Here is a 55,541-nt window from a genome sequence, read left to right as displayed (position 1 = left end):
CCCGGAGGAGCCGTGCGGCCCCGCGTACGGGGGACGCGGTTTCCCGGCGACGTAACGCGATCCCGGTTCCCGGACGGGTGACGCACCCCTGGAGAGGTCACGCGGCCCAGAGAGGTCACGCACCCCTGCGCGGGGGCGCGCGATCTCCTCCCGAAGGGGTGACGCGGGCCGCGGGCCGGTCAGGCCGCCTCGTCCCGCAGTTCCGTCGCCTCGGTCTCCGGGGTGGGCGGGAGGTCGCGTCTCGGCGGGGTCGAGACGGCGGTGGCCGCGGCGCAGGAGGCCAGCAGCTCGCTCATCGAGACGCGCTCCTCGGCGGTGCGGTCGTCGCGCTCCGGCATCTGCGTCGCCATGCATGCCTCCCGTAGGTTAGGTTCACCTAACCAGCTCGTGCCTCCATGTCACCACGGAGCGGAGCGGCGGCGCAACATTTTCCCGACATGCTGTCGGAACCTACGTACGTTCACAGCAGCGCGAGGTCCTCCTCCGCCCAGCGGCCGCCGACGCCGCGCAGCACGACCGTGCGCCGGTCGTCGTCGGTGTCGCCGGTGACGCGGTGGATCAGCACGTGCAGCCGGTCGTCGGTCAGCTCCTCGACCTTGCCGTCGCCCCACTCCACGACCACCACGGACTCGGGCAGCGAGACGTCGAGGTCCAGGTCCTCCATCTCGTCGAGCCCGCCGCCCAGCCGGTAGGCGTCCACGTGGACCAGGGCCGGTCCGCCGGTGAGCGAGGGGTGGACGCGGGCGATGACGAAGGTCGGCGAGGTGACCGCGCCGCGCACGCCCAGGCCCTCGCCGAGGCCGCGGGTCAGCGTGGTCTTCCCGGCGCCCAGCTCGCCGGTGAGCATGACGAGGTCGCCGGGGCGGAGGATCTTCGCGAGCCGGCGGCCCAGCTCCCCCATCTGCTCGGGGGAGTCGACGGAGAGGGTGGCGCCGGAGACGGGCGGGTGCGCTGCTTCCATACCCGCCAACCTATCCGTTGTCCGGCCCCTCCCCGGCCCTGGCCAGCAGGGCGGTGAGCGCGTCCGTGACGGCCCCGGGCCGCTCCAGCATCACCAGGTGGCCCGCGTCGGGGACGACGACGAGGCGGGAGCCGGGCAGGGCCTCGGCGATGGCCTCGGTGTGGGAGGCGGGGGTGACGAGGTCCTGGTCGCCGGCGAGGGCGAGCGCCGGCAGGTCCCGGAAGGCGGCGAGGGCGGCGAGCTTGTCGTGCGCGCCGAAGGCCGGGTAGAACGCGGCGACCACGTCGACCGGGACGGACTCGATCATCCGCTCGGCGAAGCGGACGACGGCCGGGTCCACGTCCTTCGAGGCGAACGAGTACTTCTTCACCAGCCCGGCGAAGAGGTCGGCGGTGGCCCGGCGCCCCTTCTCGACCAGCTCCGCCTGGGAGCCGAGGGCCCGCAGCACCCCGGGCAGGACCCGGCGGACGGCGTTGACGCCGGCGAGCGGCAGCCCGTACGAGACCTCCTCCAGGCGGCCCGCGGAGGTGCCGATCAGGGCGACCCCGACGACCCGGTCCCGGATCAGCTCCGGGTGCCGGTCGGCCAGCGCCATGACGGTCATGCCGCCCATCGAGTGCCCGACGAGGACGAGCGGTCCCTCGGGCGCGGCGGCGTCGATGACGGCCTTCAGGTCGCGGCCGAGCCGGTCGATGGTGACGGGCTCCTCCGGGCCGCGGGCGGAGCGGCCGTGCCCCCGCTGGTCCCAGAAGACGGTCCTGACCCGGCCGCGCAGGGCTTCGCGCTGGTAGTGCCAGGAGTCCTGGCTCAGGCAGAAGCCGTGCGAGAAGACGACGGTGACGGGAGCCTCCCCGGATCCCTCCGCCGCGCCGGTTCCGCCCGCCTCCCCGGCCTCGTCGACCACGCGGGCCCCGTCCGCCGCGCCGGTCCCGCCCGCGCCGTCCGTCCCGTCCGTCTCGTAGGCCAGGACCGTGCCGTCGTCGGCGAGCGCCCGGCCCGGGGTGCCGCGCAGGGTGCCGTAGGGGCCGGTGGCGTCCAGGGCGAGGCGGGCCTTCTGGCGTACCGAGCGGCCGACGGTCAGCCGCTCGACGGCGACTCCGGCCGCCGCCCCGGCGGCCAGCACGCCTATCGCGGCCCCGGCGAAGCCCGCGCGCCGCCAGCCGCCGCCCCCGGTCGTCTCCCCCACGGCGGGCTACTCCCCCAGGTACACGCGCGGCACGCGCGCGCCGATCCGGGTGACGATCTCGTACGCGATGGTGTCGGCGGCCTCCGCCCAGTCCTGGGCCGTCGGCTCGCCGTGCTCGCCGGAGCCGAAGAGGACGGCCTCGGTGCCGGGCTCCGGCCGGTCGCCGCCGAGGTCGACCACGAACTGGTCCATGGCGACCCGGCCGGCGACCGTGCGGACCCTGCCGTCGACGAGGACCGGGCCGCGGCCGGAGGCGTGCCGGGGGACCCCGTCGGCGTAGCCCACCGGGATCAGGCCCAGGGTGGTCTCGGCGCCGGTGACGTAGTGGTGGCCGTAGGAGACGCCGTGGCCGGCCGGGACCTCCTTGACCAGGGCGACGCCCGCCTTCAGCGACATCACCGGGCGCAGGCCCAGCTCGGCGGGGGTGCCCAGCTCGGGGGCGGGCGAGACGCCGTACATCGCGATGCCGGGGCGGACGAGGTCGAAGTGGGCCTCGGGCAGGGTGAGGGTGGCCGGCGAGTTGGCGATGTGCCGGACCTCGGGGTCGACGCCGGCCTTCTCCGCGTACTCCACCATCGAGCGGAAGACGTCGAGCTGGGCGGCGATCGAGGGGTGGCCGGGTTCGTCCGCACACGCGAAGTGGGACCAGAGGCCGGTGACCTTGACCAGACCGTCCTTCTCGGCCTTCAGGGCCTCGGCGACCAGCGCGGGCCAGTCGGCGGGCTGGCAGCCGTTGCGGCCGAGGCCGGTGTCGGCCTTGAGCTGGATCCGGGCCGTGCGGCCGGTCGCGCGGGCGGCGGCGGTGACCTCGTCGAGGGCCCAGCGTCCGCTCACCGCCATGTCGAGCCCGGCCTCGATGCCGGCGTCCCACGGGTCGCCGGGGGTCCACAGCCAGCACAGGACGGGGACGTCGGTGATCCCGGCGGCGCGCAGCGCCAGCGCCTCCTGGGGGGTGGCCGTGCCGAGCCAGCTCGCGCCCGCGTCGAGGGCGGCGCGGGCGCAGCGCACGGCGCCGTGTCCGTACGCGTCGGCCTTGACCACGGCCATGACCCGGACGTGGGGGGCGACGCGGGCGCGCAGCGCGCGGACGTTGGCGCGCAGCGCCCCGAGGTCGATCTCGGCGCGGGCTCGGCTGGGCGGCGGCGGTGTCTCAGTCATCGCGCCCAGTCTCTCAGGTGGTCACCGCCCCGGCCGCTTGCCCCAGATGTAGACCCGGTCACCCTTGCGGAGGACGGACCAGAGCTTCTCGGCGTTGCGGTAGCTCAGGTTCACGCAGCCGCGGCTTCCGGTGGGGGTGGCGATGGCCCCGTAGACGCCGTGGAAGGCCTGGCCGCCGTCGAAGAACTGCGAGAACGGCATCGGCGTGTCGTAGATGGTCGACCAGTGGTCCTTGTGGCGCCAGTAGACGGAGTGCCAGCCGGTGCGGGTGCGGTAGCCGGCCCGGCCGCTGCGGACGTTGACCACGGCGTACGTGATCTTCCGGCCCTTCTGCACCCACATCAGCTCGCGGTTCAGGTCGACGCAGGCGACCGGGTGGGAGCGGACCGGGCACGCGCCGGCGGCGTTGGGGTTCTTGCGGGCGGCGAGGAGTTCGGCGCGGGCCCAGGTGACGGGTCCCGCGTAGCCGTTGGCCGGCTTGATCTTCTGCTGGGTCTGGAAGGCGCGGATGGCCCGGCAGTCGGCGGCCGACTGCTTCCCGTCGGCCTTCAGCCGCAGCAGCCGCTCGACCCGCCGCTGGTACATCCCGGTCTGTGCGGTGCAGGCGGCCTTGGTGGCGTTGCGCGGGAGGTACTCGACGAGTTCGTCGACCTCCTCCTCCGGCTCGGGGACGGGGATCTCGCCGTCGGGGGCGACCGGCGGCAGGACCTGGTCGGGGGTGTCCATGGGGTACTCGGGGCGGCCGGCGCCGGCGATGCCGGGGACGAGGACGTCGGGCGCGGGTTCGGAGTCGTCCCCGTACGCGGGGACGGCGCCGGTCAGCAGGGCGGCGGCGAGCAACGGCGGCAGGATGCGGCTTCTCCATCTGGTCACCGCTCCATCCGAACCGCCCCGGTCCGGCCCGGCGCGCGCTGACCCCCGGGCGGAGCAGCGGAGTTGGGCCGACCGGGGGCGTGGCGCGGTCAGGGCTCGCGGACGTCCTGCCAGGCGCCGCGCAGCGCGTCGGCGACCTCCGTCGCGGTGATCGGGCCGGTGCCGGCGGCGGCCCGGCGGGCGGCGAGCCCGTGCAGGTAGGCGGCGCAGGAGGCGGCGTCGACGGCACCGAGACCGGCGGCGAGGAGGGAGCCGGCCAGACCGGACAGGACGTCGCCGGAGCCGGCGGTGGCGAGCCAGGGGGTGCCGGTGGGGTTGACCCGGACCGGGCCGGAGCCGCCGGGCCCGCAGACCAGGGTGGTGGAGCCCTTGAGGAGGACGGTGGCGGAGTAGCGGGCGGCGAGCGCGCGGACGGCGGCGCGTCGGCCGACCTCCTCGGCCGCCCGGTCGGTGCCGAGCAGGGCCGCCGCCTCGCCCGCGTGCGGGGTGAGCAGGGTGGGCGCGGCGCGCTCGCGGACGGCGTCCGGGTCGAGGGCGCGCAGGCCGTCGGCGTCGACGAGGACGGGCACGTCGGAGGCGAGCACCTCGGCGACGGCGACCCGGGCACCGGGCCCCTCGCCGAGGCCGGGGCCGACGACCCACGCCTGGACGCGGCCGGCCTTCCCGGGCGGGCCCGCGTGCACCAGGGTCTCCGGGTGGGCGGCGATCACCGCCTCGCGCGCGTGGCCGACGTACCGGACGGCACCGGCGCCGCCGCGCAGCGCGCCCGCCACGGCGAGGACGGCGGCGCCGGGGTACCGCTCGGAGCCGGCGACGACGCCGAGGACGCCCCGCCGGTACTTGTCGCTCTCGGCGGCCGGAGCGGGCAGCGTCCGGGCCACGTCCTGGTGCTGGAGCGCCTCGACGTCGGGCACGGACGGGAGGGTGGCGGCGAGCCCGATGTCCACCAGGCGCAGGGCACCCGCGTACTCCCGGGCGGGGTCGACGAGCAGTCCCGGCTTGTAGGTGCCGAAGGTGACGGTGGCGTCGGCCCGGAGGGCCTCGCCGGTGACCTCGCCGCTGTCGGCGTCGACGCCGCTGGGCAGGTCGACGGCGACGACGACCGCGTCGGAGCCGCGCGCGGCCCGGGCGACGGGCACGGCCTCGGGGCGCAGTCCGCCGACCCCGCCGATGCCGGTGATGCCGTCGAGGACGAGGTCGGCGGCGGCCAGCGCCTCGTACGGGTCCTCGGTGACGCGTCCGCCGGCCGCCCGGATCGCGGCGAGTCCGGCGCCGTGGGCGCGGGCGCCGAGCAGCACGGCGGTGACGCCGGCGCCGCGCCGGGCGAGCCGGGCGCCGGCGTAGAGGGCGTCGCCGCCGTTGTCGCCGCTGCCGACGAGGAGGACGACCCGGGAGCCGTACACCCGGCCCTTGCCGAGCAGCGAGCAGCAGGCGGCGGCGAGCCCTGCGGCGGCCCGCTGCATCAGCGCGCCCTCGGGCAGTCGCGTCATCAGTGCGGCCTCCGCGGCCCGGACGGTCTCCACGTGGTGAGCGGTACGCATGGTCAGCAGTCTGCCCCAGGCGCGGGGCCCGCGCCCGGAGGGAACGGGCGGGGAGCGGCGGCCGGGGCGGGCCGGTGCTGCGGGCGGAGGCGGGCGGGGTCGGACGGGGTGGCCGCCGGGAGGGCCGTCCAAGCACCGGCCGGAAAGCGCGGGTTGACGCCCCCTCACGCTCCAACTTAGGTTTGCCTTACCTAACCAATCCTGCCTCGGAAGGCCGGCTTCGCCATGCGCACCCGCACCCGTACCGCCCTCACCTCCGCCCTCGCCCTCGCCTCCGCGAGCGCCCTCACCCTCGGCCTCGCCTCCTCCGCGTCGGCCGCCACCGCCGGCCGCACCGTCACCGACGGCACCCGCTCCTACACCCTCTCCCTCACCGCCCCGAACACCGCCGCGGCGACCGGCGCCAACGTCACGGTCGGCGGCACCGGCTACAACCCCGACCAGGGCGTCTACGTCGGCCTCTGCGCCATACCGGCGGGGGTGAACACGGCCGACCCGGCCACCTGGAACAGCAAGCCCACCCCCTGCCTCGGCGGCCAGGACGAGACCGGCACCACCGGCGCCTCCCACTGGGTGAACAGCGACTGGTACTGGATGTCCCCGTCCAGCTCCTCCCCGTTCACCGAGGCGAACGGCCTCGGCTCCTTCTCCGTCCAGATCCACGTCAAGGCGAAGATCTCCGACACCGTCACCTGCGGCCAGTCCGGCGTGACCTGCGCGATCGTCACCCGCGCCGACCACTTCGACAGCTCCGACCGCAAGTACGACGTCTACGTCCCGGTCACCTTCCAGTGAGAACGGTCCTCCTGACGGCCGCCGCCGCGCTCGCCCTCGTGGGCGCGGCGGCGGCCCCCGCCCCCACCGGGCCCCACCACGAGACCCTCCGCACGATCACCCCGCCGTCCGGCGCCGCCCTCGACGCCGAGGTCGACCCGGCCGCCGACCGCCTCTACGTGAGCAGCAGCGACGGCACCGCCCACCACCTCACCGTGTACGACACGGCCACCGGCGCCGCCGTCGGCGACCCGGTGCCGCTGCCCGCCCCCGCGACGGTCCTGGCCCTCGGCCCGGGCGGGACGCTGCACCTCGGGCTCTCCACCCGGATCGCCGTCTTCGACCCGGCGACCCGCACCCTCACCGACGACCGCGTCCCGGTCTCCGGCAGCGTCACCCTCCTCGCCGCCGACCCCGGCCAGGGCCGGCTGTACGTCGGCGACCAGGCCGCGAAATCGGTCACCGTGTACGACACCGCCACCGGCGCGGCCGTCGGGGACCCGGTCGTCCTCCCCTTCCACCCGGCCGGACTCGCCGTGGACACCACCCGCCACACCGGCTACGCCACCTACGTCGGCGGCGCCGTCGAGAACGGCACGGTCGTCTACAGGAACGTGCTCAACGCGGTCGACGGCGCCACCGGCCGCCTCACCGGCACCATCGGCCTCGGCACCACCGCACTCGGCTCCATGGGCGTCACGGTCGACCCCACCACCCGCACCGGTTACGTCGCCAACCTGGCCGCCGGCACGGTCTCGGTCGTCGACCTCTCGGCGGAACGGATCACCGGCACCCTCCCGGTCCCCGGCAACCCGAAGGCCCTCGCGTACGACCCCGGCACCGCCACCCTCTACGCGGCGCAGACCGGCACCGCGTCCGTCGCGGTCGTCGACCCGGCGGAGGGCAGGGTCACGGAGACCCTGCCGACCGGCGAACGCCCGGCCGCCCTCGCCCTGGACCCCGAGGACCACACGCTCTACACGGTGGCGGGCGGCGCGGTCACCCAGACGGTCCGCAGAACACCCCCGGAACCGACACCGGAACCCACCCCGACACCGACGCCGACCGCGACGGGCGAACCGACACCGACCGCGACGCCGACGCCGACGCCGACGCCGACCGGCGGACCCACCGCCGAACCGACCGACACGGCCTCCCCCACCCCGACCTCCACGACCACCGCCACCGCCACCGCCACCGCCACCGCCACCGGGCAGCCGACCCCGACGGCAGCGACCCCGACGCGGCCCCGGGACAGCACGGCTCCCCCGGAGACCACCTCCGCCCAGCCGCCCGGCAGCGCTCCGGACACCGGCCCCGGCTCCGCTCCCGATCCCCTCACCGGCTCGGCCGCGGGCCCCGCCCTCGCCTCCACCGGCGGCGGCCGGACCCTCCCCCTGACCCTCGCCGCGGCGAGCTTCGCCGCCCTCGGCGGTCTGGCCGTCGTCCTGGCCCGGCGCCGGCAGCGCGCCGAGGAGGAACCCGCCCCGTAGGGGGCACACCGACCCCGCGCGCGGCACTCGTCTCCGCAGCCGGCCCCGGCGGCCGCGCGCGGCACGGAACGGGGCCCGGTACCGCCTCCCCGCGGCCGGGCCCCGCTCCCGTATCCGTACGCTCACGCCCGCCGGCGCGGCTCAGCCCTCGGCGATCACCACCGCCGAGGCCACCCCGGCGTCATGGCTCAGCGAGACGTGCCAGTGCTTCACGCCCAGCTCGGCCGCGCGGGCCGCCACCGTGCCGCTGACCCGCAGCCGGGGGCGGCCGGTGGACTCGACGTACACCTCGGCGTCCGTCCACAGCAGGTTGCCCGGCGCGCCGAGCGCCTTCGCCAGGGCCTCCTTGGCGGCGAAGCGCGCCGCGAGGGAGGCCGGGCCGCGGCGCTCGCCGCTCGGCAGGAGCAGCTCGGCGTCCACGAAGAGGCGCTGGACGAGCGCCGGCGTGCGTTCCAGGGACGCGGCGAACCGGTCGATCTCCGCCACGTCGATCCCCACCCCGATGATCATGTCCTGCTCACTCCACCGTCACGGACTTGGCCAGGTTGCGCGGCTGGTCCACCTCGTTGCCCCGCGCGGTGGCCAGCTCGCAGGCGAAGACCTGGAGCGGCACCGTGGAGACGAGCGGCTGGAGCAGCGTGGGCGTGGCGGGGACGCGGACGAGGTGGTCGGCGAAGGGGACGACGGCCTCGTCGCCCTCCTCCGCGATCACGATCGTCCGGGCGCCGCGGGCCCGGATCTCCTGGATGTTGGAGACGATCTTGTCGTGGAGGACCGAACGCCCCTTCGGCGAGGGCACCACCACGACGACCGGCAGGTCCTCCTCGATGAGGGCGATCGGCCCGTGCTTCAGCTCGCCGGCCGCGAAGCCCTCGGCGTGCATGTAGGCGAGTTCCTTGAGCTTCAGCGCGCCTTCGAGGGCCACCGGGTAGCCGACGTGCCGGCCGAGGAAGAGGATCGTGTCCTTGTGGGCGAGGGAGCGGGCGAGGGCCCGGACCGGCTCCATGGTCTCCAGCACCCGCTCGACCTCCTCGCCGATCCGGGCGAGTTCGCGGACGACGGCGTGGATCTCGTCGCCCCACTTGGTGCCGCGCACCTGCCCCAGGTAGAGGGCGAGAAGGTAGCAGGCGACGAGCTGGGTGAGGAAGGCCTTCGTGGAGGCGACGGCGACCTCGGGCCCGGCGTGCGTGTAGAGCACGGCGTCGGACTCCCGGGGGATGGTCGACCCGTTGGTGTTGCAGACGGCGAGGACCTTGGCGCCCTGCTCGCGGGCGTGCCGCAGCGCCATCAGGGTGTCCATGGTCTCGCCGGACTGGGAGATCGCGATGACGAGCGTCCGCTGCCCGAGGATCGGGTCGCGGTAGCGGAACTCGCTGGCCAGCTCCACCTCGCAGGGGATCCGGGTCCAGTGCTCGATGGCGTACTTGGCGATCAGACCGGCGTGGAAGGCGGTGCCGCAGGCGATGATGACGACCTTGTCGGCCTCGCGGAGCACGGCGTCCGGGATGCGCACCTCGTCGAGGGTGAGCCGGCCGTTCGCGTCGATCCGCCCGAGGAGGGTGTCGGCGACGGCCTTCGGCTGCTCGGCGATCTCCTTGAGCATGAAGTGGTCGTAGCCGCCCTTCTCGGCGGCGGAGGCGTCCCAGTCGACGTGGAAGGCGCGGACCTCGGCCGGCGCGCCGTCGAAGTCGGTGACGGTGACGCCGTCCCGGGTCAGCTCGACGACCTGGTCCTGTCCGAGCTCGATGGCGGAGCGGGTGTGCGCGATGAAGGCGGACACGTCGGAGGCGAGGAAGTTCTCCCCCTCGCCGACGCCGACCACGAGCGGCGAGTTCCGCCGCGCGCCGACCACGACGTCGGGCTGGTCGGCGTGGACGGCGACGAGCGTGAAGGCTCCGTCGAGCCGCCGGCAGACCAGCCGCATGGCCTCGGCCAGGTCGCCGACCGAGGAGAACTCCTCGGCCAGCAGATGGGCGACGACCTCGGTGTCGGTCTCGGAGAGCAGCGCGTGCCCGCGCTCGGCCAGCTCCTCGCGCAGGGCGGCGAAGTTCTCGATGATCCCGTTGTGCACGACGGCGACGCGCCCGGCGTTGTCGAGGTGCGGGTGGGCGTTGGCGTCGGTCGGCCCGCCGTGGGTGGCCCACCGGGTGTGCCCGATCCCGACGGACCCGCCGGCCAGCGGCCGCTCCACCAGCTCCTTCTCCAGGTTGACGAGCTTCCCCGCCTTCTTCGCGGCGGCGAGCCCCCCGTCCGCGAGCACGGCGACCCCGGCCGAGTCGTACCCCCGGTACTCCAGCCGCTTCAGCCCCGCGACGACCACATCAAGCGCCGACTGCCCGCCGACGTATCCCACGATTCCGCACATGACGGCAGCCTACGGCGACCGACCCCGAATCGGCCGGAGCGCACGCGAAGGGCCGCACCCCTGGCTGGGGTGCGGCCCTCGTCATGCCGTCAGGTGGCGGCGCCGGTGCCTACCAGACGCCGGGCCTGACGTACCAGCCGCGGGCCGGCCGGTCGACCGTTCCCGCCGCGTTGCCGTGGAAGGTGAACACCCACGTCTCGCCGTTGGCGTAGTTGTACGAGGTGGTGATGTCGGGGTAGCCGTCGGCGTTCATGTCGCCGGTCACGAGGTTCCCGGTGCTCGACGAGTACCAGCCGCCGGGGAGGCTGGAGTACGGCGTCACGAAGCCGTCGAAGCCGCCGTCGGCCCGGGCGTGGAAGATCCGGGTGTCGGTGCGCCCGTCGTCGTACCCGTACATGACCGCGAGGTCGTCGCGGCCGTCCTTGTTGAAGTCGCCCGTGGTCAGCTTGGCCCGGCTGCGCTCCCAGACGCCGGCGGGCGCGGACCAGGAGCCCACGTAGTTGCTGAGGTGGCCGTCGGCCTTCGCCGCGAAGGTGAAGAGACGGGCCTCGCCGTTGGCGTAGCCGTAGAGGGCGACGATGTCGTCCCGGCCGTCACCGTTGGTGTCGCCCATGGTGTAGCTGGCCGAGGCCGCGTACCACCAGGTCGCCGCCGTGCGGAACGACTCGACCGGGTTCTCGAAGGTGCCGTCGGCCTTGGACAGGGCCCGCTTCACGCCCAGGACGCCGTTGCCGTGGTCGTAGACGAAGGCGAGGTCGTCCCGGCCGTCGCCGTTGAGGTCACCGGCGAGCATGGTGCTCTTCGACCAGTCCCACTGGCCCGTGGGCAGGTCGATGCTGGTGCGCCGGACGGGTCCGCCACTGGCCTGGCTCAGGAAGGAGTACGCCCTGACGGCTCCGGTCCCGTAGCCGTAGAAGCCCACGAGGTCGTCGCGGCCGTCGCCGTTGAAGTCACCGGCCGCCCACTTGCTGCTGTCGTAGTACCAGTCGCCCGGGTCGTCCGTGGCGAAGTACTCCTGCGGCGGGTTGTGGCCGTCGTTGTTGTTGGCCTTGGCCACGTAGAGGCCGATGCCGCCCTTCTCGTAGTCGTAGACGGTGAAGATGTCGGTCTTGCCGTCACCGTCGTAGTCGCCGGCCAGGTCGGTCCGCAGGTGCGCGGTCCGGTCGGTCCAGGCGTGCTCCGCGACGTGCGCGGTCTGCCGGTTCCAGCGGATGTAGCCGTTCTTGAAGGTGGTGCGCCGGCCGCCGTAGACGGAGTACTCGGCCGAGGCCGGGAACCCGAGGGTGCCGGTGTGCCCGCCCTTGCTCAGCCAGTGGGTGCGGATGGCGCCGGAGACGGGCGCGGCGCCGGTCGCGGCACTGTAGTAGAAGGAGTGGTTGTCCGTGGCGGACGTGCCCGAGCGGAAGTGCTGGACGAGACCGGTGACGCCCGTGGTCGCCACCGCGTCGCCGGTCGGGTAGCCGTAGACGCGGACGCCGCCGAGCTTCACGTACTGGTTGTAGATGGCGCCCGTGATCATCTCCGAGCCGATGCCGTCGCGCCAGTAGATGGCGCCGGCCTTGCCGGCCTTGCTGAAGGTGATGAAGGTGCCGCCCTGGACGCCCGTCTGCCGCTCGTCGGCGGTCGGGTAGCCGAGGGTTCCGGTCTCCCGTCCGGCGGTGACCCACCGGCTGAAGACGCCGTTGGCGACGGACCAGGCTCCGGTGTTCTTGCTCCAGGAGATGGCGCGGTCGGTGGCGGTGGTGCCGGGCTGGGCGAAGTTGACGTACCGTCCGCCGTCGCTGACGTTGGTCACGGCGGAGGTCGGCTTGCCGAAGACGGCCGGACCGCCGAGGGCCTCGTACTTGCCGAGGATGGGGCCGCAGACCTGGATCTGCGTGGTGCCGGTCGCCGGGGCGAACGGCTTGCACTCGTTCCAGTCGTAGCCGGTGGTGGTGATGTAGCGGGCGGCCTTGAAGGACTGGCCGTTGACGGGCGCCTGGCCGGAGTAGACGTAGGCGCGACCGAGTCCGTCGCGCGACCAGAGGTCGGCGAAGCCGTCGTTCTCGAAGTCACCGGTGGTCGACAGGCTGGGCACGTCGGCGGCCTTGAAGCCGGTGGCGATCGAGGCCTGGCGGGCCGCCGCCTCGCCGTACACGGTGAGGTCGGCGAGGACGCCGCCCTGGCCGGGCACGGTGGTGCGCTTGCTCGTGTACTGGTGGATGGTGCCCTTGACCTTGTCACGGGCCCAGATCTCCGGCAGGCCGTCCTTGTTCAGGTCGCCCGGAGTCATGATCGTCATGTCCTGCCAGTCGGCGTTGCCGAGGGCGATCGGACCGGTGAAGTTGTCCAGCATGCCGCCGGAGCGGGAGCCGAGGTAGAGCCAGAGGTTGGCGCCCTCCTTGACCAGCAGATCGGGGAAGTCGCGCTCGTCGATCACGCCGTCGGGACCGCCGTAGGGCGCTCCGTCGTCGTCGCTGAGGCTGGGCACGGAGACGATCTCGGCGCCCTTGGCCCAGTGGTTGTCGCAGTCGGAACGGGCGGGGTTGTAACAGTTGTTGGTGGCGATCGTCAGGTTCTGCCGATCGTTCTCACCCGTGAGGAGCTTGCCGCCTCCGTTGCCCCGGTAGGCCCACAGCTCATAGGTGCTGGGGTCGTCCTCCGCGGGCTGCAGGGAGACGAGGTCCTCGTAGTAGTCGTCGTCGTCCCAGCTTCCGCCGACGGAGACCGTGCCGGAGGCGAAGGACTCGTCCTTGGCGGACATGCCCGTGCCGAACGTGCCGTCACCGCGGCTCGGGTAGGACCACAGCGTGCCCGCCCCCGGGTCGAGGGTGACGAGGTCGACCATGTCGTCGCCGTTCAGGTCACCCAGCTTGTCGCGCTTGTCCGAGCGGGAGGGGATGAACAGGTACGCCTTGACGCGGGAGCGGTTGTTGGCCGCGTCCTCGCTGCGCACGTAGAGGTACTGCGGACCGTTGGCCATCGGCTTCACGCTGACGGTGACGGAGCCGCCGGTCGAGGCGGGCTTGACCGGCTTCTCCTTGGTGTCGTAGTCGGTCCACCAGACGTACTCGACGATGTCGTTGGTCTCGCCGGAAGCCGGGTTGGCCGCGAACGTGAACGAGCCGGTCGTCCGCGCCTTCTTCGAGCAGGGGGTACCCGCCGGAAGGTCCGGCGTGCAGCCCTTGCCCAGGTTCTCCGGCCAGTCGGACGAGCTGACCTTCGGCGGGTTCTTCGGGCCGGTGCGGTCGTAGGTGAAGTAGCAGCGGCCGGCCCGCGGGCTGTTGCCGACGCCGTCCTTGACGACCGCCTCGTACCAGAAGGTGGCGGACGGCAGCGTCGTGCCGGCGGGGATCCGCAGCTGGGCGGTGCCCCCGCTGCTGGCGTTCCTCGACACGGTCTTGGCCGGCTGGCCGTTCTGCGCCCACTTGAACTCGACGTCGAGGTCGTCGTTCTCGTCGTCCTCGAACTTCGAGGCGTTCAGGACGATCTCGTCGGTCGTGCCGATGATGCCGCCCGCGCACGGGAGCGACGGGTCGATCGACAGGGTCGGCCGGCTCGGCAGCGTGTTGTAGAACGTCGAGACGCGCGCGGAGTTCGGGTTGAACTTGCGCCACGAGACGTCGACCGCGTTCGACTTCGAGGTGAGGACGAAGGACCAGCTGCCCCACTTGTCGTCGACGGCATCGCTGATGCCACCGGTGACGTCGAACTCGACCAGGCCTGCCGTGTCGGACGGGCAGTTGCGGCCGCCGTAGGACTCGCCGGAGGAGTCCACCAGGGCGCCCCAGGCCGGCTGGTTGTTCCAGGTGATGTTGGTCGGCAGGTTGTTGCCGATGGTCTTGACCTGGACGTCGCCGGAGCTGCAGGACCAGGAGCCGGCGTGCGTCTGCTGGATCCGCAGCGTCGACTTGATGATGTCCTTGCCCGCGAGGTTTCCGATGGGGATGCGGAAATAGGTGTTGGCGCGGACGGTGCCGCCGTTGTCACCGTCGATGGAGACGCCGACGCGGGCGTGGTCGGAGAGGGTGCCGCCGTTGTAGTAGACGGTGTTCTCGGTGCCCGGGTAGGCGGAGTGCTTGTAGGCGACGGACCAGGCGTTCTTCCAGGCGTCGGGGGCCCACTTGGGGTCGATGACGACGGGGAAGACCGTCTTCGGGTCGTCCAGGAGCTTGGTGTCCGGGGTGAGGGTGACCTTGCCCGCGCCGAGCTTCACGCCCAGCTTGGCCCGGTTGCTGCCCTCGACCGCGCCCGTCAGGGTGTCCTGGAGCGAGCGGGCGGCGGCCGGCTTGGCGGCCTTCGGGGTCTTCGGGTCGATCGCGGTGGAGGTCTCCGAACCGGCCGAGTCCCACATGTGCGGCTGCGGCGCGGCGAAGACCGCGTCACGCGAGGGGTTCTTGGCGAGCAGCTCGCCCGCCTCGCCCTGCGTGACCTGCAGGCCGCGGGTCTTGAGGCCGAAGTCGACGGAGCGGACGGCGGGGTTCTTCGCGGCGGCGGGCGTCTTGACGACCAGCGCGTGGGAGAAGGAGACGTCGTCCGCGGTGGCGGTCAGGTCGACGCCCGGCAGCACGTTGGCGTAGGTGGCGGTCCGGCCGCTGACGGTGGGCTTGGGCAGCTTGCCGTGCGGCCAGGTCAGGGTGACGGTCCGGCCTTCGCGGATCATCGTCGCGAAGACGTCGTCACCGCCTCCGGAGAACGACACGGCCATCGCCGACGCCTTCGGCGCGAGCCGTCCGTCGGTACCGGCGGCGAGGTTCGGGTCGATGTCGACGAGCTTGCTGCCCTTGCGCACCCGCACCGGCAGGATCGACCGGTCCACCCGGGCGGTGCCGTCCGGGTTGATGAACACCTCGTCGGTCTCGGTGCGCCGCGACGGGATCTCGACCGGCTTCCCGGTCTCCTTGGCCTCCTTGAGGGCCTGCGCGGTCACCTTCGCGTCCCGCTCCGACTGCGGAGTGAGCGGCGCGTCGGCCTCGGGCGTGGCGGGAGCCGCGGGTACGGCGAACCCGGACGGCGCGAGGGAGAGCAGGCCGGCCGACATCACCACGACGACGGCTGCTGACACCCCTCTTCGCACGGCCCTCCCCGGGCCGGACTTTCTGGACGTTGACTGTCTCATGGAATGAGACCCCTCCCCATTCTGGGTCACGAAATCCGACATCGGAGGCCAATCACCCACCCCGTCACTTGCGGGGAGAAACCCCCTCGGGCGTGGCTCCGAAATTCGAACGAATAATTCAGGCTGCTTTGTAGCAGGCCGGGGTGACACGGGGCGAAGAAAGAGCGACCGACTTGACATACTCCACCCCCTCCGACCTGTGACTCATCCTGATTTGCCCACCGACACGCCGTTTCCTGAACCGCCTTGCCAGGACGTCTCTTGTTGCCCCTGATCACCCTGCGTAAATTGCGAATGTTCGCGTGTTCATTCGAATTTTGAGGGTGGGGGTTCACGTGCCACTTCGGCATGCGCGAAAACTTTCCAGACATACGTCCCGAACATGGCGTTCGGGGCTTTCCGTGCTCGCTCTGGCGCTGATGGCCTCGGGGGCGTCGCTGTCCCCGGTCGCGGCGCAGGCGGCGTCGGGCGGACGGGGGCTGCCCGAGCTGCAGAAGGTGACGGACGTCCCGGCCGCCTCCACCACGCCGAAGGGTCCGGCGGCCCCGCCGGATGTGACGGCGAAGTCGGAGCTGAAGGCGGCACCGGGGGTGCGGTGGCCTGCGGCGGCGTCGGCGGAGGCGACGGTGCCGAAGGCCACCGCCGGCCGGTCCGCGGCTTCCGCCGTTGCGGCGGGTCCGTCCGCGCGGGCGGGTTCGCTTCCGGTGCGCCTGGCGCTGGGGAACAAGGCGGTGGCCAAGGGCGCGGCCGCTCCCGCTGCGGATGCCCCGGCGGTGACGGCGAAGGTGTCCGTCCACGGCCAGGACAAGGCCCGCAAGGCGGGCGTGAAGGGCGTGCTGCTGTCGGTGCAGCGCACCGACGCTGGCAAGGGCACGAACCCGTTGTCGGTTCAGCTGGACTACAGCGCGTTCGCGCACGCCTATGGCGGTGACTGGGGCTCGCGTCTGCGGTTCTCCCAGCGTCCGGCGTGTGTGCTGACGACGCCGGAGAAGCCCGAGTGCCAGGGCTCGGTGCCGCTGGCCAGCGTCAACGACACCGAGAGCGGGACACTGACCGGCACGTTCGCCGCCCGCGCGGCGGACACCGGTGGTGCGGCGGGCGTGAGCTCCGCCGACACGGCCGCTGCTTCGGGTGCGGTGGTTCTGGCCGCGACGGCCTCGGCGTCGGGTGCGAAGGGCACGTACTCGGCGACGTCGCTGAGCCCGACCGGTTCGTGGTCGGCGGGCGGGTCGACGGGTGACTTCTCCTGGACGTATCCGATGGAGATCCCCGCGTCGCTGGGTGGTCCGGGTCCGTCGCTGTCGATCGGCTACAACTCGGGCAGCATCGACGGCCGCACGGTCGCCACCTCGCAGCAGCCGTCGTGGGTGGGTGACGGCTGGGACACCGGTTCCAGCTTCATCGAGCGCACCTACGTGGCCTGCGCGGAGGACCGCAAGGCGGGCAGCGGGTTCAACAACCCCACCACCCACCCCACCGGTGACCTCTGTCATGGCCCTCCCATGGTCACGATGTCGCTGAACGGCTCGTCCACTTCCCTGGTCCTGAACGACGCGGACAAGAAGTGGTACCCGGCCAGCCAGGACGGCTCGAAGGTCGAACTCCTCACCGGCGCCGAGAACGGCGACAAGGAGAAGGAGTACTGGGTCGTCACCAACGCCGAGGGCGTGAAGTTCCACTTCGGCCTCAACCGCCTCCCCGGCTGGGCGAGTGGCAAGCCGGAGACGAACTCCGCGCTGAACGTCCCGGTCTACGGCAACCACGACGGCGAGCCCTGCTACAACGCCTCCTACGCGGCCTCCGTCTGTGACCAGACCTACCGCTGGAACCTCGACTACGTCGTCGACCCGCGCGGCAACGCCCTGACGTACTGGTACGCCAAGGAGCGCAACTTCTACGGCTCCAACGTCACCACCACCGGCACCTCCACCGCCCGCGCCTACGACCGTTCCGGCTACCTCAAGCGCGCCGCGTACGGCCTGCGCTCGGACGACCTGTTCGCCCCGGCCCCGGCCGAGGTCACCTACAAGGCCGAAGAACGCTGCATCGTCACCACGTCGTTCGACTGCGCGGAATCCAAGCTGACCTCGACAGCGGCGTACGACGTGGCGAAGAACTGGCCGGACGTCCCCGCCGACCAGCTGTGCGCGTCGGGCCAGACCTGCACCGACCGCTACACCCCCACCTTCTTCACCCGCAAGCTCCTGAAGAGCATCACGACCCGGGTGCTGAAGAACGGTGTGTCGACGGCGGTCGACACCTGGACGATGGCCCACTCCTTCCAGTCCACCGGCGACGGCGCCGTCAACGGCGAGTACCCGCTGTGGCTGAAGAGCATCCAGCGCACCGACGAGAACGGCGGCACCCTCGGTCTGCCCGCCGTCACCTTCGTCGGCGTGCAGAAGCCCAACCGGGTCGACAACGACACCGACGGCAACCCCCCGTACCTGCGCTGGCGCGTCACCCAGATCAACACCGAGACCGGCGCCCGCACCGTGGTCGTCTACGCCCCCACCGAGTGCTCCAGCACCCCGGGAGCGGTCAAACTGCCCGCCTCGCCGGACAGCAACACGCTGCGCTGCTTCCCCGTCGTGGTCGAGACCAACGACCCGACCGACCCGACGGGCATGAAGAAGAAGTACTCCACCGACTGGTTCCACAAGCACCGCGTGGACCAGGTCCGCGAGGAGGACAAGAACGGCACCTCACCCACCCGTGAGGTCAACTACACCTACCTCGGCACCCCCGCCTGGGCCTACGACGACGCCAGCGAGCTGACCAACAAGCCCGCCCGCACCTGGTCGGTCTACCGAGGCTACGGCGAAGTCCGCACCGTCCACGGCGTCGCCCCCGACGTCCTGACCCGCACCGAGACCCTCTTCTACCGGGGCATGGACGGTGATCTGAAGGCCGACGGCACCCGCCGCGACGTCTCCATCACCGCCTCCGACGGTAGTTCGGTGGCCGACCACCGCATGCTCGCCGGCCAGGTCAGGGAGACCCGCCACTACAACGGCGTCGGCGGCGAGCTGAACTCCGCCACCATCAACACGCCGTACCTGGGCGGGCCGGTCGCCAAGCGCGACCGCACGGCCACCGGCGCGTCCGACCTGGAGTCCTGGGTCCAGGGCGTGAAGTCGACCTCGTCGCGCACGATCCTGTCGGACGGCCGGGGCGAGCGGAAGACGGCCGTCGAGCACGACTACGACAGCGACGGACGCATCAACTGGACCTGGTACAAGGGCGACACGTCCGATCCGGATGACGACACCTGCGCCCGCTACGAGTACCTGAACGACACCGAGAAGTGGTTCAAGACCCAGCAGACCCGGATGCTCACCGTCACGGCGGCGTGTGACACCCCGACCACGTACGGCCCCGGCAACGTCGTCTCCGACATCAAGGTCGAGTACGACGCCGTCGGCAACGTCGTCAAGACGCTGTCGCTGTCGGGCTTCACGAACAACGTCCCGCAGTACACCACCGAGGGTACGGCGACGTTCGACGCCTACGGCCGCCTCACCTCGGCGACCGATGTCTACGGCAAGACCACGTCAACCGCCTACACCCCCGCCTCCGGCGCCGTGGTGACCAAGACCGTCACCACCAACACGCTCGGGCACACGGCGACCACGGAGCTCGACCCGGGCCGTGGCCTGCCGATCGCGCAGACAGACGCGAACGGCCGCAAGACGGTCATGGAGTACGACGCGCTGGGCCGGATGAAGAAGGTTTGGTCCCCGGACCGCGACTCGCTCACGACGACTCCGGACGCCGAGTTCGAGTACACCGTGGGCCGTGACGCGCCGGTCGTGATCACGAACAAGCGTCTGCTGGAGGACGGCACCTACCGCGTCTCCTACGACTTCTACGACGGCTCCCTGCGCCTGCGCCAGACCCAGAACCCCGCCATGAACGGCGGCCGGGTTGTCACCGACACCTTCTACGACAGCCTCGGCCGGGTCTGGAAGGAGAACGGCGGCTACTACAACAGCGCCAGCGGCCCGGTCGCCACCCTGTTCCCGCCCACCGACAACTCCGTCCCGTCCTCCACCGTGATGACGTACGACGGACTGGGCCGGCCCTCCGCCACCATCGCCCGCAGCAAGGGCGTGGAGACCTGGCGGTCCACCACCACCTACGGCGGCGACTGGACGGCCGTCGACCCGCCGGCCGGCGACACGCCGACCATGGCGCTCCTGGACGCCCAGGGCCGCAAGACGGAGCTGCGCCAGTTCAAGGGTGCGGGTCCGTCGGGTGACTACGACAAGATCACGTACGGCTACGACCGCAAGGGCCGGCTGGAGAAGGTCACCGACCAGATCGGCAACGTCTGGTCCCAGACCTACGACATCCGCGGCCGCGTCAAGACGATGACGGACCCCGACAAGGGCACGTCATCGATCGAGTACGACCAGGGCGACCGGGCCGTCTCGATGACCGACGGCCGCAGCCCGGCCCGCACGATCGCGATGGCCTATGACGCGCTCGGCCGTGTCACCGCCACCCACGAGGGCTCGCTCTCGGGCACGAAGCTGACCTCGCAGACCTACGACACCGTCCCCGGTGCCCTCGGTCTCGCGGCCTCGTCCACGCGCTATGTGAACGGCAACGCCTACACCCAGGCGGTCACCGCCTACGACACCGAGTACCGGCCGAAGTCCACCTCGGTCACCATTCCGGCCAGCGAGGGCAAGCTCGCCGGCACCTACACCTACACCAACACCTACACGGCGCGTACCGGTCTGCCGCAGACCATGACCCACCCCGCGGTCGGCGGCCTGCCTTCCGAGCGGGTGTCGATCGGCTACAACGCCCTGGACACCGTCAACTCCATGGCGGTCGCGGGCCTGACCTTCGTCGCGGCCACCGAGTACACCTCGCTCGGCGACGTGGTGCGCACCAAGGTCGACTCGGCGGGCAAGGCGCTGATCACCAGCAACCTGTTCGACGAGCAGACCCGCCGGCCCACCCGCACGACGAACCACCAGGAAGTCGGCACGGTCGACACGATCACGCTCAACGACGTGGTCACCGACTACGACGCCGTCGGCAACGTCACCCGCATCACCGACAAGACCGGCGACAACCCCACCGCCGCCACCACCGACGTCCAGTGCTTCGCCTACGACCACCTGCGCCGGATGACCGACGCGTGGACCGCGTCCGACGCGTGTGCGCAGAAGCCCGGTGCTTCGGCTGAGGGTTCGGCGCCGAAGGTGGGCGGTCCGGACGCGTACTGGCACTCGTACACGTTCGACGCGGCGGGCAACCGTCTGAGCGAGACCAAGCACGACCCGCTCGGTGACACCGCCAAGGACGTCAAGCGGACCTACACCTACGCCGCCGGTCTGCCCACCAAGAGCCGCCTGTCCAAGGTCACCACCACCGGCCCCCAGGGCCAGCGCGAGGACCTCTTCGGCTACGACGACGCGGGCAACACCACCACTCGCACCGTCCAGGGCAACACGCAGTCGCTCCAGTGGGATCTGGAAGGCCATCTGGAGAAGGTGACCGCCGGCACGAACGAGTCGTCCTACGTCTACGACGCGGGCGGCAAGCGCCTCATCGAACGCGAGGCGACCGGCACCACCCTCTACCTGCCAGGAACCGAGCTGAAGCTCGACGCGGCGGGCAACGTCGCCAAGACCACCCGCTACTACGCGCACCCGGCCGGACCGGCCATGGTGAAGGTCGCCGAGAACGGCACGGTCAAGAAGTCGTACCTGCTCTCCGACCGCAACGGCACCGCGACCACCGCGGTCGACGCCGCCACCAAGACGGTCACCCGCCGCAAGCAGACCCCGTTCGGCGAGGACCGCGGCACGGCACCTTCGATGTGGCCGGACGACAAGGGCTATCTCGGCGGCGCCAAGGACGCCACCGGCCTGACCCACCTCAACGCCCGCGAGTACGACCCCGCGCTGGGCCGGTTCATCTCCGTCGACCCGCTGATGGACATCGCCGAGTCCCAGACGATGAACCCGTACGCGTACGGGTTCAACAGCCCGATCACCTTCTCCGACCCCTCCGGTCTCGCGTCCTGTGACGGAGCCGGCGACTGCCGTGCCCCCATGCAGACCGAAGGAAAGGACTCCTTCGACGAGGTCGTCGAGGACTACGTCGAGAACCAGCTCGACATCAAGGCACCGGCCAAGCCGACGACCACCGCCAGTGAGGACGACGTCAAGAAGGCGACGTTCATCAAGAAGAAGTCCAAGACGGACATCATTCTTGAGATCGCCATCGAGGTCGCCAAGGGCATCAGCGGATTCGACGACATCCAGGCCTGCCTCGGCGGCGACGTCCTCGCCTGCGGTGCCCTCGCACTGGACGCGGCCATGCCGCTCGCCGGAAAGGCCAAGCGCACCCTCAAGGCGCTCGAAGCCGCGTGGAAGATGTACCACCGCTGGGAGGACGAGGTCCGCTGGGCCCTCGGCGTCATGCGGCGCGCGGACGACGACGCCGCAGCCATGGCGAGGTACGCCCAGGACTACGCCGCCTGGGAGAAGAAGGCCGACGCGGCGAAATCGATGAGAAAGGCGGACGCGGCAGCCGACGCGGCGAAGAAGACCGACGGAGGCGATGGAGCCACCTGCCCGATCAGAAACAGCTTCACCCCCGAGACGCATGTCCTCCTCGCGGACGGCAGCAGCAAGCCGATCAAGGACCTGAAGCCCGGCGACCAGGTCATGGCGACCGACGAGAAGACCGGTGAGACCACCGGCAAGAACGTCGCCGCCACCATCGTCGGCGACGGCGAGAAGCACCTCGTCCGCATCACCGTCGACACCGACGGCGACAAGGGCACCGCGACGGCCCCCATCACGGCCACCGACGGTCACCCCTTCTGGGTCCCGGCCCTGAGCAAGTGGATCGACGCCAAGGACCTCAAGCCCGGCCAGTGGCTCCGCACCAGCGCCGGCACCCACGTCCAGGTCACCGCGGTCCAGGCCTGGACCCAGACCGCCAGCGTCCGCAACCTCACCGTCGCCGACTTCCACACCTACTACGTCCTCGCGGACACCACCCCCGTCCTCGTCCACAACTGCGGAAGCCGCGTCTACTCCGAGATCGAGGGCGGGCGACGAGGCACCGCTTACGCGGAAGTCTCTCCGCAGACATTGCGCGACGCCAAGGCGAAGGTCATCGGAACTGAGCCCAGCGGGAAGCCTCACGGATTCCGCGGCGGTGCCGCCGGCGACTCGCGAGGGCATCTCATCGGGCGGCAGTTCGGTGGCGACGGCGACAATCCGCGCAACATCATCACCCAGGGCAGGGACCAGAACAACGGCCCGATCTCCGCAGCCGAGAAGATCATCGCAGACCATGTGACCGACACCGGCAATACGATCATCATGAGCGTCACTCCGATATACGGAAGCGCAAAGTATCGTGCTACACATGTGGTGATCGAGGCAGTCGATGACTTCGGCTGGTCGTACTACGCGAAGATCGCCAACTTCTAGGAACCCATGGACACGCTGGACTCACTGGTCCATCTGTGCCCGCCTCCAGTAGGGAAGCATGCCCGCCCCGGATCTGTTTCCGGGGCGGGCGCAGGCGGCACGAAGCTGACACTCCCGCTCAGCCACGCAAGACTGCTGGAGACCTATGGACCCGGATCCTTCAACGACTTTCTCTGGATCTACGAACAGGGCTGCCCGAATCCGTGGCTGGACATCACGCAGCGCAGCCGGGAAACCACACAGCTCCTCTCCCGGAAACAGATCCCTGAAATCAGATCGCTCCTGTCCCACTTCGGATCGAACCCATCGCTCTTGATCCAATGGGGGGCCACCGATAATGCGGATGAAATATTCTGGATTCCCGAAGGGGATCCGGAAGAATGGCCCACCTTGATCGTGGAGGCGGGCCAGCTAAGTTTCCAGATCGTCCGCCAGAACTCCCTTGAGCTGCTTCTCGGGCTCCTGGAGGGAACATTGGACTGCCCGTTCTTTCCTGAAGAATTCCTGACGCACCCACCCGCCTTTGAAAGGTGGACGGGCGATCAATGCGATGACGATTAGATCGCGGCGTCCCGTAGGGCATTGATGTACGACGGGGGAAGGCGTCAATTCGCTGGTGAAGGCCGGCGGGTTAACGTTTTCCCTCCGCGTTCAGGGAAGGGTCCGCCCGCACAAGCCACCCGCCACGTGACCCACCCCACCCCCCACACCCCCCGCCGACCCGGGACAATAGGCCCGTGATCACTTCGCCGCCACGAAGCGCCAACGGCAACGGAGCCGGGAACGGGTCCGGGGGTTCCCGGAAGGTTTCCGAGCCGACGCCGTACCTCGACCTCACCCGCGCCGAGTGGAGCGCCCTGCGCGACAAGACGCCCCTCCCCCTCACCGCCGACGAGGTCGAACGGCTCCAGGGCCTGGGGGACGTCATCGACCTCGACGAGGTGCGGGACGTGTACCTGCCGCTGTCCCGGCTGCTCAACCTGTACGTGCAGGCCACCAGCGGGCTGCGGGGGGCGCTGAACACGTTCCTCGGGGAGAAGGCCGAGCAGCGCGGGACGCCGTTCGTCATAGGGGTCGCCGGGTCCGTCGCGGTCGGGAAGTCGACCGTGGCCCGTCTGCTGGAGGCGCTGCTGGCGCGGTGGCCCGAGCACCCGCGGGTGGAGCGGATCACCACCGACGGGTTCCTCTATCCGATGGAGGAGCTGAAGGCGCGCGGGCTGATGTCCCGGAAGGGGTTCCCCGAGTCGTACGACCGGCGCGCGCTGACCCGGTTCGTCGCCGACGTGAAGGCGGGGAAGGACGAGGTCACCGCACCGGTCTACTCGCACCTCATCTACGACCGGGTGCCGGGCGAGCAGCTCGTGGTGCGCCGGCCCGACATCCTGATCGTCGAGGGGCTGAACGTCCTCCAGCCGGCGCTGCCGGGCAAGGACGGGCGGACCCGGGTCGGGCTCGCCGACTACTTCGACTTCTCCGTGTACGTGGACGCGCGGCCGGAGGACATCGAGGGCTGGTACCTCAACCGCTTCCGGAAGCTGCGGGAGACCGCCTTCCAGGACCCGTCCTCGTACTTCCGGCGCTGGACGCAGGTCTCCGAGGAGGAGGCCCTGGACTACGCCCGCACGATGTGGCGGACCGTCAACAAGGTGAACCTGCTGGAGAACGTGGCGCCGACCCGGGGCCGGGCGACGCTCGTGGTCCGCAAGGGGCCGGATCACAAGGTGCAGAGGCTGAGTCTCCGTAAGCTCTGAACCATGCTGCACCTACGGATGATCGTCCCCGCGGACCGGACCGAGGCCGTGACCGAGCTGATCGGCTCGACCGTCGGCACCACCCACCTCGTGGTGCTGCCCGGAGCGGCCCGGGTGCCGGCCGGGGACCTCGTCCTGTGCGACGTCGCCCGGGAGGCGGGCGACGAACTCCTGCACGCGCTGCGGGAGCTGAAGCTCGATCAGGACGGTTCGATCGCCGTCGAGAACATCGACCTGTCGATGTCGGAGCGGGCCGACGCCGCCGAGGAGGACGCTCCCGGCGAGGGCGCGGACGCGGTCATCTGGGAGCAGCTGGCGACCGCGACGCACGAGGAGTCGACGCTCTCCTTCACCTATCTCGCCTTCATGCTGCTGGCGACGATGATCGCGGCCTGCGGTGTCGTCCTCGACAACGCGATCCTGATCGTGGGCGCGATGGCGGTGGGCCCGGAGTTCGGTCCGCTGGCCGGGGTGTGCACGGCGATCGTGAAGCGGGCGCCGCGGCTCGCGGTCCGGTCGCTGATCGCGCTGCTCGTCGGCTTCCTGGCGGCGATCCTGGTCACGACCCTGTTCAGTCTGCTGATGGACCGGCTCGGGCTGTTCAGCGTGGAGCTGCTCGACGGGGATCGGCCGCAGACCAGCTTCATCTGGCAGCCGGACCCGTTCTCCTTCGTGGTGGCGCTGCTCGCGGGCGCGGCCGGCACGCTGTCGCTGACCTCGTCGAAGGCGGGTGCCCTGGTGGGCGTGGCGATCTCGGTGACGACCGTCCCGGCGGCGGCGAACGCGGCGGTGGCGCTCAGCTACGGCGAGGTCGGCCAGACCTGGGGCTCGATCCAGCAGCTGCTGCTGAACCTGCTGGGGATCATGCTGGCGGGGACCCTGACACTGCTGCTGCAGAAGTGGCTGTGGAACACCCAGCGCGGCAAGCTGAAGCGCCGCCTGCGCAGGGGCTGACCCCCGGGTACGGGAAAGGGCCCCGCCGCACCGGAGTGCGCGGGGCCCTTCTCCGTACCGTCCGGAGGGACTAGCCGAGGGCGGACTTCACGACGTCGGCGAGGCGCTGCGCGACGGCGCGGGCCTGCTCGATGTCGGCGGCCTCGACCATGACGCGGACCAGCGGCTCGGTGCCGGAGGAGCGGAGCAGCACGCGGCCGGTGGTGCCCAGCTCGCGCTCGGCGTCGGCGACGGCGGCGGCGAGCTCGGCGGAGGTGGTGACGCGGGACTTGTCGACGTCCTTGACGTTGATCAGGATCTGCGGCAGCCGCTCCATGACGGCGGCCAGCTCGCCGAGGGACTTGCCGGTGGCGGCGACGCGGGCGGCCAGCATGAGGCCGGTCAGGGTGCCGTCGCCGGTGGTGGCGTGGTCGAGCACGATGACGTGGCCGGACTGCTCGCCGCCGAGGGCGTAGCCGTGCTCCTTCATGGACTCCAGGACGTAGCGGTCGCCGACCGCGGTCTGGACGAGGGTGAGGCCCTCGCGCTCCATGGCGAGCTTGAAGCCCAGGTTGGACATGACGGTGGCGACGACGGTGTCGCCGCGCAGGGTGCCGGCCTCGCGCATGGCGAGGGACAGGACGGCGAGGATCTGGTCGCCGTCCACCTCCGCGCCGGTGTGGTCGACGGCGAGGCAGCGGTCGGCGTCGCCGTCGTGGGCGATGCCGAGGTCGGCGCCGTGCTCGACGACGGCGGCCTTCAGCAGCTCCAGGTGGGTGGAGCCGCAGCCGTCGTTGATGTTGAGGCCGTCGGGGGCGGCACCGATGGTGACGACCTGGGCGCCGGCCCGGGTGAACGCCTCCGGGGAGACGCGGGCGGCGGCGCCGTGGGCCTCGTCGAGGACGATCTTGAGGCCGTCGAGGCGGTTGGGGAGCACGGCGAGGAGGTGGGAGACGTAGGTCTCGAAGCCCTCGTCGTAGTCGCGGACGCGGCCGACGCCGGCGCCGGTCGGGCGGTCCCAGGGAGCGCCGGTGCGGTGCTCCTCGTAGACGCCCTCGATCTTGTCCTCCAGGTCGTCGGCCAGCTTGTGGCCGCCGCGGGCGAAGAACTTGATGCCGTTGTCGGGCATGGCGTTGTGGCTGGCGGAGAGCATCACGCCGAGGTCGGCGCCGAGGACGCCGGTGAGGTGGGCGACGGCCGGGGTGGGCAGGACGCCGACGCGCAGGACGTCGACGCCGGCGCTGGCGAGACCGGCGACGACGGCCGCCTCCAGGAACTCTCCGGACGCGCGCGGGTCACGGCCGACCACGGCGGTCGGCCGATGGCCTTCGAAGGTCCCCGCTTCGGCGAGCACGTGCGCCGCCGCGACCGACAGGCCGAGCGCGAGCTCCGCCGTCAGGTCGGCGTTGGCTACGCCGCGTACGCCGTCGGTGCCGAAGAGTCGTCCCACAGCTGTCCTCCGAAAATGCGTGCCCAAAGACTGAAAGGTGAAGAAGGTTAAGAAAAAACGTACGCCCCGACGGCACGCGCAGTGCGCCGGGGCGTACGTACAAGCAGTGCGGCAGGCGATTAACGCTTGCTGTACTGCGGAGCCTTACGGGCCTTCTTGAGACCGGCCTTCTTCCGCTCGACCGCGCGGTCGTCACGGGAGAGGAAGCCGGCCTTCTTCAGCGCCGGGCGGTTGTTCTCGACGTCGGCCTCGTTGAGGGCGCGGGCCACGCCGAGGCGCAGGGCGCCGGCCTGACCGGAGACACCGCCACCCGCGATGCGGGCGATGACGTCGTAGCGGTTGTCGAGCTCGAGCACCTTGAAGGGCTCGTTGACTTCCTGCTGGTGGACCTTGTTCGGGAAGTAGTCCTCGAGCGTACGCCCGTTGATCTTCCACTTGCCGGTGCCCGGGACGATCCGGACGCGGGCGATGGCGTTCTTGCGACGGCCCAGGCCGGCGGCCGGCTGCGGGTCGCCGAAGCGGGACGCGAGGGACTCGGAGGTGTAGTCACCCTCGACGATCTCGGTCTCGGTGGTGTACTCCTCGACGCCCTCGAACTCGTCGACGGGGGTCTCGGGGGTGGTCTCGGCCACGATGCTCCTCAGATTTCTTTCGTTCTTAGGGGGTGTGGCCGGAATTACTGCGCGACCTGGGTGATCTCGAACGGGACCGGCTGCTGGGCAGCGTGCGGGTGGTTCTCGCCCGCGTAGACCTTCAGCTTCGAGAGCATCTGACGGCCCAGGGTGTTCTTGGGGATCATGCCCTTGATGGCCTTCTCGACGGCCTTCTCGGGGTTCTTGGCCAGCAGCTCGTCGTAACGGACGGAGCGCAGACCACCCGGGAAGCCGGAGTGGCGGTAGGCCAGCTTCTGGGACTTCTTGTTGCCGGACAGGTGGACCTTGTCAGCGTTGATGATGATGACGAAGTCGCCCATGTCCATGTGCGGGGCGTAGATCGGCTTGTGCTTGCCTCGCAGGAGGTTCGCAGCCGTCGTGGCCAGACGACCCAGGACGATGTCCTGCGCGTCGATGATGTGCCACTGGCGAGTGACATCGCCGGGCTTGGGGCTGTACGTACGCACTTCGTAGCCTTCGCTTCTTCAGTGGATGGAGTCCAGACACACCTGAAGCGATCATGCAGCTGGGGCCTGCACTGCCGGGACACCGCCCGTATGCGAGCCACTGGTAACTGCTCCAGGGAACCTGCGCACCGGCTCTTCGCGTGAGAACGACGAAGCCAATACGCATAACAAAGCAGAAGCGTACCCGTGCGCCCCCACGAGGGTCAAAACACGCCCCCGCCACCCCCGCACCGGACCCCACCCGCCGACCCGGCCCCACCCGCCGTACGCCGCCACCGCCCCCACTCACCCGTCGTACGCCGCCCGCGCCGCCGCCACCTCGCCCATGTGACCGTCCGCCCATGCCTTCACCGCCGCCACCACCGGCAGCAGGGACTCCCCCAGCGGCGTCAGCGCGTAGTCGACACGGACCGGGACCGACGGAGTCACCGCGCGGGAGACCAGACCGTCGCGCTCCAGGGAGCGGAGGGTCTGGGTGAGCATCTTCTGGCTGACGCCGGCGACCTTGCGGCTCAGTTCGCCGTAGCGGCGGGGGCCGTCCGCGAGGGCGTTCAGGACGAGGGTGACCCACTTGTCGGCGATGCGGTCGAGGAGCTGCCGCGCGGGGCACTCGGCGAGGTACGCGTCATAGGCGTGGCGCGCCTCCTCGCGGCGCTCGGCGGCGGTGCGGGTGGGCACGGGGGCACGCTCCTTCCGGTGCGGTACGCACTCGTGGGTACCTACTTCCCGACAGAGAGTAGCCCTCCCTAGCGTCGTGAGAGAACCGTCACGTACGTCCCTCACGGAAGGCCCGGCCCATGCGCGCGCTCGTCTTCGACTCCTTCGGCGGCCCCGAGGTCCTGCGGATCGCCGAGGTCCCCGTCCCCGCGACCGGCCCCGGACAGGTCCGCGTCCGGGTGGAGGCCGCGACCGTCCACCCGGTGGACCTCGCCACCCGCTCCGGCGCGCTCGCCGAGGCCGGGCTGATGGCCGGCGGGACCCGCACCGGGCTCGGCTGGGACGTGGCCGGGGTGGTCGAGGAGACCGGCCCCGGGGTCGGCTCGGTCCGCCCCGGGGACCGGGTCATCGGCATGAACGACCGGCTCGACGTGCCCCTCGGCACCCAGGCCGAGCACGTCGTCCTGGACGCCCACGCGGTGGCCCAGGCCCCGGCGGGGCTCGCTCCGGAGGCCGCCGCGACGCTCCCGCTGGCCGGACTCACCGCGCTCCAGGCCCTGGACGCGCTCGCCCTGCCCGAGGGCGGGACGCTGCTGGTCACGGGCGCGGCGGGCGCGGTCGGCGGCTACGCCGTGCAGCTGGCCGCCGCACGCGGCCTCCGGGTGGTGGCGACGGCCCGCGCCGCCGACGAGCCGCTGGTACGGGAGCTGGGCGCGGCCCACTTCGTCCCCTCCGGTCCCGGCCGGCTCGGCGGCGAGGTCCGTGCCCTGGTCCCCGCCGGCGACGCGGGCGCGCTCGCCGCCGCCGTCCTCGGCGCGGCGGCCCTGGACGCGGTGCGCACGGGCGGCGCCTTCGCCGCGCTGGTCGCGGGCGGAGCCCCGTACCCGCTGCGCGGCATCCGGGTCGTCCCGGTCTGGGTCCGCGCGGACGCGGACCGTCTGGATCACCTGGCGCGGCTGGCGGAGGCGGGCGCCCTGACCCCGCGCGTGGCGGACGCCCTCCCCCTGGCGGACGCGGCGAAGGCCCACCGCCGACTGGCCGAAGGCGCCCTCCGAGGCCGCCTGGTGCTGGTCCCCTGAGCCCCGGCCGCACCGGCCCCGGCGCCGAAGGGACCCGGCGCCGGTGTCAGCGCGCCCGGTCCACCCGGCGCTCGTCCCACACCGGCTCGGTCGTCTCGCGGACGACGCCGTCGGAGCCGAAGACCAGGTAGCGGTCGAAGCTCTTGGCGAACCAGCGGTCGTGGGTGACGGCGAGGACCGTGCCCTCGTAGGACTCCAGGCCGTCCTGGAGGGCCTCGGCGGACTCCAGGTCCAGGTTGTCGGTGGGCTCGTCCAGGAGCAGGGCCGTGGTGCCGGCCAGCTCCAGGAGGAGGATCTGGAAGCGGGCCTGCTGGCCACCGGAGAGCTTGTCGAAGGACTGGTCGCCCTGGCGCTCCAGCTCGTAGCGCCGCAGCATCGACATCGCCGCGCCCCGGTCCTTGGCGTGCTCGGTCCACAGGATGTCGACGAGCGGCCGGCCGGCGAGCTCGGGGTGGGCGTGGGTCTGGGCGAAGTGCCCGGGGACGACCCGCGCGCCCAGCTTCCACAGACCCGTGTGGGCCACCGACGGATCGCCCGCGAGCAGCCGCAGGAAGTGGGACTTGCCGGAGCCGTTCGAGCCGAGGACGCCGACCCGCTCGCCGTAGAAGATCTCCAGGGAGAAGGGCTTCATCAGGCCGGTCAGTTCGAGGTTCTCGCAGGTCACGGCCCGCACACCGGTCCGGCCGCCGCGCAGCCGCATCCGGATGTCCTGCTCGCGCGGCGGCTCCGGCGGCGGGCCGGCCTCCTCGAACTTCCGCAGCCGGGTCTGCGCCGCCGCGTACCGGGACGCCATCTCGTGGCTGACCGCGGCCGCCTGCCGCAGGTTGACGACCAGCTTCTTCAGCTGCGCGTGCTTCTCCTCCCAGCGCCGCTTCAGCTCCTCGAAGCGGGCGAACCGCTCCCGCCGCGCCTCGTGGAAGGTGTCGAAGCCGCCGCCGTGCACCCACACGTCGGACCCGGCCGCGCCGGGCTCCACCGCGATGATCTTCTGCGCGGCCCGGGAGAGCAGCTCCCGGTCGTGGGAGATGAAGAGCACGGTCTTGCGGGTCTCCCGCAGCCGCTCCTCCAGCCACCGCTTGCCGGGCACGTCCAGGTAGTTGTCCGGCTCGTCGAGGAGCAGCACCTCGTCGGTGCCGCGCAGCAGCGATTCCAGGACCAGCCGCTTCTGCTCACCGCCGGAGAGCGTCCGCACCTGACGGAACTGCGCCTTGTCGTACGGCATGCCGAGCGCGGCCATGGTGCAGATGTCCCACAGCGTCTCCGCCTCGTAGCCCTGCACCTCCGCCCAGTCGGCGAGGGCCTGCGCGTACGTCATCTGCGCGGCCTCGTCGTCGACGGTCATGATCAGGTGCTCGGCCTCGTCGACCGCCTTCGCCGCCTCCCGGATCCGCGGGTGCGCCACGGAGACGAGCAGGTCGCGGACGGTCGACTCGTCCCGTACGGAGCCGATGAACTGCGGCATCACGCCGAGCCCGCCGCTGACGGTGACGGAGCCGCCGTGCGGCTGGAGGTCTCCCGCGATCATCCGCAGGAGGGTGGTCTTGCCGGCGCCGTTGGCCCCGACGAGCGCGACGACCGCGCCCTCGCCCACCCTGAAGGAGGCGTCCCCGAGGAGGACCCTCCCGTCGGGAAGGTAGTACTCCAGATGCGCGGCCTCGACATGTCCCATGGGATGCATTGTCGCCGCCCGCGTCGGCCCGGCCCAACCGGTTTAGGATGCGGCGCATGAGCTTTGGGGGACCGCAGTGGCCGCAGGAGCCGCAGCAACAGGGGCAGCAGGGGCACCAGGGGTACGGATACCCGCCGCAGCCGGGGCCGTACGGGCAGCAACAGCAGCAGCCCGGCCACGGACAGCGGCAACAGCCGGGCTACGGGCAGCAGCAGTGGCAGCAGCAGCCCCAGGGCGGCGACGGCACCCCTGACTGGGGCGCCCTCGCGGACGCGTCCGCGGCCGGCAACCGCCGCAAGCGCCGGCTGGCGATCGTCGGCGGGGTCGTCGCCACGCTCGCCGTCGGCGCGGTCGTGGCGACCGCCGTCGTGGCCACCAACAAGAAGAACGACGAGGCCAAGAACGGCACCCCGACCCCCACGGGCACGGTCACCGCGACGGTCTCCCCCACCCCCGCGCCGACCTTCTCCTCCGTGGCCCCGCCGCCCCCGCCGGACCCGAAGGACTACATCTCCGACCCGAAGAAGGACAAGGCGCCGCTGACCACCGACGGCCTCTACCCGGGCAGGAAGCTCACCATGTTCGGCCGCCCGTACCAGAAGGGCGCGACCTCCGCGACGACGAACTGCGCCGCGGTCACCCAGGGCGGGCTCGGCACGGTGCTGAAGAAGAACGGCTGCGAGCGGGTGCTGCGCGCCACCTACGTCAAGGACGGCGTGGCCATCACCGTCGGCGTGGCCGTCTTCCCCTCCGAGAAGGCGGCCCTCGCGGCGAAGAAGCAGGCCACCGGCGGCATCGCCCCGCTCACCGGCGCGGGCGTCAAGGACTTCTGCCACGCCACGGTCTGCCTGCGCCGCGCCAACTCGGTCGGCCGCTACGCCTACTTCACCCAGTCCGGCTTCACCAGCGGCAAGAAGGTCACCACCAAGGACAAGCCGGTCTTCCAGGCCAGCGACGACCTCGCCACCTTCGTCTTCAACCAGATCTACGCCCGCGGCAAGAGCCAGGCGAAGGCGGCGGCCGCCGCCTCGGCCCCGCCCCGGTAGTCGGCGGGACGGTTCAGCAGCAGCCGGCGACGCCGGGCAGCGTCCGCTTGTTGCGGGCCTCCCGGCTGCGCGCGGCCAGCTGGTCGTCCGCCGGGTAGCCGACCTCTTCGAGGGTGAGGCCGTGCGGCCGTACGACGTGCACGGCGGAGTCCCGCACGCCGGCGGCCAGCACCTTGCCCGGCCACTCGACCGGCCGGTGCCCGTCGCCGACGAAGAGCAGCGCGCCGACCAGCGAGCGGACCATGTTGTGGCAGAAGGCGTCGGCCTTGACCGTGGCCTCCAGGATGCCGTCGGCCCGCAGCTCCCAGCGCAGCTCCTGGAGGGTGCGGATGGTCGTCGCGCCCTCGCGCTTCTTGCAGTACGCGGCGAAGTCGTGCTCGCCGACGAGCGCGGCCGCGGCCTCGTTCATGGCGTCCATGTCGAGCGTCCAGTCGTGCCACAGCACGTGGCCGCGCAGCAGCGGGTCGACGCCGCCCGGGTGGTCGGTGACCCGGTACGCGTACCGTCGCCAGACCGCCGAGAAGCGGGCGTTGAAGCCCGCGGGGGCCTCGGTGACGTTCCACACCCGCACGTCGTGCGAGAGCCGCCCGGCGAGCCGCCGCAGCAGCTTCTCGCGGTGCTCCGCCCACAGCTCCAGCGGCAGGTCCACGTGGGCCACCTGCCCGCGCGCGTGCACCCCCGCGTCGGTCCGGCCGGCGACGGTCAGCTCGTACGTCTCCGAGGACCGCGTCACGGTCTTCAGCGCGTCCTCGATCTCGCCCTGCACGGTCCGCTGCCCGCGGGCCTGCTTGGCCCAGCCGGAGAAGTCCCGGCCGTCGTAGGAAAGGTCCAGCCGTACCCGTACGAACCCGGGCTGCACGTCATCACTCACCAGGAAATCCTCTCAGACACACGGGAACGGGCCCGCACCCCAGGGGGTACGGGCCCGTTCCGTGAGAAACGTCGGAAGAACGCTTACGCGTCCTTCGCCTCGTCCTCGGTCGCCTCGACCGCGGCGGCCTCGTCGGCCTCCTTGACGGCGCGCTTGGTGGCGGCCTCGGCCTCGGCGACGGTCGCCTTCTTGGCGATCTCGCCCTCGACGAGCTCGATCACGGCCATCGGGGCGTTGTCGCCACGACGGTTGCCGATCTTCGTGATGCGGGTGTAACCACCCGGACGCTCCGAGTAACGCGGGGCGATCTCGGTGAAGAGGGTGTGGACGATGCCCTTGTCGGTGATCGTCTGCAGCACCAGGCGACGGTTGTGGATGTCGCCCTTCTTCGCCTTGGTGATCAGGCGCTCGGCGACGGGACGCAGACGGCGGGCCTTGGCCTCGGTCGTCGTGATGCGGCCGTGCTCGAACAGCGACTTCGCCAGGTTGGCGAGCAGCAGCTTCTCGTGAGCGGCGGAACCGCCGAGGCGGGCACCCTTCGCGGGACGCGGCATGGTGTTTCTCCTTGTGATCTGCACCGGCCGTATGAGGTACCGGTGTCAGTGTCCGAGCGGGCGGTCACCCGTCGGAGACCGGGGCAGGGCCCCGGAAGGGGCGCGGGGAACCGCGCGACCAGCGACAGTCCACCCGCACCCGAGTACGGACCCGAAGGGCCCGAGCTCTTAGTACTGCTCGGTCTCGACGAAACCGGCGTCCGCGTCGTCGTCCGCGCCGAAGGCGTCGGCCGCGGCGGTCGGGTCGAATCCGGGCGGGCTGTCCTTGAGGGCCAGGCCCATGCCGGCCAGCTTCGCCTTGACCTCGTCGATCGACTTCGCACCGAAGTTGCGGATGTCGAGCAGGTCGGCCTCGGAACGCGCCACGAGCTCACCCACGGAGTGGATGCCCTCGCGCTTGAGGCAGTTGTAGGAGCGGACCGTGAGCTCCAGCTCCTCGATCGGCAGCGCGAGGTCGGCGGCGAGGGCGGCGTCCGTCGGGGACGGGCCCATGTCGATGCCCTCGGCGTCGATGTTCAGCTCGCGGGCGAGACCGAACAGCTCGACCAGGGTCTTGCCGGCGGACGCCATGGCGTCGCGCGGGCGCATGGCCTGCTTGGTCTCGACGTCGACGATGAGCTTGTCGAAGTCGGTGCGCTGCTCGACTCGGGTCGCCTCGACCTTGTAGGTGACCTTGAGAACCGGCGAGTAGATGGAGTCGACCGGAATGCGGCCGATCTCCTGGCCCACCTGCTTGTTCTGGACGGCGGAGACGTAGCCGCGACCGCGCTCGACGGTCAGCTCCATCTCCAGCTTGCCCTTGGCGTTCAGGGTCGCCAGGACGAGGTCGGGGTTGTGCACCTCGACACCGGCCGGGGGCGCGATGTCGGCGGCGGTGACCAGACCCGGGCCCTGCTTGCGCAGGTACATCACGACCGGCTCGTCGTGCTCCGAGGAGACGACCAGCTGCTTGATGTTGAGGATGAGGTCGGTGACGTCCTCCTTGACGCCCGGCACGGTGGTGAACTCGTGCAGGACACCGTCGATGCGGATGCTGGTGACAGCGGCACCCGGGATCGAGGAGAGGAGGGTACGGCGGAGGCTGTTGCCGAGGGTGTAGCCGAAGCCCGGCTCCAGCGGCTCGATCACGAACCGGGAGCGGAACTCGTCGACGACCTCTTCGGTCAGCGACGGACGCTGAGCGATAAGCATGTGTGTTCCTTCAGTCGTGGACGCCCACTATTTGACGCCCGACGGGGGTGGAGCGGTACTGCGTACTGCAAGGGTACGGGCGGCACGCCCCCCGGAGGGGACGCACCGCCCGAATGCCCTGGTCAAGCGGGCCGTACGTCACACGCGGCAGCGCTGAACGCGCTGCCCCGGATCAGACGCGGCGACGCTTGGGGGGACGGCAGCCGTTGTGCGGCGTGGGGGTGACGTCCTGGATCGAGCCGACCTCGAGGCCGGTGGCCTGGAGGGAGCGGATCGCGGTCTCACGGCCGGAGCCGGGACCCTTGACGAAGACGTCGACCTTGCGCATGCCGTGCTCCTGCGCGCGGCGGGCGGCCGACTCGGCGGCCATCTGCGCGGCGAAGGGGGTGGACTTGCGCGAGCCCTTGAAGCCGACGTGGCCGGCGGAGGCCCAGGAGATCACGTTGCCCGAGGGGTCCGTGATCGAGACGATCGTGTTGTTGAACGTGCTCTTGATGTGCGCGTGGCCGTGAGCGACGTTCTTCTTTTCCTTGCGGCGCACCTTCTTGGCAGCGCCCTGACGACCCTTGGGGGGCATCTCTTACTCCTACGGGAGGTGGTCGGTCCTACAGCGAAGACCGCTTGGTCAAGCGTCCGCTGAGGACTACTTCTTGCCCGGCTTCTTCTTGCCGGCGATGGCGCGACGCGGGCCCTTGCGGGTACGAGCGTTCGTGCTGGTGCGCTGGCCGCGGACGGGCAGGCCACGACGGTGGCGCAGGCCCTGGTAGCAGCCGATCTCGACCTTGCGGCGGATGTCGGCGGCAATCTCGCGACGGAGGTCACCCTCGGTCTGGAGGTTGGCGTCCACGTACTCGCGGATCTTGACGAGGTCTTCCTCGGCAAGGTCGCGGACACGGGTGGACGGGTTCACGCCGGTCGCGGCGAGAATCTCCTCGGACCGGGTACGCCCGATGCCGAAGACGTAGGTGAGTGCGACCACCACACGCTTTTCGCGCGGGATGTCAACACCGGAAACGCGTGCCATTCAATGGCTCCTGTGTTCTCGGGGGTCTGCTGCAGAACCGTTCCCGGCTGCCGTATGAGGTACAGGTCGGGTCCCCGGCCCCCGCCGGAGGTGCCGTCAACCGCGCGGGGCGGTCGGACGGGCTCTGCGTATGTACGTATTGCTATGCGTCGCGCGAAGAACTGCGAAATGCAGGTCGGTCGGCGTGCGTCAGCCCTGGCGCTGCTTGTGGCGCAGGTTGTCGCAGATGACCATGACCCGGCCGTGACGGCGGATCACCTTGCACTTGTCGCAGATCTTCTTGACGCTCGGCTTGACCTTCATGGGATGTGAGGTTCTCCGGGTCAGTGCCACCACCCGCGCGCGAAGGCGGGGTGCGGGCAAGATCTACTTGTACCGGTAGACGATCCGGCCACGCGTCAGGTCGTACGGAGAGAGCTCCACGACGACCCGGTCGTCCGGAAGGATGCGGATGTAGTGCATACGCATCTTGCCGGAGATGTGCGCGAGGACCTTGTGACCGTTCTGGAGCTCCACCTTGAACATGGCGTTCGGGAGGGACTCGATCACGGTGCCCTCGATTTCGATGGCACCTTGCTTCTTGGCCACGCTTCGCCTTTCGAATCGGCTACCTTGATCGACTCTCACTCCCCGGTGAAGACACACGGGTACACGAGAGCCGACGCATCAGTCTACGTCAGGCCCCTCGAAAAGACGAATCCGGGGAATCTGCCCAACGCGGAAGATCATTACTCCGCCCCTTCCGGGACGGACTACGCCAGCGGGTCCGGGGCCGCCGTGACGCCCAGCTCCGCGAGCTTGGCCTTGCCGCCGGACCGGGTCCCCGACGCGGCCCTCGCGGGCTCGGCGCCGGGGGCGCCTCACAGGCTTCGGCCCGCTGCGGCGAACTCCGTCCGCCGGGACGGGGCGCCGTGAACCGCCGACGGCAAGGCGCGGACGCCCCGGAACGGACTACGCCAGCGGGTCCGGGGCCGCCGTGACGCCCAGCTCCGCGAGCTTGGCCTTGCCGCCGTCGACGGCGGTGAGGACCAGGGGGCCGGCCTCGGTGAGGGCGACGCTGTGCTCCCAGTGGGAGGACCAGGTGCCGTCGGTGGAGACGACCGTCCAGTCGTCCTCCAGGACCTCCGTGTGGGGGGTGCCGAGGGAGACCATGGGCTCGATGGCCAGGCAGAAGCCGGGGACCAGCTTCGGGCCCTTGCCGCGCTTGCGCGAGACGTAGTTCAGGAGGTGCGGGTCCATGTGCATCTCGGTGCCGATGCCGTGGCCGCCGTAGTCCTCGACGATGCCGTACTTGCCCAGGCTGTGGTCGCCGACGGCCGGCCGCGGCTGGCGCTTGATGTACGACTCGATCGCCTTCGAGATGTCGACCAGGCGCGCGCCCACCCGCATCGCGGCGATGCCGGCCCACATCGACTCCTCCGTCACCCGGGAGAGCTCGACCAGCTCCGGGGCGTGACCGGTGCCGACGAAGGCCGTGTACGCGGCGTCGCCGTGCCAGCCGTCGACGATCGCGCCGGCGTCGATCGAGATGATGTCGCCGTCCTTGAGGACGGTCTTCTCGTCGGGGATGCCGTGGACGACGACCTCGTTGACCGAGGTGCAGATCGTCGCGGGGAAGCCGCCGTACCCGAGGAAGTTCGACTTCGCCCCGTGGTCGGCGATGACCTTGCGCGCGACCTCGTCCAGGTCCTTCGTCGTGGCGCCCGGCACGGCCGCCTCGCGGGTCGCCGCGTGGATGGCGGCGACGACCAGCCCCGCCTCGCGCATCTTCGCGATCTGCTCGGGGGTCTTGATCTGCACCATCGTGACGGGGGCCTTTCCTTGCGCGTACGGGGGACAGAACAACGATACGGCCGCGGCGCCCGTGAGGGGCACCGCGGCCGTACCGCGTGAGCGTGGGGTTACTTCTTCAGCGCGTCCATCGCGCGCGCCGTGACCTCGTCCACCTTGCCGAGCGCGGAGATCGTCACGACCAGGTTCTGCGCCCGGTAGTAGTCGATGATCGGCTCGGTCTGCGTGTGGTAGACCTCCAGGCGGGTGCGGACGGTCTCCTCGGAGTCGTCCGCGCGCTGGTAGAGCTCGCCACCGCAGGTGTCGCAGACGCCCGCCGTCTTGGGGGCGTTGTACTCGACGTGGAAGACGTGCGCGGAGTCGTTGCGGCAGATGCGGCGACCCGCGATCCGCTTCACGACCTCGTCCTCGGGGACCTCCAGGTCCAGGACCGCGTCCAGCTGCATGTCGTCGGCCTTGAGGACGACATCCAGGGCCTCGGCCTGGGCCACGTTGCGCGGGAACCCGTCGAGCAGGAAGCCGTTCGCGGCGTCCGCCTGCTCCATACGGTCCTTGGCCATCCCGATGGTCACCTCGTCCGGGACGAGCTCGCCCCGGTCCATGTAACCCTTGGCCTCCAGGCCCAGCGCCGTGCCCTGCGAGATGTTGGCACGGAACAGGTCACCCGTGGAGATGTGCGGGATGTCCAGGTTCTTGGCAAGGAACGCGGCCTGCGTTCCCTTGCCGGCCCCGGGCGGTCCGACGAGGACGATTCGCATCAGCGGAGGAACCCTTCGTAATTGCGCTGCTGGAGCTGGCTCTCGATCTGCTTCACGGTCTCCAGCCCCACACCCACGATGATCAGGATGCTCGTCCCGCCGAAGGGGAAGTTGGCATTGGCACCGCCGAAGCCTGCCAACGCCATCGTCGGCACAAGAGCGATCAGACCCAAGTACAGCGAGCCCGGCCAAGTGATCCGGTTGAGCACGTAGCTCAGGTACTCGGCAGTAGGTCGACCAGCCCGGATACCCGGGATGAAGCCACCATACTTCTTCATGTTGTCCGCGACTTCCTCGGGGTTGAACGAGATCGCCACGTAGAAGAAGGCGAAGAACACGATCAGGAGGAAGTACGTCGCGATGTAGTAGGGGTGGTCACCCTTGACGAAGTGGGCTTCGATCCAGGTCTTCCAGCCCGCGGTGGAGTTGGAGAACTGCGCGATCAGCGCCGGGATGTAGAGCAGCGACGACGCGAAGATGACAGGAATCACACCTGCCTGGTTCACCTTCAACGGGATGTAAGTGGACGTACCGCCGTACGACCTGCGGCCGATCATGCGCTTCGCGTACTGCACCGGGATGCGGCGCTGGGCCTGCTCGACGAAGACGACCAGGGCCACCATCACGAAGCCGATGAGGATGACGGTGCCGAACTCGATCCAGCCCTGGGCGAGCTTGCCGCTCTCCTTGATGGCCCACAGGGCACCCGGGAAGCCGGCGGCGATCGAGATGAACATCAGGATGGACATGCCGTTGCCGATGCCGCGGTCGGTGATGAGCTCACCGAGCCACATGACGATGGCGGTGCCGGCGGTCATGGTGAGGACCATCGTGGTGATGGTGAAGATCGAGGGGTCCGGAACGACCTGGTTCGCGACGTTGCAGCCGCTGAAGAGGGCGCCGCTCTTGGCCGTGGCCACGAGACCCGTGCCCTGGAGGATCGCCAGCGCGATCGTCAGGTAGCGGGTGTACTGCGTGATCTTCGCCGTGCCGCTCTGGCCCTCCTTCTTGAGGGCTTCCAGTCGCGGGATCACGACGGTGAGCAGCTGCAGGATGATGCTCGCCGTGATGTACGGCATGATGCCGAGCGCGAAGATGGTGATCTGCAGCAGTGCGCCGCCACTGAACATGTTCACCAGGCCGAACAGGCTGTTGTTGCCTTCCTTCGCCTGGTCCACGCACATCTGGACGGCCTCGTAGCTGACGCCGGGGACGGGGATGTGGGCCCCGAGGCGGTACAGCACGATGATCGCCAGCGTGAAGAGCAGCTTCTTGCGCAGGTCGGGCGTCTTGAACGCCCGGGCGAAGCCGGTGAGCACGGTGCCTCCTGCGACCCCCGCGCTATGCGTCAGAGGTGACGGTCTTGAGATTCGATAAGGACTGATTGGATCGGTCCCGGCCCCCGCGGTCTATACCGCATGAGCATGGACGGTGCACGCCACCTTACCGGCGACCATGCCCCCCTAGGAACGACCAACCGGGGATGCCCCTTTTGAGAGGCATCCCCGGTCGGATGTTCAGGCCATCGAGTCGTCTCAGACGAGCTCGGTGACGGTGCCGCCGGCGGCGGCGATCTTCTCCTTGGCGGAGCCGGAGACGGCGTCGACCGTCACCTGCAGCGCCACGGAGACCTCGCCGGTGCCGAGCACCTTGACGAGCTGGTTCTTACGAACCGCACCCTTGGCGACCAGATCGGCCACCGTGACCTCGCCACCCTGCGGGTAGAGCGCGGCCAGCTTGTCCAGGTTCACGACCTGGTACTCGGTGCGGAACGGGTTCTTGAAGCCCTTGAGCTTCGGGAGACGCATGTGGAGGGGCATCTGGCCACCCTCGAAGCGCTCCGGAACCTGGTAACGGGCCTTCGTGCCCTTGGTACCACGACCGGCCGTCTTACCCTTCGACGCCTCACCACGACCCACACGGGTCTTGGCGGTCTTGGCGCCCGGGGCGGGACGGAGGTTGTGGATCTTGAGCGGGTTGTTCTCCGCCATGATCAGTCGACCTCCTCAACCGTCACGAGGTGGCGGACGGTGTGCACCATTCCGCGGAACTCGGGGCGGTCCTCCTTGACGACCACGTCGTTCAGGCGCTTGAGCCCGAGCGAACGCAGCGTGTCGCGGTGGTTCTGCTTGCTGCCGATGTACGACTTCGTCTGCGTGATCTTGAGGCGAGCCATTACGCACCCGCTCCCGCACGCGCACGAAGCAGAGCCGCGGGGGCGACGTCCTCGAGCGGCAGACCACGGCGAGCCGCGATCTCCTCGGGACGCTGCAGGCCCTTCAGGGCCTCCACGGTCGCGTGCACGATGTTGATCGCGTTGTCGGAGCCCAGGGACTTCGACAGGATGTCGTGGACGCCGGCGCACTCCAGGACGGCGCGCACCGGGCCACCGGCGATAACACCGGTACCGGGGGAAGCCGGCTTGAGCAGGACGACGCCCGCGGCCTTCTCACCCTGGATCGGGTGGGGGATGGTGCCCTGGATACGGGGGACCTTGAAGAAGTGCTTCTTGGCCTCCTCAACACCCTTGGCGATGGCGGCCGGCACCTCCTTGGCCTTGCCGTAACCGACACCCACGGTGCCGTCACCGTCGCCCACCACGACCAGCGCGGTGAAGCTGAAACGACGACCACCCTTGACAACCTTGGCGACGCGGTTGATCGCGACTACGCGCTCAACGTACGCGGTCTTCTCGGCGGCGGCAGCGCCACCGTCGCGGCCCTTCCGGTCCCGCCGCTCGCCGCCACCGGCACCGCTGCCGCGGCGCTGGGGTCCAGCCATTGGATTACCTCTCTCTGTTACGTCCGTTAGTCCCGGAACCGGGGCTTAGAACTTCAGCCCGGCTTCGCGGGCGGCGTCAGCCAGAGCGGCAATGCGCCCGGCGTACCTGTTGCCACCACGGTCGAACACGACGGCCTCGACACCGGCGGCCTTGGCGCGCTCGGCGACCAGGGCGCCGACCTGCTGGGCCTGCGAGGACTTGGAGCCCTCGCCACCGCGGACGGAGGCGTCCAGGTGGGACGCCGACGCCAGGGTGTGACCCTTGAGGTCATCGATGACCTGCGCGGTGATACCGCGGTTCGAGCGCGTCACGACGAGGCGCGGACGCTCCGCCGTACCCGACACGACCTTGCGGATGCGCAGGTGACGACGCGCCTTGGCAGCGCGCTTGTAAGCGTCGCCCTTGGCGATCTTGACACCGTATGCCATGGCTTACTTACCAGCCTTTCCGACCTTGCGGCGGATGACCTCGCCGGCGTACTTGACGCCCTTGGCCTTGTACGGGTCGGGCTTCCGCAGCTTGCGGATGTTCGCCGCGACCTCGCCGACCTTCTGCTTGTCGATGCCCTCGACCGAGAACTTGGTCGGGGACTCGACCTTGAACGAGATGCCCTCGGGAGCCTCGATCAGGATCGGGTGGCTGTAGCCGAGCTGGAACTCCAGACCGGAGCCCTTCGCGGCCACGCGGTAACCGACACCGCTGATCTCGAGCGCCTTGACGTATCCCTGGGTCACACCGGTGATCATGTTGGCCACCAGCGTGCGGGACAGGCCGTGAAGGGCCTTGTTCTGACGCTCGTCGTTCGGACGGGTGACGTTGAGCACGCCCTCCTCGCCCTTAACGATCTCGATCGGCGCGGCGACGGTGTGGCTCAGGGTGCCCTTGGAACCCTTGACCGTGACCGTGCGGCCCTCGATGGTGACGTCCACGCCGGCGGGAACCGTGATGGGGAGCTTGCCGATTCGCGACATTGCTATTCCTCCGTTCCCGACTACCAGACGTAGGCGAGGACTTCCCCACCCACGCCCTTCTTCTGCGCCTGCTGGCCGGTCAGGAGACCGTGGGACGTGGAGATGATCGCCACGCCCAGGCCGCCGAGGACCTTCGGCAGGTTGGTGGACTTCGCGTAAACCCGGAGGCCCGGCTTCGAGATCCGCTTGATGCCCGCGATGGAGCGCTCACGGTTCGGACCGAACTTGAGGTCGACGACGAGGTTCTTGCCGACCTCGGCGTCCTCGACCTTCCAGCCGGTGATGAAGCCCTCCTGCTGGAGGATTTCCGCGATGTGCGACTTGATCTTGCTGTGCGGCATCGTCACGGTGTCGTGGTACGCCGAGTTCGCGTTACGCAGACGCGTGAGCATGTCTGCGATCGGATCAGTCATGGTCATGAATTGGCCTTCGGCCTCTCTCGCCGGGGTTTCCTGGTGCACCATCCCTCTCCCCGATCCGAGACGGGGCGGGTGCGGTGCGGTGGACCTACGGCGTAGTAAGTCGTAAGGGCGGCGGACGCCCAACCCCACTAGCCTAAGCCATGTGGAGGCGGGAGTCCGCCAACCCAATGCTTACCGAGAGACTCCGGTCATTCACCAACGCCCAATGGGCGAAGGGGAATTACCAGGAGCTCTTGGTCACGCCCGGCAGCTCGCCACGGTGAGCCATCTCACGAAGGCACACGCGGCAGAGGCCGAACTTGCGGTACACGGAGTGGGGGCGGCCGCAGCGCTGGCAGCGCGTGTACGCACGCACACCGAACTTGGGCTTGCGGGCAGCCTTCGCGATGAGAGCCTTCTTCGCCATCTCGCTTACGCCTCCTTGAACGGGAAGCCGAGGTGACGGAGAAGCGCACGGCCCTCGTCGTCGTTGGTCGCCGTGGTGACCACGGTGATGTCCATACCCCGGGTACGGTCGATCTTGTCCTGGTCGATCTCGTGGAACATGACCTGCTCCGTGAGACCGAAGGTGTAGTTGCCACGGCCGTCGAACTGCTTCGGGGACAGGCCGCGGAAGTCGCGGATGCGCGGCAGCGCGAGCGACAGGGTGCGGTCCAGGAACTCCCACATGCGGTCGCCACGGAGCGTGACGTGGGCACCGATCGGCTGACCCTCACGCAGCTTGAACTGCGCGATGGACTTGCGGGCCTTGGTGACGGCCGGCTTCTGACCGGTGATCGTGGTGAGGTCGCGGATCGCGCCCTCGATCAGCTTCGAGTCACGGGCGGCGTCGCCGACACCCATGTTGACCACGATCTTCACGAGGCCGGGGATCTGCATGACGTTCTCGTACTGGAACTCGTCACGCAGCTTGCCCGCGATCTCCTCGCGGTACTTCGTCTTGAGACGCGGAGTGGTGGTAGCCATCAGATGTCCTCACCCGTCCGCTTGGCAACGCGGATCTTGTTGCCCTCGTCGTCGAAGCGGAAACCGACACGCGTGACGACCTTCTTGCCGTCCTTCTCCACGACCAGCTGGACGTTGGAGACGTGGACCGGCGCCTCGGTGGTCACGATGCCGCCGGCCTGGTTCGGGCCGGCCTTCGTGTGCTTCTTGACCCGGTTGACACCCTCGACCAGGACGCGGGAGTCGGCGGGGTAGGCCGCGATGACCTTGCCCTGCTTGCCCTTGTCCTTGCCGGTGATGACCTGGACCAGGTCGCCCTTCTTGATCTTCATGCTTACAGCACCTCCGGCGCGAGCGAGATGATCTTCATGAACTTCTTCTCGCGCAGCTCACGGCCCACCGGGCCGAAGATACGGGTGCCGCGAGGGTCGCCGTCGTTCTTCAGAATGACGGCGGCGTTCTCGTCGAAGCGGATGTACGAGCCGTCCTGACGACGACGCTCCTTGACGGTGCGAACGATGACCGCCTTGACGACGTCACCCTTCTTCACGTTGCCACCGGGGATCGCGTCCTTGACGGTGGCGACGATGACGTCACCGATGCCCGCGTAGCGGCGACCCGAACCACCGAGAACACGGATGCAAAGGATCTCCTTGGCACCAGTGTTGTCGGCGACGCGAAGTCGCGACTCCTGCTGGATCACGTCTATCTCCTGATTGTCTGCCGGTTCCCGGCGGGGGCCGCTGGTCGATCAACGGCCCCCGCCGAGCCTGGCGGAACTGTTCCTAGGGGGTCCCCCTAGGAGGGATTACTTGGCCTTCTCGAGGATCTCGACGACGCGCCAGTGCTTCGTCGACGACAGCTTCCGGGTCTCCATCAGGAGGACGCGGTCGCCGATGCCGGCAGCGTTCTGCTCGTCGTGAGCCTTGAGCTTGTTCGTACGGCGGATGACCTTGCCGTACAGCGCGTGCTTGACGCGGTCCTCGACGGCGACGACGACGGTCTTGTCCATCTTGTCGCTGACGACCAGGCCCTCGCGGACCTTGCGAGCGTTGCGCTCGGTCTTCTCAGTCACGTTGCTCTCGCTCATCAGGCGTTCTCCACCGTCTCAATGCCGAGCTCACGCTCTCGCATGAGGGTGTAGATCCGGGCGATGTCCTTACGGACCGCCCGGAGACGGCCGTGGTTCTCGAGCTGGCCCGTCGCCGCCTGGAAGCGGAGGTTGAACAGCTCTTCCTTGGCCTCGCGGAGCTTGGCGACAAGCTCCTCGTTGCCCAGCTCGCGCAGCTCGGACGCCTTGGTACCGGCCGACATCACAGCTCACCTGCCTCGCGCTTAACGATCTTGCACTTCATCGGCAGCTTGTGAGCCGCACGAGTCAGAGCCTCACGCGCGATCTTCTCGTTCGGGTAGGACAGCTCGAACATCACCCGACCGGGCTTGACGTTCGCGATCCACCACTCCGGAGAACCCTTACCGGAACCCATGCGGGTCTCGGCAGGCTTCTTCGTGAGCGGGCGGTCCGGGTAGATGTTGATCCAGACCTTGCCGCCACGCTTGATGTGGCGGGTCATCGCGATACGCGCGGCCTCGATCTGACGGTTGGTCACGTACGCCGGCGTGAGGGCCTGAATGCCGTACTCGCCGAACGCGACCTGCGTGCCACCCTTGCTCATGCCCGAGCGCTTGGGGTGGTGCTGCTTGCGGTGCTTGACCCTACGGGGGATCAGCATGTCGGTCAGGCCTCCGTTCCGGTGCTCTCAGCAGCCGGAGCGGCGGCGGCCTCGGCCTTGGGGGCCTCGGCAGCGGGAGCCTGCTGCGGCTTGCGACCGCGACCGCCACGCTCGCCACCGCGGCCACCGCGGCCGGCCGGACGGTCAGCGCCGCCACGGGCCGGGCGGTTGCCCGCGCGGGCAGCAGCGTTCTCGGCGCGGACCTCGGCGATGTTCTTGACGTCGCCCTTGTAGATCCAGACCTTCACGCCGATGCGGCCGAAGGTCGTCTTGGCCTCGAAGAAGCCGTACTCGACGTTCGCGCGCAGCGTGTGCAGCGGCACACGACCCTCGCGGTAGAACTCCGAGCGGGACATCTCGGCGCCGCCGAGACGGCCACCACACTGGATCTTGATGCCCTTGGCGCCGGCCTTCATGGCGGACTGCATGCTCTTGCGCATGGCCCGACGGAAGGAGACGCGGGAGGAGAGCTGCTCGGCGACGGCCTGGGCCACGAGCTGAGCGTCGACCTCGGGGTTCTTGACCTCGAGGATGTTCAGCTGGACCTGCTTGCCGGTCAGCTTCTCCAGCTGGCCGCGGATCTTGTCGGCCTCGGCGCCACGGCGACCGATGACAATGCCCGGACGAGCGGTGTGGATGTCCACGCGGACGCGGTCGCGGGTGCGCTCGATCTCAACCTTCGAGATGCCGGCGCGCTCCATGCCGGACGTCAGCATCCGACGGATGGCGACGTCTTCCTTGACGTAGTCCTTGTACAGCTTGTCGGCGTACCAGCGGGACTTGAAGTCCGTGGTGATGCCGAGCCGGAACCCATGCGGGTTAACCTTCTGGCCCATTACCGGGTTCCTTCCTTGCTGCTGACGACCACGGTGATGTGGCTGGTCCGCTTGCGGATCCGGTAGGCACGGCCCTGGGCACGCGGACGGAACCGCTTCAGGGTCGGACCCTCGTCGACGTACGCCTCGCTGATGACCAGCGAAGAGGCGTCCGTGTGGTCGTAGTTGTGCGCGGCGTTGGCAATGGCGCTGTCGAGCACCTTGCCGACCGGCACGGAGGCTGCCTGCGGAGCGAATCGCAGAACAGCCTGAGCCTCCGTGGCGTCCATGCCACGGATCAGGTCCACCACGCGGCGGGCCTTCATGGGCGTGACGCGGATGTACCGCGCCTGGGCCCTGGCTTCCATGGTTGTCCCTCTCAGTTACTTACGTGTCTGAATGCGATCCGCTACTAGCGGCGCTTCGACTTCCGGTCGTCCTTGACGTGGCCCCGGAAGGTACGCGTCGGCGAGAACTCGCCGAGCTTGTGACCGACCATCGACTCGGTGACGAACACCGGGACGTGGGTCTTGCCGTTGTGCACCGCGATCGTGTGCCCGAGCATCGCCGGGATGATCATGGAGCGACGGGACCAGGTCTTGATGACGTTCTTGGTACCGGCCTCGTTCTGAGCGTCCACCTTCTTGATGAGGTGGCCGTCGACGAAGGGTCCCTTCTTGAGACTGCGCGGCATCTAAACCCGCTCCTAGCGCTTCTTGTTCGTCTTGCGGCGGCGGACGATGTACTTGCTCGAAGCCTTCTTCGGCGAGCGAGTACGACCCTCCTTCTGACCCCACGGGGAGACCGGGTGGCGACCACCGGAGGTCTTGCCCTCACCACCACCGTGCGGGTGGTCAACCGGGTTCATCGCCACACCGCGAACGGTCGGACGGACGCCCAGCCAGCGCTTGCGGCCGGCCTTGCCCCAGTTGATGTTCGACTGCTCGGCGTTGCCGACCTCGCCGATGGTGGCGCGGCAGCGGGCGTCGACCAGACGGATCTCACCGGACGGCATACGAAGGTGGGCCATCGTGCCCTCCTTCGCCAGCAGCTGCACGGAGGCACCCGCGGAGCGGGCGAACTTGGCGCCGCCACCGGGACGGAGCTCGATCGCGTGGATCGTGGTACCGACCGGGATGTTGCGGAGCGCCAGGTTGTTGCCGGGCTTGATGTCCGCGCCCGGGCCGTTCTCGACGCGGTCACCCTGCGTCAGACCCTTGGGAGCGATGATGTAGCGCTTCTCGCCGTCCATGTAGTGGAGCAGCGCGATGCGCGCGGTGCGGTTCGGGTCGTACTCGATGTGAGCGACCTTGGCCGGCACGCCGTCCTTGTCGTGACGACGGAAGTCGATCACGCGGTAGGCGCGCTTGTGTCCACCACCCTGGTGGCGAACGGTGATCCGGCCGGTGTTGTTACGGCCGCCCTTGCTGTGCAGGGGGCGGACCAGCGACTTCTCCGGCGTGGACCGCGTGATCTCGACGAAGTCGGCTACGGAGGAGCCACGACGGCCCGGCGTAGTCGGCTTGTACTTGCGGATACCCATTTCTCAGTCCTCGTCCGATATCGGACGACTCGACCGCCGTCAGGCGGTCGGGCCGCCGAAGATGTCGATTCGGTTGCCCTCAGCAAGGGTCACGATGGCGCGCTTGGTGTTGGCGCGCTTGCCGAAACCGGTGCGGGTGCGCTTGCGCTTGCCCTGGCGGTTGATCGTGTTGACCCCGGTGACCTTGACCGAGAAGACCGCTTCGACGGCCTGCTTGATCTGGGTCTTGTTGGAGCCGGGCGCGACGATGAACGTGTACTTGTTCTCGTCGAGCAGGGCGTAGCTCTTCTCGGAGACAACCGGCTTGACGAGGACGTCGCGCGGGTCCGTGAAGGTCTTGCTGGTGATCTCGGCCATCAGGCTTCGTTCCCCTCGTTGTCGTCGGCCTTGGGGCCAGACACGAAGGACTCGAGGGCGGCCTGGGTGAAGACCACGTCGTCGGATCGCATCACGTCGTACGTGTTCAGCTGGCCCGGCTCCAGGATGTGCACCTGGGGCAGGTTGCGGGCGGACAGCCACGCGGCCTCGTCCGAGCGCTCGACGACCAGGAGCAGGTTCTTGCGCTCCGAGATCTTGCCGAACAGCGTCTTGGCGGCCTTGGTGGAGATGCCACCCTCGACCACGCCGGTGACGACGTGGATGCGGGAGTGGTTCGCCCGGTCGGAGAGGGCACCGCGGAGGGCGGCGGCCTTCATCTTCTTCGGGGTCCGCTGCGAGTAGTCACGCGGCACGGGACCGTGCACGACGCCACCACCGGCGAACTGCGGGGCGCGGGTCGAACCCTGACGGGCGCGGCCGGTGCCCTTCTGGCGGTACGGCTTCTTGCCACCACCGCGGACCTCGCCACGCGTCTTGACCTTGTGCGTGCCCTGACGGGCCGCGGCCAGCTGCGCGACGACGACCTGGTGGATCAGCGGGACGCTGACCTTGGCGTCGAAGATCTCGGCCGGGAGCTCGACGGTCCCGGTCTTGTCGCCGGAGGGCGACAGAATGTCAATGGTGCTCATATCCTCAGGCCCCCTTGGCCGCGGTGCGGACCAGGACGAGGCCGCCGTTCGGACCAGGAACCGCACCCTTGATCAGGAGCAGGCCCTTCTCCGCGTCAACGGCGTGAACGGTCAGGTTCTGGGTGGTCACGCGCTCGTTGCCCATGCGGCCGGCCATGCGCATGCCCTTGAAGACGCGGCCCGGGGTGGCGCAGCCACCGATCGAACCCGGCTTGCGGTGCACGCGGTGGGCACCGTGGGAGGCCTTGCCACCACGGAAGTTGTGGCGCTTCATGACACCGGCGAAGCCCTTGCCCTTGCTCTTGCCGGTCACGTCGACCTTGATGCCCGCCTCGAAGACCTCGGCGGTGATCTCCTGGCCGAGGGTGTACTCGCTGGCGTCAGCGGTACGCAGCTCGACGAGGTGACGGCGCGGGGTGACGTCGGCCTTGGCGAAGTGGCCCTTGAGGGGCTTGTTCACCTTGCGCGGGTCGATCTCGCCGAAGGCGATCTGGACCGACTCGTAGCCGTCGACGTCGTTCGTACGCACCTGGGTGACGACATTGGGGCCGGCCTTGACGACGGTCACCGGGACGACCCGGTTGTTCTCGTCCCAGACCTGCGTCATGCCGAGCTTCTCGCCCAGGATGCCCTTGATGTTCTTAGCCATCTCGCGCGCCCTCAGAGCTTGATCTCGATGTCGACACCGGCCGGGAGGTCGAGACGCATGAGCGAGTCGACGGTCTTCGGCGTGGGGTCGAGGATGTCGATGAGGCGCTTGTGCGTGCGCATCTCGAAGTGCTCGCGCGAGTCCTTGTACTTGTGCGGCGACTTGATGACGCAGTACACGTTCTTCTCAGTGGGCAGCGGCACCGGGCCCGCGACCGACGCACCAGTGCGGGTCACCGTCTCGACGATCTTCTTCGCCGAGGAGTCGATGACCTCGTGGTCGTAGGCCTTGAGCCGGATGCGGATCTTCTGTCCCGCCATGGCTACTCCGTAGTCCTGTCTTGTCGTTAAACGCTCTGGAACCCGGCGGATTACCGTTCTCCTCCGACCCACGCGGTCGGGCGTGTCGCACTCCCTCTACGAAGAAGTCCCGAAGGATTTCCCAACCAAGGGGGTGCGGGCCGAAGACCGCGGAACGGGGGTGAACACCCACCGGGCGCCTGGCTGGTACCCCGCTGACACTTCCCGGAAGATTCCCGTACGTCCGCTCCTGAGAAGGGGCGACGAGTACTGTGGGACTCGCTTCCGGTCCTCCCGACGGGAGGCGCGCAGCATCGGCACTCAACCGAGCAACCCCGCTAGTCTGCCATACCGCCCCTGCGGCCCGCCAATCGGGTCGAAGACTGTACCCCACGTCACGTTCGGGTACACGCAGGGGGCGAGCGGGCTCCCGGACGCTCCGGTGCCGCCCCGGCGGGTCAGCCCAGCCGGCGGGCGCGCTCCGTCAGGTGGCGGCGCTCCGGCGCGCTCGTGGCGCGCCGGGCGGCCTCGCGGTAGGCCGTGGCCGCGGCCCCGGGTTCGCCGGACAGCTCCAGGAGATGCGCCCGGGTGGCCAGCAGCCGGTGGTGCCGGGCCATCCGCTTGTCGGCGGCCAGCGTGTCGAGCAGGTCCAGGCCGGCCCGCGGGCCGTGCACCATCGCCACTGCCACCACCCGGTTCAGGGTCACCATCGGGTTGGGGCCGGTCCGCTCCAGGAGCTCGTACAGGGCGAGGATCTGCGGCCAGTCCGTCGCCTCCGCCGACTCCGCCTCGTCGTGCACCGCCGCGATCGCCGCCTGGATCTGGTACGGGCCCACCCGGCCGCGCGGCAGGGTGCGGCTGATCAGGGCGATGCCCTCGGCCAGCGGGGCCGCGTCCCACCGGCTCCGGTCCTGCTCCGCCAGCGGGACCAGCTCGCCGTGCGGGCCCGTGCGGGCCGGGCGGCGGGCGTCGGTGAGCAGCATCAGGGCCAGCAGCCCCGCCGTCTCGGTGTCCTCCGGGACGAGCCGGTGCAGCAGCCGGGCCAGCCGGATCGCCTCCGCGGACAGCTCGGGCGCGGTCAGCTCCTCGCCGCCGCTCGCCGTGTAGCCCTCGTTGAAGACCAGGTACAGCACGTGCCGGACCTCGGCGAGCCGGGCGGTGCGGTCCTCGCCCGCCGGCAGCGCGAGCGCGTCCCCGGCCGCCCGGACGGTCTGCTTGGCGCGGCTGATCCGCTGCGCCATCGTCGCCTCCGGCACCAGGAACGCGGCGGCGATCTGCGCCGTGGTGAGACCGCCGACCGCCCGCAGGGTGAGCGCGATCCGGCTGGGCGGCGACAGGTCCCGGTGGCAGCAGAGGAAGAGCAGCGCGAGCGAGTCGTCCGCGGCCTCCTCCCCCGCCTCGTCGGCGGCGGGCGCGAGCAGCTCGGCCGCCGGGGTGGCGAGGGCGACGGTGTCCTCGCGCCGCCGGCGGGCGGCCTCGCTGCGCACCTGGTCGACGTACTTGCGCTGGGCGACGGTCAGCAGCCAGCTGCCCGGGCGCTCGGGCACGCCCTGCTCCGGCCACTGCCGGGCCGCCGCGATCAGCGCCTCCTGGACGGCGTCCTCGCAGCCGTAGAAGTCGCCGTGGCGGCGGACGAGCGCGCCGAGGACCCGCGGGGCGCTCGCCCTCAGCAGCTCCTCGACGCCGGCCTGCTCGGTCACACGTCCGCCGCGGACTCGTGCAGGACCGGCCACAGCTCCACCGGGTCCACGTCCGCGAAGGGCATGTCCGCGGCGATCTGCTGGGCCCGCTCCAGGGACTCGCAGTCCAGGAGGTAGAAGCTGGCCAGGTACTCCTTGGTCTCCAGGTAGGGCCCGTCGGTGACGGCCGGGGCGCCGCCCTCGCGGCGCACCAGCTGGGCGGCGGCCGCGTCGGCGAGCCCGTAGGCGCCGATCAGCTCGCCGGTCTCCTGGTACTTGCGGTTGAACGCCTCCTGGCGGGCGATCGCCTCGGGCCACGCCTCGGCCGGGAAGGAGTCCCACTTGGCCTGGTTGCCGTAGATCATCGCGACGTACTTCATCTCGGGTGTCCTCCCCGTCCCGCACGCCCCTTCGGCGCGCTGTCACCCTACGGTCGGAGCCGCCGCGATGATCTCTACATCCCCGGAAAAGATCTTCGGGAAGTTTTTTTCCCGGGGTGTCGGCAGGCTGCCGGGGTCAGATCACGCCCTGTGCCAGCATCGCGTCCGCGACCCGCTCGAAGCCCGCGATGTTGGCGCCGGTGACGTAGTCGCCGGGGGCGCCGTACCGCTCGGCGGTCTCGTGGCAGGTGCGGTGGATGTCGGTCATGATCCCGGCCAGCTCCTCCTCGACCCGGGCCGCGGTCCAGGAGGTCCGGGAGTGGTTCTGGGCCATCTCCAGGGCGCTGACGGCGACGCCGCCCGCGTTGGCGGCCTTGCCGGGGCCGAAGGCGACACCGGCCCGCTGGAGGAGGTGGACGGCCTCGGCGGTGGTGGGCATGTTGGCGCCCTCGGCGACGGCCTTCACGCCGTTGCGGACCAGCGCGGCGGCGTCGTTCTCGTCCAGCTCGTTCTGGGTCGCGGACGGCAGGGCGACGTCGGCGGGGACCTCCCAGACGCGGCCGCCGGGCACGAAGCGGGCGGAGGCGCCGCGCCGCTCGGCGTAGTCGGCGACCCGGCCGCGCTCGACCTCCTTGATCTGCTTGAGCAGGTCGAGGTCGATGCCCTTGTCGTCGTGGACGTATCCGCTGGAGTCGGAGCAGGTCAGCGGGTTGGCGCCGAGGGCGAGCAGCTTCTCGATCGTGTACAGCGCCACGTTCCCGGAGCCGGAGACGACGGCGGTCTGGCCCTCCAGGTCCTCGCCGCGCTCGCGGAGCATGGCGGCGGCGAAGAGCACGCTGCCGTAGCCGGTGGCCTCCGGCCGGATGGCGGAGCCGCCCCAGCCGGTGCCCTTGCCGGTGAGGACGCCGGCCTCCCAGCGGTTGGTGATGCGGCGGTACTGGCCGAAGAGGTAGCCGATCTCCCGGCCGCCGACGCCGATGTCACCGGCGGGGACGTCGGTGTGCTCGCCGAGGTGGCGGTACAGCTCGGTCATGAAGGACTGGCAGAAGCGCATGACCTCGGCGTCGGAGCGGCCGTGCGGGTCGAAGTCGCTGCCGCCCTTGCCGCCGCCGATGCCGAGGCCGGTGAGGGCGTTCTTGAAGATCTGCTCGAAGCCGAGGAACTTGACGATGCCGAGGTTCACCGACGGGTGGAAGCGCAGGCCGCCCTTGTAGGGGCCGAGGGCGCTGTTGAACTCGACGCGGAAGCCGCGGTTGACGTGCGTGCGGCCGCGGTCGTCCTGCCACGGGACGCGGAAGATGATCTGCCGCTCGGGCTCGACGAGCCGCTCCAGGAGGCCGGGCTCGGCGTACTCGGGGCGGGCGGCGAGCACCGGCGCGAGGGAGTCGAGCACCTCGTGGACGGCCTGGTGGAACTCGGGCTGGGCCGGGTTGCGGTGCTCGATCTCGACGCGCAGGGCGTCGAGGGCGGACCGGGCGGCGGTGGTCTCGGCGATGGGACGGGACGGCACGGAGTACCCCCTTCTGGCACGGCTGTACGCGCCAGGGAAGCGGTGCGGTGCTCGGCGCCGTTGCCGAGCGTTGACGGGCGGGGTCCTCGCGCGCCCCCGCACCTGTGGGACCACCGCCGGCCCCCACTGTTACACCCATGTGAATGCAGGCACCAGTAAGCATTCCCGTCCGTCCGGCATGCGAGACGGCGACGGCCCCCGGGCGGCCGGGCGGACCGGCGGGAGGCGGTCGCCCCGGAGCGGCGCTCCCCCGGCGGCGGACGGCGGGAGGTCCCCGGGTACGCGAGAAGGCCCCGCACCTGACGGTGCGGGGCCTTCCCCTACTGCTCAGCGGCTCCTGCGAGCCACCAGGTCAGTTCAAGATCAGGCGTTGATCTTGACGACCTGGCCGGCGCCGACGGTCCGGCCACCCTCACGGATGGCGAACTTGAGGCCCTCCTCCATGGCGACGGGCTGGATCAGCTCGACGGTCATGGAGGTGTTGTCGCCCGGCATGACCATCTCGGTGCCCTCGGGGAGGGTCACGACGCCGGTCACGTCCGTGGTACGGAAGTAGAACTGCGGGCGGTAGTTGTTGAAGAACGGGGTGTGACGGCCACCCTCGTCCTTCGACAGGATGTACGCCTGGGCCTCGAAGGAGGTGTGGGGCGTGACCGAGCCGGGCTTGATGATGACCTGGCCGCGCTCGACATCCTCGCGCTTGATGCCACGGAGGAGCAGACCGACGTTCTCACCGGCCTGGCCCTCGTCGAGCAGCTTGCGGAACATCTCGATGCCGGTGACCGTGGTGGTGGTCTTCTCGGTCTTGATGCCGATGATGTCGACGGTCTCGTTGACCTTGAGGACACCACGCTCGATGCGACCGGTGACGACGGTGCCACGACCGGTGATCGTGAAGACGTCCTCGATCGGCATCAGGAACGGCTTGTCGACGTCACGCTCGGGCTGCGGGATGGACTCGTCCACGGCCTTCATGAGGCCGAGGAGCTTCTCGCCCCACTCCTTGTCGCCCTCGAGCGCCTTGAGCGCCGAGACGCGGACGACCGGAAGGTCGTCGCCCGGGAACTCGTACTCGGAGAGGAGCTCACGGACCTCGAGCTCGACGAGCTCCAGGATCTCCTCGTCGTCCACCATGTCGGCCTTGTTCAGGGCGACGACGATGTACGGAACGCCGACCTGGCGGGCCAGGAGCACGTGCTCCTTGGTCTGCGGCATCGGGCCGTCGGTGGCGGCGACCACGAGGATGGCGCCGTCCATCTGCGCGGCACCGGTGATCATGTTCTTGATGTAGTCCGCGTGACCCGGGCAGTCGACGTGGGCGTAGTGACGCTGCTCGGTCTGGTACTCGACGTGCGCGATCGAGATCGTGATACCGCGCTGGCGCTCCTCGGGAGCCTTGTCGATCTGGTCGAAGGCCGAGGCCTCGTTCAGGTCCGGGTACGCGTCGTGCAGCACCTTGGTAATGGCGGCCGTGAGGGTCGTCTTACCGTGGTCGATGTGACCGATGGTGCCGATGTTGACGTGCGGCTTAGTCCGCTCGAACTTCGCCTTCGCCACTGGGGTCCTCCTGGAGTGGTTCTGAACGCCTTGCTTCATCGGCGCCAGGTGATCTTTGCTGGGGTGCCGTCCGGCAGGGGGTATCCCTCTCGGGACGGCCCCCCACCGGTCGGTGTCAAGCCTAAAGCGTGTGGACGCGGTGCGTTACTCGCCCTTGGCCTTCGCGATGATCTCCTCGGCGACGTTCCGCGGAACCTCGGCGTAGGAGTCGAACTGCATCGAGTAGCTTGCGCGACCCGAGGTCTTGCTGCGGAGGTCGCCGACGTAGCCGAACATCTCCGACAGGGGCACGAGGCCCTTCACGATGCGGGCACCGTGACGCTCCTCCATGGCCTGGATCTGGCCACGGCGGGAGTTGATGTCGCCGATGACCTCGCCCATGTAGTCCTCGGGCGTGGTGACCTCGACGGCCATCATCGGCTCAAGGAGCACGGGGG

At 70.1% G+C, this 55,541-nt stretch carries 58 protein-coding genes (1 of these 58 running past the window's edge); 8 read left to right on the top strand and 50 right to left on the bottom strand.

What is annotated here, in order from left to right; genetic code table 11:
* Positions 1-179 precede the first annotated feature (179 nt).
* From IE321_RS04895 to IE321_RS04870, 6 genes are all read right to left on the bottom strand, one after another.
* Entirely contained in the window at positions 180-350 is a 171-nt protein-coding gene (locus tag IE321_RS04895) for a hypothetical protein (protein WP_190221904.1), read from the bottom strand.
* 110 nt (positions 351-460) lie between these two features.
* The gene (tsaE, locus tag IE321_RS04890; RefSeq protein WP_043227860.1) at positions 461-961 is read right to left on the bottom strand and encodes a tRNA (adenosine(37)-N6)-threonylcarbamoyltransferase complex ATPase subunit type 1 TsaE; all 501 of its coding nucleotides are present in this window, start codon (positions 959-961) and stop codon (positions 461-463) included.
* A gap of 10 nt (positions 962-971) precedes the next feature.
* Positions 972-2,147 (bottom strand): alpha/beta fold hydrolase, encoded by a 1,176-nt coding sequence (locus IE321_RS04885; RefSeq protein WP_190221903.1) that lies wholly within the window; start codon positions 2,145-2,147, stop codon positions 972-974.
* A gap of 6 nt (positions 2,148-2,153) precedes the next feature.
* A complete protein-coding gene (gene alr, locus IE321_RS04880) occupies positions 2,154-3,305 on the bottom strand; it encodes an alanine racemase (protein ID WP_190221902.1) in 1,152 nt (383 codons plus the stop codon).
* A gap of 21 nt (positions 3,306-3,326) precedes the next feature.
* Positions 3,327-4,178 (bottom strand): L,D-transpeptidase family protein, encoded by an 852-nt coding sequence (locus IE321_RS04875; protein ID WP_226651292.1) that lies wholly within the window; start codon positions 4,176-4,178, stop codon positions 3,327-3,329.
* An 89-nt stretch (positions 4,179-4,267) separates the two neighbouring features.
* Positions 4,268-5,719 (bottom strand): NAD(P)H-hydrate dehydratase, encoded by a 1,452-nt coding sequence (locus tag IE321_RS04870; protein WP_190221901.1) that lies wholly within the window; start codon positions 5,717-5,719, stop codon positions 4,268-4,270.
* 225 nt (positions 5,720-5,944) lie between these two features.
* On the opposite strand from IE321_RS04870, the gene IE321_RS04865 reads away from it, so the two are divergent.
* A complete protein-coding gene (locus IE321_RS04865; protein WP_190221900.1) occupies positions 5,945-6,514 on the top strand; it encodes a hypothetical protein in 570 nt (189 codons plus the stop codon).
* Positions 6,511-7,986 carry a YncE family protein gene (locus IE321_RS04860; RefSeq protein WP_190221899.1) on the top strand — a complete coding sequence of 492 codons (1,476 nt, stop codon included), beginning with the start codon at positions 6,511-6,513 and terminating at the stop codon, positions 7,984-7,986. The genes IE321_RS04865 and IE321_RS04860 overlap by 4 nt, the downstream gene beginning before the upstream one ends.
* A gap of 141 nt (positions 7,987-8,127) precedes the next feature.
* On the opposite strand, the gene IE321_RS04855 is transcribed toward IE321_RS04860, so the two are convergent.
* The 3 genes from IE321_RS04855 to IE321_RS04845 all read right to left on the bottom strand — a co-directional run bounded on the left by IE321_RS04855 (position 8,128) and on the right by IE321_RS04845 (position 15,395).
* Positions 8,128-8,496, bottom strand: coding sequence for a holo-ACP synthase (locus IE321_RS04855; protein ID WP_043227851.1), 369 nt, complete (start codon positions 8,494-8,496; stop codon positions 8,128-8,130).
* Positions 8,497-8,503: 7 nt separating this feature from the next.
* The gene (glmS, locus tag IE321_RS04850; protein WP_190221898.1) at positions 8,504-10,351 is read right to left on the bottom strand and encodes a glutamine--fructose-6-phosphate transaminase (isomerizing); all 1,848 of its coding nucleotides are present in this window, start codon (positions 10,349-10,351) and stop codon (positions 8,504-8,506) included.
* Positions 10,352-10,460: 109 nt separating this feature from the next.
* Positions 10,461-15,395: an FG-GAP-like repeat-containing protein gene (locus IE321_RS04845; protein ID WP_190221897.1), complete on the bottom strand. Its 4,935-nt coding sequence runs from the start codon at positions 15,393-15,395 to the stop codon at positions 10,461-10,463.
* 455 nt (positions 15,396-15,850) lie between these two features.
* Between IE321_RS04845 and IE321_RS42745 the strand changes: the two genes are divergently transcribed.
* From IE321_RS42745 to IE321_RS04825, 4 genes are all read left to right on the top strand, one after another.
* Positions 15,851-22,918, top strand: a complete 7,068-nt coding sequence (locus tag IE321_RS42745) for a polymorphic toxin-type HINT domain-containing protein (RefSeq protein WP_190221896.1) — start codon at positions 15,851-15,853, stop codon at positions 22,916-22,918.
* A 6-nt stretch (positions 22,919-22,924) separates the two neighbouring features.
* A complete protein-coding gene (locus IE321_RS04835; RefSeq protein ID WP_190221895.1) occupies positions 22,925-23,479 on the top strand; it encodes a hypothetical protein in 555 nt (184 codons plus the stop codon).
* 176 nt (positions 23,480-23,655) lie between these two features.
* Positions 23,656-24,669, top strand: coding sequence for a type I pantothenate kinase (coaA, locus tag IE321_RS04830; RefSeq protein WP_043230296.1), 1,014 nt, complete (start codon positions 23,656-23,658; stop codon positions 24,667-24,669).
* Between the two features lie 3 nt (positions 24,670-24,672).
* Positions 24,673-25,623: a DUF389 domain-containing protein gene (locus tag IE321_RS04825; RefSeq protein ID WP_190221894.1), complete on the top strand. Its 951-nt coding sequence runs from the start codon at positions 24,673-24,675 to the stop codon at positions 25,621-25,623.
* 70 nt (positions 25,624-25,693) lie between these two features.
* Here the strand turns inward: IE321_RS04825 and glmM are convergent, their stop codons facing one another.
* The 4 genes from glmM to IE321_RS04805 all read right to left on the bottom strand — a co-directional run bounded on the left by glmM (position 25,694) and on the right by IE321_RS04805 (position 28,850).
* Complete coding sequence (glmM, locus tag IE321_RS04820) at positions 25,694-27,052, bottom strand: phosphoglucosamine mutase (protein ID WP_043230294.1); 1,359 nt, start codon at positions 27,050-27,052, stop codon at positions 25,694-25,696.
* Between the two features lie 119 nt (positions 27,053-27,171).
* Entirely contained in the window at positions 27,172-27,684 is a 513-nt protein-coding gene (rpsI, locus tag IE321_RS04815; RefSeq protein WP_030750225.1) for a 30S ribosomal protein S9, read from the bottom strand.
* A 44-nt stretch (positions 27,685-27,728) separates the two neighbouring features.
* Positions 27,729-28,172, bottom strand: coding sequence for a 50S ribosomal protein L13 (gene rplM, locus IE321_RS04810; protein WP_043230293.1), 444 nt, complete (start codon positions 28,170-28,172; stop codon positions 27,729-27,731).
* A gap of 285 nt (positions 28,173-28,457) precedes the next feature.
* Positions 28,458-28,850 (bottom strand): winged helix-turn-helix transcriptional regulator, encoded by a 393-nt coding sequence (locus IE321_RS04805; protein ID WP_190221893.1) that lies wholly within the window; start codon positions 28,848-28,850, stop codon positions 28,458-28,460.
* A gap of 119 nt (positions 28,851-28,969) precedes the next feature.
* Between IE321_RS04805 and IE321_RS04800 the strand changes: the two genes are divergently transcribed.
* Positions 28,970-29,908 (top strand): NADP-dependent oxidoreductase, encoded by a 939-nt coding sequence (locus IE321_RS04800; protein WP_190221892.1) that lies wholly within the window; start codon positions 28,970-28,972, stop codon positions 29,906-29,908.
* Positions 29,909-29,954: 46 nt separating this feature from the next.
* Here the strand turns inward: IE321_RS04800 and IE321_RS04795 are convergent, their stop codons facing one another.
* Positions 29,955-31,577, bottom strand: a complete 1,623-nt coding sequence (locus tag IE321_RS04795) for an ABC-F family ATP-binding cassette domain-containing protein (protein ID WP_107063376.1) — start codon at positions 31,575-31,577, stop codon at positions 29,955-29,957.
* Positions 31,578-31,633: 56 nt separating this feature from the next.
* On the opposite strand from IE321_RS04795, the gene IE321_RS04790 reads away from it, so the two are divergent.
* The gene (locus IE321_RS04790; protein WP_190221891.1) at positions 31,634-32,623 is read left to right on the top strand and encodes a hypothetical protein; all 990 of its coding nucleotides are present in this window, start codon (positions 31,634-31,636) and stop codon (positions 32,621-32,623) included.
* 13 nt (positions 32,624-32,636) lie between these two features.
* Here the strand turns inward: IE321_RS04790 and truA are convergent, their stop codons facing one another.
* The 36 genes from truA to fusA form a co-directional block, all read right to left on the bottom strand.
* The gene (truA, locus tag IE321_RS04785) at positions 32,637-33,494 is read right to left on the bottom strand and encodes a tRNA pseudouridine(38-40) synthase TruA (RefSeq protein ID WP_190221890.1); all 858 of its coding nucleotides are present in this window, start codon (positions 33,492-33,494) and stop codon (positions 32,637-32,639) included.
* 83 nt (positions 33,495-33,577) lie between these two features.
* A complete protein-coding gene (gene rplQ / locus IE321_RS04780) occupies positions 33,578-34,048 on the bottom strand; it encodes a 50S ribosomal protein L17 (protein WP_031012120.1) in 471 nt (156 codons plus the stop codon).
* A gap of 168 nt (positions 34,049-34,216) precedes the next feature.
* The gene (locus IE321_RS04775; protein ID WP_004946635.1) at positions 34,217-35,239 is read right to left on the bottom strand and encodes a DNA-directed RNA polymerase subunit alpha; all 1,023 of its coding nucleotides are present in this window, start codon (positions 35,237-35,239) and stop codon (positions 34,217-34,219) included.
* Positions 35,240-35,411: 172 nt separating this feature from the next.
* Positions 35,412-35,816, bottom strand: coding sequence for a 30S ribosomal protein S11 (rpsK, locus tag IE321_RS04770; RefSeq protein WP_003956432.1), 405 nt, complete (start codon positions 35,814-35,816; stop codon positions 35,412-35,414).
* Positions 35,817-35,882: 66 nt separating this feature from the next.
* Entirely contained in the window at positions 35,883-36,263 is a 381-nt protein-coding gene (gene rpsM / locus IE321_RS04765; protein ID WP_015035595.1) for a 30S ribosomal protein S13, read from the bottom strand.
* Between the two features lie 189 nt (positions 36,264-36,452).
* A complete protein-coding gene (gene rpmJ, locus IE321_RS04760; RefSeq protein WP_003956441.1) occupies positions 36,453-36,566 on the bottom strand; it encodes a 50S ribosomal protein L36 in 114 nt (37 codons plus the stop codon).
* A 63-nt stretch (positions 36,567-36,629) separates the two neighbouring features.
* Complete coding sequence (gene infA, locus IE321_RS04755) at positions 36,630-36,851, bottom strand: translation initiation factor IF-1 (RefSeq protein WP_003956442.1); 222 nt, start codon at positions 36,849-36,851, stop codon at positions 36,630-36,632.
* A 363-nt stretch (positions 36,852-37,214) separates the two neighbouring features.
* Positions 37,215-38,066: a type I methionyl aminopeptidase gene (gene map / locus IE321_RS04750; RefSeq protein ID WP_043230283.1), complete on the bottom strand. Its 852-nt coding sequence runs from the start codon at positions 38,064-38,066 to the stop codon at positions 37,215-37,217.
* 98 nt (positions 38,067-38,164) lie between these two features.
* Positions 38,165-38,812, bottom strand: a complete 648-nt coding sequence (locus IE321_RS04745; protein ID WP_043230282.1) for an adenylate kinase — start codon at positions 38,810-38,812, stop codon at positions 38,165-38,167.
* The gene (gene secY / locus IE321_RS04740; RefSeq protein WP_043230281.1) at positions 38,812-40,131 is read right to left on the bottom strand and encodes a preprotein translocase subunit SecY; all 1,320 of its coding nucleotides are present in this window, start codon (positions 40,129-40,131) and stop codon (positions 38,812-38,814) included. The genes IE321_RS04745 and secY overlap by 1 nt, the downstream gene beginning before the upstream one ends.
* 216 nt (positions 40,132-40,347) lie before the next feature.
* Positions 40,348-40,803: a 50S ribosomal protein L15 gene (gene rplO, locus IE321_RS04735; protein WP_030494264.1), complete on the bottom strand. Its 456-nt coding sequence runs from the start codon at positions 40,801-40,803 to the stop codon at positions 40,348-40,350.
* A gap of 2 nt (positions 40,804-40,805) precedes the next feature.
* Positions 40,806-40,988, bottom strand: coding sequence for a 50S ribosomal protein L30 (gene rpmD, locus IE321_RS04730; RefSeq protein ID WP_005313525.1), 183 nt, complete (start codon positions 40,986-40,988; stop codon positions 40,806-40,808).
* Positions 40,988-41,593, bottom strand: a complete 606-nt coding sequence (gene rpsE, locus IE321_RS04725; protein WP_030201551.1) for a 30S ribosomal protein S5 — start codon at positions 41,591-41,593, stop codon at positions 40,988-40,990. The genes rpmD and rpsE overlap by 1 nt, the downstream gene beginning before the upstream one ends.
* 45 nt (positions 41,594-41,638) lie before the next feature.
* Complete coding sequence (gene rplR / locus IE321_RS04720) at positions 41,639-42,022, bottom strand: 50S ribosomal protein L18 (protein WP_043230280.1); 384 nt, start codon at positions 42,020-42,022, stop codon at positions 41,639-41,641.
* A gap of 3 nt (positions 42,023-42,025) precedes the next feature.
* Positions 42,026-42,565 carry a 50S ribosomal protein L6 gene (rplF, locus tag IE321_RS04715; protein ID WP_043230278.1) on the bottom strand — a complete coding sequence of 180 codons (540 nt, stop codon included), beginning with the start codon at positions 42,563-42,565 and terminating at the stop codon, positions 42,026-42,028.
* Between the two features lie 20 nt (positions 42,566-42,585).
* Positions 42,586-42,984, bottom strand: coding sequence for a 30S ribosomal protein S8 (rpsH, locus tag IE321_RS04710; RefSeq protein WP_030759363.1), 399 nt, complete (start codon positions 42,982-42,984; stop codon positions 42,586-42,588).
* A 223-nt stretch (positions 42,985-43,207) separates the two neighbouring features.
* Positions 43,208-43,393, bottom strand: coding sequence for a type Z 30S ribosomal protein S14 (locus IE321_RS04705; RefSeq protein ID WP_003956452.1), 186 nt, complete (start codon positions 43,391-43,393; stop codon positions 43,208-43,210).
* A 5-nt stretch (positions 43,394-43,398) separates the two neighbouring features.
* Positions 43,399-43,956: a 50S ribosomal protein L5 gene (gene rplE, locus IE321_RS04700; protein WP_107063375.1), complete on the bottom strand. Its 558-nt coding sequence runs from the start codon at positions 43,954-43,956 to the stop codon at positions 43,399-43,401.
* A complete protein-coding gene (gene rplX, locus IE321_RS04695) occupies positions 43,953-44,264 on the bottom strand; it encodes a 50S ribosomal protein L24 (RefSeq protein WP_043230276.1) in 312 nt (103 codons plus the stop codon). The genes rplE and rplX overlap by 4 nt, the downstream gene beginning before the upstream one ends.
* 2 nt (positions 44,265-44,266) lie before the next feature.
* A complete protein-coding gene (gene rplN, locus IE321_RS04690; protein WP_003956455.1) occupies positions 44,267-44,635 on the bottom strand; it encodes a 50S ribosomal protein L14 in 369 nt (122 codons plus the stop codon).
* A 105-nt stretch (positions 44,636-44,740) separates the two neighbouring features.
* A complete protein-coding gene (gene rpsQ / locus IE321_RS04685; protein ID WP_024755411.1) occupies positions 44,741-45,022 on the bottom strand; it encodes a 30S ribosomal protein S17 in 282 nt (93 codons plus the stop codon).
* Entirely contained in the window at positions 45,022-45,246 is a 225-nt protein-coding gene (gene rpmC / locus IE321_RS04680; protein ID WP_030494258.1) for a 50S ribosomal protein L29, read from the bottom strand. The genes rpsQ and rpmC overlap by 1 nt, the downstream gene beginning before the upstream one ends.
* Positions 45,246-45,665 carry a 50S ribosomal protein L16 gene (rplP, locus tag IE321_RS04675; protein ID WP_015035580.1) on the bottom strand — a complete coding sequence of 140 codons (420 nt, stop codon included), beginning with the start codon at positions 45,663-45,665 and terminating at the stop codon, positions 45,246-45,248. The genes rpmC and rplP overlap by 1 nt, the downstream gene beginning before the upstream one ends.
* 5 nt (positions 45,666-45,670) lie before the next feature.
* Positions 45,671-46,501 (bottom strand): 30S ribosomal protein S3, encoded by an 831-nt coding sequence (rpsC, locus tag IE321_RS04670; RefSeq protein WP_030759375.1) that lies wholly within the window; start codon positions 46,499-46,501, stop codon positions 45,671-45,673.
* Positions 46,501-46,848 (bottom strand): 50S ribosomal protein L22, encoded by a 348-nt coding sequence (gene rplV, locus IE321_RS04665; protein WP_004571827.1) that lies wholly within the window; start codon positions 46,846-46,848, stop codon positions 46,501-46,503. Before rplV ends, rpsC begins: the two co-directional genes overlap by 1 nt.
* A 44-nt stretch (positions 46,849-46,892) precedes the next feature.
* Complete coding sequence (gene rpsS, locus IE321_RS04660; protein ID WP_043230274.1) at positions 46,893-47,174, bottom strand: 30S ribosomal protein S19; 282 nt, start codon at positions 47,172-47,174, stop codon at positions 46,893-46,895.
* A gap of 12 nt (positions 47,175-47,186) precedes the next feature.
* Positions 47,187-48,023, bottom strand: a complete 837-nt coding sequence (gene rplB, locus IE321_RS04655; RefSeq protein WP_043230273.1) for a 50S ribosomal protein L2 — start codon at positions 48,021-48,023, stop codon at positions 47,187-47,189.
* Positions 48,024-48,062: 39 nt separating this feature from the next.
* The gene (rplW, locus tag IE321_RS04650; protein ID WP_030759382.1) at positions 48,063-48,380 is read right to left on the bottom strand and encodes a 50S ribosomal protein L23; all 318 of its coding nucleotides are present in this window, start codon (positions 48,378-48,380) and stop codon (positions 48,063-48,065) included.
* Entirely contained in the window at positions 48,380-49,030 is a 651-nt protein-coding gene (gene rplD, locus IE321_RS04645) for a 50S ribosomal protein L4 (protein ID WP_043230271.1), read from the bottom strand. Before rplD ends, rplW begins: the two co-directional genes overlap by 1 nt.
* A 4-nt stretch (positions 49,031-49,034) precedes the next feature.
* Entirely contained in the window at positions 49,035-49,679 is a 645-nt protein-coding gene (gene rplC / locus IE321_RS04640) for a 50S ribosomal protein L3 (protein WP_043230269.1), read from the bottom strand.
* Between the two features lie 11 nt (positions 49,680-49,690).
* Positions 49,691-49,999 (bottom strand): 30S ribosomal protein S10, encoded by a 309-nt coding sequence (gene rpsJ / locus IE321_RS04635; protein ID WP_003948644.1) that lies wholly within the window; start codon positions 49,997-49,999, stop codon positions 49,691-49,693.
* Between the two features lie 437 nt (positions 50,000-50,436).
* Positions 50,437-51,678 carry an RNA polymerase sigma factor gene (locus IE321_RS04630; RefSeq protein ID WP_190221889.1) on the bottom strand — a complete coding sequence of 414 codons (1,242 nt, stop codon included), beginning with the start codon at positions 51,676-51,678 and terminating at the stop codon, positions 50,437-50,439.
* The gene (locus tag IE321_RS04625) at positions 51,675-52,037 is read right to left on the bottom strand and encodes a YciI family protein (RefSeq protein WP_190221888.1); all 363 of its coding nucleotides are present in this window, start codon (positions 52,035-52,037) and stop codon (positions 51,675-51,677) included. Before IE321_RS04625 ends, IE321_RS04630 begins: the two co-directional genes overlap by 4 nt.
* 136 nt (positions 52,038-52,173) lie before the next feature.
* Positions 52,174-53,547, bottom strand: a complete 1,374-nt coding sequence (gene gdhA, locus IE321_RS04620; protein WP_372470184.1) for an NADP-specific glutamate dehydrogenase — start codon at positions 53,545-53,547, stop codon at positions 52,174-52,176.
* 363 nt (positions 53,548-53,910) lie between these two features.
* A complete protein-coding gene (gene tuf / locus IE321_RS04615; protein WP_043230265.1) occupies positions 53,911-55,104 on the bottom strand; it encodes an elongation factor Tu in 1,194 nt (397 codons plus the stop codon).
* Positions 55,105-55,248: 144 nt separating this feature from the next.
* Positions 55,249-55,541: the 3' portion of an elongation factor G gene (gene fusA / locus IE321_RS04610; protein ID WP_190221887.1), read on the bottom strand. 1,834 nt of this gene lie beyond the right edge of the window; only the last 293 of its 2,127 coding nucleotides appear in the window; the start codon falls outside the window, past its right edge; its stop codon occupies positions 55,249-55,251.

It is taken from the genome of Streptomyces hydrogenans (assembly GCF_014656075.1).
In the GTDB taxonomy this organism is placed as follows: domain Bacteria; phylum Actinomycetota; class Actinomycetes; order Streptomycetales; family Streptomycetaceae; genus Streptomyces; species Streptomyces hydrogenans.
This window is presented reverse-complemented; position numbering and strand designations above follow the sequence as displayed.

What these genes read in the sequence shown, in the direction of transcription:
- rplC (WP_043230269.1), bottom strand. Translation starts at nt 49,679, where the DNA reads ATGGCTAAGAACATCAAGGGCATCCTGGGCGAGAAGCTCGGCATGACG.
- rpsJ (WP_003948644.1), bottom strand. Translation starts at nt 49,999, where the DNA reads ATGGCGGGACAGAAGATCCGCATCCGGCTCAAGGCCTACGACCACGAG.
- rpmD (WP_005313525.1), bottom strand. Translation starts at nt 40,988, where the DNA reads ATGGCTCGCCTCAAGATCACGCAGACGAAGTCGTACATCGGCAGCAAG.
- IE321_RS04705 (WP_003956452.1), bottom strand. Translation starts at nt 43,393, where the DNA reads ATGGCGAAGAAGGCTCTCATCGCGAAGGCTGCCCGCAAGCCCAAGTTC.
- IE321_RS04865 (WP_190221900.1), top strand. Translation starts at nt 5,945, where the DNA reads ATGCGCACCCGCACCCGTACCGCCCTCACCTCCGCCCTCGCCCTCGCC.
- map (WP_043230283.1), bottom strand. Translation starts at nt 38,066, where the DNA reads ATGGTGCAGATCAAGACCCCCGAGCAGATCGCGAAGATGCGCGAGGCG.
- rplO (WP_030494264.1), bottom strand. Translation starts at nt 40,803, where the DNA reads ATGGCGGAGAACAACCCGCTCAAGATCCACAACCTCCGTCCCGCCCCG.
- rplW (WP_030759382.1), bottom strand. Translation starts at nt 48,380, where the DNA reads ATGGCCGAGATCACCAGCAAGACCTTCACGGACCCGCGCGACGTCCTC.
- rpsS (WP_043230274.1), bottom strand. Translation starts at nt 47,174, where the DNA reads ATGCCGCGCAGTCTCAAGAAGGGACCCTTCGTCGACGGCCACCTCATC.
- IE321_RS04625 (WP_190221888.1), bottom strand. Translation starts at nt 52,037, where the DNA reads ATGAAGTACGTCGCGATGATCTACGGCAACCAGGCCAAGTGGGACTCC.
- alr (WP_190221902.1), bottom strand. Translation starts at nt 3,305, where the DNA reads ATGACTGAGACACCGCCGCCGCCCAGCCGAGCCCGCGCCGAGATCGAC.
- tsaE (WP_043227860.1), bottom strand. Translation starts at nt 961, where the DNA reads ATGGAAGCAGCGCACCCGCCCGTCTCCGGCGCCACCCTCTCCGTCGAC.
- IE321_RS04835 (WP_190221895.1), top strand. Translation starts at nt 22,925, where the DNA reads ATGGACACGCTGGACTCACTGGTCCATCTGTGCCCGCCTCCAGTAGGG.
- rplD (WP_043230271.1), bottom strand. Translation starts at nt 49,030, where the DNA reads ATGAGCACCATTGACATTCTGTCGCCCTCCGGCGACAAGACCGGGACC.
- rplV (WP_004571827.1), bottom strand. Translation starts at nt 46,848, where the DNA reads ATGGAAGCCAGGGCCCAGGCGCGGTACATCCGCGTCACGCCCATGAAG.
- rplB (WP_043230273.1), bottom strand. Translation starts at nt 48,023, where the DNA reads ATGGGTATCCGCAAGTACAAGCCGACTACGCCGGGCCGTCGTGGCTCC.
- rpsH (WP_030759363.1), bottom strand. Translation starts at nt 42,984, where the DNA reads ATGACCATGACTGATCCGATCGCAGACATGCTCACGCGTCTGCGTAAC.
- rpsM (WP_015035595.1), bottom strand. Translation starts at nt 36,263, where the DNA reads ATGGCACGCGTTTCCGGTGTTGACATCCCGCGCGAAAAGCGTGTGGTG.
- rplF (WP_043230278.1), bottom strand. Translation starts at nt 42,565, where the DNA reads ATGTCGCGAATCGGCAAGCTCCCCATCACGGTTCCCGCCGGCGTGGAC.
- rpsE (WP_030201551.1), bottom strand. Translation starts at nt 41,593, where the DNA reads ATGGCTGGACCCCAGCGCCGCGGCAGCGGTGCCGGTGGCGGCGAGCGG.
- IE321_RS04745 (WP_043230282.1), bottom strand. Translation starts at nt 38,812, where the DNA reads ATGCGAATCGTCCTCGTCGGACCGCCCGGGGCCGGCAAGGGAACGCAG.
- IE321_RS04855 (WP_043227851.1), bottom strand. Translation starts at nt 8,496, where the DNA reads ATGATCATCGGGGTGGGGATCGACGTGGCGGAGATCGACCGGTTCGCC.
- rplP (WP_015035580.1), bottom strand. Translation starts at nt 45,665, where the DNA reads ATGCTGATCCCCCGTAGGGTCAAGCACCGCAAGCAGCACCACCCCAAG.
- rpsC (WP_030759375.1), bottom strand. Translation starts at nt 46,501, where the DNA reads ATGGGCCAGAAGGTTAACCCGCATGGGTTCCGGCTCGGCATCACCACG.
- IE321_RS04870 (WP_190221901.1), bottom strand. Translation starts at nt 5,719, where the DNA reads ATGCGTACCGCTCACCACGTGGAGACCGTCCGGGCCGCGGAGGCCGCA.
- rplQ (WP_031012120.1), bottom strand. Translation starts at nt 34,048, where the DNA reads ATGCCGCGTCCCGCGAAGGGTGCCCGCCTCGGCGGTTCCGCCGCTCAC.
- IE321_RS04775 (WP_004946635.1), bottom strand. Translation starts at nt 35,239, where the DNA reads ATGCTTATCGCTCAGCGTCCGTCGCTGACCGAAGAGGTCGTCGACGAG.
- rpmJ (WP_003956441.1), bottom strand. Translation starts at nt 36,566, where the DNA reads ATGAAGGTCAAGCCGAGCGTCAAGAAGATCTGCGACAAGTGCAAGGTG.
- rpsK (WP_003956432.1), bottom strand. Translation starts at nt 35,816, where the DNA reads ATGCCCCCCAAGGGTCGTCAGGGCGCTGCCAAGAAGGTGCGCCGCAAG.
- rplR (WP_043230280.1), bottom strand. Translation starts at nt 42,022, where the DNA reads ATGGCATACGGTGTCAAGATCGCCAAGGGCGACGCTTACAAGCGCGCT.
- rplX (WP_043230276.1), bottom strand. Translation starts at nt 44,264, where the DNA reads ATGAAGATCAAGAAGGGCGACCTGGTCCAGGTCATCACCGGCAAGGAC.
- rpmC (WP_030494258.1), bottom strand. Translation starts at nt 45,246, where the DNA reads ATGTCGGCCGGTACCAAGGCGTCCGAGCTGCGCGAGCTGGGCAACGAG.
- IE321_RS04800 (WP_190221892.1), top strand. Translation starts at nt 28,970, where the DNA reads ATGCGCGCGCTCGTCTTCGACTCCTTCGGCGGCCCCGAGGTCCTGCGG.
- IE321_RS04795 (WP_107063376.1), bottom strand. Translation starts at nt 31,577, where the DNA reads ATGGGACATGTCGAGGCCGCGCATCTGGAGTACTACCTTCCCGACGGG.
- IE321_RS04790 (WP_190221891.1), top strand. Translation starts at nt 31,634, where the DNA reads ATGAGCTTTGGGGGACCGCAGTGGCCGCAGGAGCCGCAGCAACAGGGG.
- IE321_RS04825 (WP_190221894.1), top strand. Translation starts at nt 24,673, where the DNA reads ATGCTGCACCTACGGATGATCGTCCCCGCGGACCGGACCGAGGCCGTG.
- glmS (WP_190221898.1), bottom strand. Translation starts at nt 10,351, where the DNA reads ATGTGCGGAATCGTGGGATACGTCGGCGGGCAGTCGGCGCTTGATGTG.
- rpsQ (WP_024755411.1), bottom strand. Translation starts at nt 45,022, where the DNA reads ATGAGCGAGAGCAACGTGACTGAGAAGACCGAGCGCAACGCTCGCAAG.
- IE321_RS04895 (WP_190221904.1), bottom strand. Translation starts at nt 350, where the DNA reads ATGGCGACGCAGATGCCGGAGCGCGACGACCGCACCGCCGAGGAGCGC.